The 52,167-nt window shown below is 69.7% G+C and carries 42 protein-coding genes, 2 tRNA genes and 2 pseudogenes; 26 read left to right on the plus strand and 20 right to left on the minus strand.

The window, feature by feature from the left end; genetic code table 11:
• Positions 1 to 204: 204 nt before the first annotated feature.
• Positions 205 to 1,449, minus strand: coding sequence for an SGNH/GDSL hydrolase family protein (locus tag AB0K36_RS26830; RefSeq protein WP_364599243.1), 1,245 nt, complete (start codon positions 1,447 to 1,449; stop codon positions 205 to 207).
• Positions 1,450 to 1,561: 112 nt separating this feature from the next.
• Between AB0K36_RS26830 and AB0K36_RS26835 the strand changes: the two genes are divergently transcribed.
• Positions 1,562 to 2,980 (plus strand): DUF445 domain-containing protein, encoded by a 1,419-nt coding sequence (locus tag AB0K36_RS26835; protein ID WP_364599246.1) that lies wholly within the window; start codon positions 1,562 to 1,564, stop codon positions 2,978 to 2,980.
• A gap of 292 nt (positions 2,981 to 3,272) precedes the next feature.
• On the opposite strand, the gene AB0K36_RS26840 is transcribed toward AB0K36_RS26835, so the two are convergent.
• On the minus strand, positions 3,273 to 3,575 hold the full coding sequence (locus AB0K36_RS26840; RefSeq protein WP_037774561.1) for a hypothetical protein: 303 nt from the start codon (positions 3,573 to 3,575) through the stop codon (positions 3,273 to 3,275).
• Positions 3,576 to 3,774: 199 nt separating this feature from the next.
• Positions 3,775 to 4,713: a CHRD domain-containing protein gene (locus AB0K36_RS26845; protein ID WP_229834876.1), complete on the minus strand. Its 939-nt coding sequence runs from the start codon at positions 4,711 to 4,713 to the stop codon at positions 3,775 to 3,777.
• A gap of 182 nt (positions 4,714 to 4,895) precedes the next feature.
• Here AB0K36_RS26845 and AB0K36_RS26850 point away from each other — a divergent pair, with 182 nt between their 5' ends.
• Positions 4,896 to 5,510 (plus strand): COG4315 family predicted lipoprotein, encoded by a 615-nt coding sequence (locus AB0K36_RS26850; RefSeq protein WP_364599249.1) that lies wholly within the window; start codon positions 4,896 to 4,898, stop codon positions 5,508 to 5,510.
• A gap of 97 nt (positions 5,511 to 5,607) precedes the next feature.
• Here AB0K36_RS26850 and AB0K36_RS34750 read toward each other — a convergent pair whose 3' ends face one another.
• From AB0K36_RS34750 to AB0K36_RS26860, 3 genes and pseudogenes are all read right to left on the minus strand, one after another.
• Entirely contained in the window at positions 5,608 to 6,387 is a 780-nt protein-coding gene (locus AB0K36_RS34750; protein WP_435877945.1) for an alpha/beta fold hydrolase, read from the minus strand.
• A gap of 96 nt (positions 6,388 to 6,483) precedes the next feature.
• Positions 6,484 to 6,885, minus strand: a pseudogene (locus AB0K36_RS34755) (YunG family protein); the annotation flags it as partial.
• A gap of 84 nt (positions 6,886 to 6,969) precedes the next feature.
• The gene (locus tag AB0K36_RS26860; protein ID WP_435877942.1) at positions 6,970 to 8,265 is read right to left on the minus strand and encodes a damage-control phosphatase ARMT1 family protein; all 1,296 of its coding nucleotides are present in this window, start codon (positions 8,263 to 8,265) and stop codon (positions 6,970 to 6,972) included.
• A gap of 301 nt (positions 8,266 to 8,566) precedes the next feature.
• Between AB0K36_RS26860 and AB0K36_RS26865 the strand changes: the two genes are divergently transcribed.
• The 3 genes from AB0K36_RS26865 (at position 8,567) to AB0K36_RS26875 (ending at position 12,518) form a co-directional block, all read left to right on the plus strand.
• Positions 8,567 to 9,034, plus strand: coding sequence for a GNAT family N-acetyltransferase (locus tag AB0K36_RS26865; RefSeq protein ID WP_364599257.1), 468 nt, complete (start codon positions 8,567 to 8,569; stop codon positions 9,032 to 9,034).
• Positions 9,035 to 9,570: 536 nt separating this feature from the next.
• A complete protein-coding gene (locus tag AB0K36_RS26870) occupies positions 9,571 to 10,770 on the plus strand; it encodes an AAA family ATPase (RefSeq protein ID WP_364599260.1) in 1,200 nt (399 codons plus the stop codon).
• A gap of 17 nt (positions 10,771 to 10,787) precedes the next feature.
• Positions 10,788 to 12,518, plus strand: a complete 1,731-nt coding sequence (locus AB0K36_RS26875; protein ID WP_364599263.1) for a VWA domain-containing protein — start codon at positions 10,788 to 10,790, stop codon at positions 12,516 to 12,518.
• 267 nt (positions 12,519 to 12,785) lie between these two features.
• Here AB0K36_RS26875 and AB0K36_RS26880 read toward each other — a convergent pair whose 3' ends face one another.
• Positions 12,786 to 13,601 (minus strand): helix-turn-helix domain-containing protein, encoded by an 816-nt coding sequence (locus tag AB0K36_RS26880; RefSeq protein WP_364599266.1) that lies wholly within the window; start codon positions 13,599 to 13,601, stop codon positions 12,786 to 12,788.
• 233 nt (positions 13,602 to 13,834) lie between these two features.
• On the opposite strand from AB0K36_RS26880, the gene AB0K36_RS26885 reads away from it, so the two are divergent.
• From AB0K36_RS26885 to AB0K36_RS26905, 5 genes are all read left to right on the plus strand, one after another.
• Positions 13,835 to 14,515: a KpnI family restriction enzyme N-terminal domain-containing protein gene (locus AB0K36_RS26885; protein ID WP_364599269.1), complete on the plus strand. Its 681-nt coding sequence runs from the start codon at positions 13,835 to 13,837 to the stop codon at positions 14,513 to 14,515.
• A gap of 97 nt (positions 14,516 to 14,612) precedes the next feature.
• A complete protein-coding gene (locus AB0K36_RS26890) occupies positions 14,613 to 16,034 on the plus strand; it encodes a transcriptional regulator (protein ID WP_364599272.1) in 1,422 nt (473 codons plus the stop codon).
• A complete protein-coding gene (locus AB0K36_RS26895; RefSeq protein WP_364599274.1) occupies positions 16,031 to 17,869 on the plus strand; it encodes a DEAD/DEAH box helicase in 1,839 nt (612 codons plus the stop codon). The genes AB0K36_RS26890 and AB0K36_RS26895 overlap by 4 nt, the downstream gene beginning before the upstream one ends.
• Positions 17,856 to 18,617 carry a protein NO VEIN domain-containing protein gene (locus tag AB0K36_RS26900; protein WP_364599277.1) on the plus strand — a complete coding sequence of 254 codons (762 nt, stop codon included), beginning with the start codon at positions 17,856 to 17,858 and terminating at the stop codon, positions 18,615 to 18,617. Before AB0K36_RS26895 ends, AB0K36_RS26900 begins: the two co-directional genes overlap by 14 nt.
• A 337-nt stretch (positions 18,618 to 18,954) precedes the next feature.
• The gene (locus AB0K36_RS26905) at positions 18,955 to 20,238 is read left to right on the plus strand and encodes a DNA cytosine methyltransferase (protein WP_364599280.1); all 1,284 of its coding nucleotides are present in this window, start codon (positions 18,955 to 18,957) and stop codon (positions 20,236 to 20,238) included.
• Here AB0K36_RS26905 and AB0K36_RS26910 read toward each other — a convergent pair.
• From AB0K36_RS26910 to AB0K36_RS26925, 4 genes are read right to left on the minus strand one after another with little or no spacing between them, the layout of a single operon-like run.
• Positions 20,167 to 20,631, minus strand: coding sequence for a very short patch repair endonuclease (locus AB0K36_RS26910; protein WP_364599283.1), 465 nt, complete (start codon positions 20,629 to 20,631; stop codon positions 20,167 to 20,169). The genes AB0K36_RS26905 and AB0K36_RS26910 overlap by 72 nt on opposite strands.
• Before the next feature lie 31 nt (positions 20,632 to 20,662).
• Positions 20,663 to 21,625: a NaeI family type II restriction endonuclease gene (locus AB0K36_RS26915; protein WP_364599286.1), complete on the minus strand. Its 963-nt coding sequence runs from the start codon at positions 21,623 to 21,625 to the stop codon at positions 20,663 to 20,665.
• 46 nt (positions 21,626 to 21,671) lie between these two features.
• The gene (locus tag AB0K36_RS26920) at positions 21,672 to 24,650 is read right to left on the minus strand and encodes a Z1 domain-containing protein (RefSeq protein WP_364599289.1); all 2,979 of its coding nucleotides are present in this window, start codon (positions 24,648 to 24,650) and stop codon (positions 21,672 to 21,674) included.
• A 57-nt stretch (positions 24,651 to 24,707) separates the two neighbouring features.
• Positions 24,708 to 26,261 carry an ATP-binding protein gene (locus AB0K36_RS26925; protein ID WP_364599292.1) on the minus strand — a complete coding sequence of 518 codons (1,554 nt, stop codon included), beginning with the start codon at positions 26,259 to 26,261 and terminating at the stop codon, positions 24,708 to 24,710.
• Between the two features lie 819 nt (positions 26,262 to 27,080).
• Between AB0K36_RS26925 and AB0K36_RS26930 the strand changes: the two genes are divergently transcribed.
• Positions 27,081 to 28,724: a phosphodiester glycosidase family protein gene (locus AB0K36_RS26930; RefSeq protein WP_364599295.1), complete on the plus strand. Its 1,644-nt coding sequence runs from the start codon at positions 27,081 to 27,083 to the stop codon at positions 28,722 to 28,724.
• A gap of 226 nt (positions 28,725 to 28,950) precedes the next feature.
• On the opposite strand, the gene AB0K36_RS26935 is transcribed toward AB0K36_RS26930, so the two are convergent.
• Positions 28,951 to 29,970, minus strand: coding sequence for an SEC-C metal-binding domain-containing protein (locus tag AB0K36_RS26935; protein WP_364599298.1), 1,020 nt, complete (start codon positions 29,968 to 29,970; stop codon positions 28,951 to 28,953).
• Positions 29,971 to 30,289: 319 nt separating this feature from the next.
• On the opposite strand from AB0K36_RS26935, the gene AB0K36_RS26940 reads away from it, so the two are divergent.
• Positions 30,290 to 30,979 carry a class E sortase gene (locus tag AB0K36_RS26940; protein ID WP_435877943.1) on the plus strand — a complete coding sequence of 230 codons (690 nt, stop codon included), beginning with the start codon at positions 30,290 to 30,292 and terminating at the stop codon, positions 30,977 to 30,979.
• A gap of 154 nt (positions 30,980 to 31,133) precedes the next feature.
• Here AB0K36_RS26940 and AB0K36_RS26945 read toward each other — a convergent pair whose 3' ends face one another.
• Positions 31,134 to 32,225: a sugar ABC transporter substrate-binding protein gene (locus tag AB0K36_RS26945; protein WP_364599301.1), complete on the minus strand. Its 1,092-nt coding sequence runs from the start codon at positions 32,223 to 32,225 to the stop codon at positions 31,134 to 31,136.
• A 304-nt stretch (positions 32,226 to 32,529) separates the two neighbouring features.
• Here AB0K36_RS26945 and AB0K36_RS26950 point away from each other — a divergent pair, with 304 nt between their 5' ends.
• Positions 32,530 to 32,847, plus strand: coding sequence for a DUF6412 domain-containing protein (locus AB0K36_RS26950; RefSeq protein ID WP_364599304.1), 318 nt, complete (start codon positions 32,530 to 32,532; stop codon positions 32,845 to 32,847).
• 92 nt (positions 32,848 to 32,939) lie between these two features.
• On the plus strand, positions 32,940 to 33,668 hold the full coding sequence (locus AB0K36_RS26955; protein WP_364599307.1) for a YidC/Oxa1 family membrane protein insertase: 729 nt from the start codon (positions 32,940 to 32,942) through the stop codon (positions 33,666 to 33,668).
• A 63-nt stretch (positions 33,669 to 33,731) separates the two neighbouring features.
• Here the strand turns inward: AB0K36_RS26955 and AB0K36_RS26960 are convergent, their stop codons facing one another.
• Positions 33,732 to 34,067 (minus strand): YnfA family protein, encoded by a 336-nt coding sequence (locus tag AB0K36_RS26960; RefSeq protein WP_364599314.1) that lies wholly within the window; start codon positions 34,065 to 34,067, stop codon positions 33,732 to 33,734.
• Positions 34,068 to 34,557: 490 nt separating this feature from the next.
• Between AB0K36_RS26960 and AB0K36_RS26965 the strand changes: the two genes are divergently transcribed.
• Positions 34,558 to 35,415 (plus strand): fumarylacetoacetate hydrolase family protein, encoded by an 858-nt coding sequence (locus AB0K36_RS26965; RefSeq protein WP_364599317.1) that lies wholly within the window; start codon positions 34,558 to 34,560, stop codon positions 35,413 to 35,415.
• Between the two features lie 87 nt (positions 35,416 to 35,502).
• Here the strand turns inward: AB0K36_RS26965 and AB0K36_RS26970 are convergent, their stop codons facing one another.
• Positions 35,503 to 35,991, minus strand: coding sequence for a heme-degrading domain-containing protein (locus AB0K36_RS26970; RefSeq protein WP_364599320.1), 489 nt, complete (start codon positions 35,989 to 35,991; stop codon positions 35,503 to 35,505).
• Entirely contained in the window at positions 35,988 to 37,079 is a 1,092-nt protein-coding gene (locus tag AB0K36_RS26975; RefSeq protein ID WP_364599323.1) for a Gfo/Idh/MocA family oxidoreductase, read from the minus strand. Before AB0K36_RS26975 ends, AB0K36_RS26970 begins: the two co-directional genes overlap by 4 nt.
• 68 nt (positions 37,080 to 37,147) lie before the next feature.
• On the opposite strand from AB0K36_RS26975, the gene AB0K36_RS26980 reads away from it, so the two are divergent.
• The 7 genes and pseudogenes from AB0K36_RS26980 (at position 37,148) to AB0K36_RS27010 (ending at position 43,226) form a co-directional block, all read left to right on the plus strand.
• The gene (locus AB0K36_RS26980) at positions 37,148 to 38,314 is read left to right on the plus strand and encodes an ROK family transcriptional regulator (protein WP_364599326.1); all 1,167 of its coding nucleotides are present in this window, start codon (positions 37,148 to 37,150) and stop codon (positions 38,312 to 38,314) included.
• Between the two features lie 136 nt (positions 38,315 to 38,450).
• The gene (locus AB0K36_RS26985; protein WP_364599329.1) at positions 38,451 to 39,338 is read left to right on the plus strand and encodes a hypothetical protein; all 888 of its coding nucleotides are present in this window, start codon (positions 38,451 to 38,453) and stop codon (positions 39,336 to 39,338) included.
• Between the two features lie 11 nt (positions 39,339 to 39,349).
• Positions 39,350 to 39,541, plus strand: a pseudogene (locus AB0K36_RS26990) (FAD-dependent oxidoreductase); the annotation flags it as partial.
• 257 nt (positions 39,542 to 39,798) lie between these two features.
• Positions 39,799 to 40,578, plus strand: a complete 780-nt coding sequence (locus AB0K36_RS26995) for an HAD-IIA family hydrolase (RefSeq protein WP_159691710.1) — start codon at positions 39,799 to 39,801, stop codon at positions 40,576 to 40,578.
• Positions 40,579 to 40,671: 93 nt separating this feature from the next.
• Entirely contained in the window at positions 40,672 to 41,334 is a 663-nt protein-coding gene (locus tag AB0K36_RS27000; RefSeq protein ID WP_364599332.1) for a hypothetical protein, read from the plus strand.
• Between the two features lie 2 nt (positions 41,335 to 41,336).
• Complete coding sequence (locus AB0K36_RS27005) at positions 41,337 to 42,032, plus strand: class F sortase (RefSeq protein WP_364599335.1); 696 nt, start codon at positions 41,337 to 41,339, stop codon at positions 42,030 to 42,032.
• A gap of 174 nt (positions 42,033 to 42,206) precedes the next feature.
• Entirely contained in the window at positions 42,207 to 43,226 is a 1,020-nt protein-coding gene (locus AB0K36_RS27010; RefSeq protein ID WP_364599338.1) for a glycoside hydrolase family 6 protein, read from the plus strand.
• A 63-nt stretch (positions 43,227 to 43,289) separates the two neighbouring features.
• Here the strand turns inward: AB0K36_RS27010 and glxA are convergent, their stop codons facing one another.
• The 3 genes from glxA to AB0K36_RS27025 all read right to left on the minus strand — a co-directional run bounded on the left by glxA (position 43,290) and on the right by AB0K36_RS27025 (position 47,740).
• Positions 43,290 to 45,242, minus strand: coding sequence for a radical copper oxidase GlxA (gene glxA / locus AB0K36_RS27015; protein ID WP_435877944.1), 1,953 nt, complete (start codon positions 45,240 to 45,242; stop codon positions 43,290 to 43,292).
• Positions 45,239 to 47,194 (minus strand): glycosyltransferase family 2 protein, encoded by a 1,956-nt coding sequence (locus AB0K36_RS27020; RefSeq protein WP_364599341.1) that lies wholly within the window; start codon positions 47,192 to 47,194, stop codon positions 45,239 to 45,241. The genes glxA and AB0K36_RS27020 overlap by 4 nt, the downstream gene beginning before the upstream one ends.
• Positions 47,195 to 47,666: 472 nt before the next feature.
• Positions 47,667 to 47,740, minus strand: a tRNA-Lys gene (locus AB0K36_RS27025).
• Positions 47,741 to 47,936: 196 nt separating this feature from the next.
• Between AB0K36_RS27025 and AB0K36_RS27030 the strand changes: the two genes are divergently transcribed.
• The 4 genes from AB0K36_RS27030 (at position 47,937) to AB0K36_RS27045 (ending at position 51,962) form a co-directional block, all read left to right on the plus strand.
• The gene (locus AB0K36_RS27030; protein ID WP_364599344.1) at positions 47,937 to 49,235 is read left to right on the plus strand and encodes a peptidoglycan-binding protein; all 1,299 of its coding nucleotides are present in this window, start codon (positions 47,937 to 47,939) and stop codon (positions 49,233 to 49,235) included.
• A 72-nt stretch (positions 49,236 to 49,307) separates the two neighbouring features.
• Complete coding sequence (locus tag AB0K36_RS27035; RefSeq protein ID WP_364599347.1) at positions 49,308 to 50,696, plus strand: SPFH domain-containing protein; 1,389 nt, start codon at positions 49,308 to 49,310, stop codon at positions 50,694 to 50,696.
• A gap of 121 nt (positions 50,697 to 50,817) precedes the next feature.
• On the plus strand, positions 50,818 to 51,405 hold the full coding sequence (locus AB0K36_RS27040) for a lytic polysaccharide monooxygenase auxiliary activity family 9 protein (RefSeq protein ID WP_364599350.1): 588 nt from the start codon (positions 50,818 to 50,820) through the stop codon (positions 51,403 to 51,405).
• A gap of 161 nt (positions 51,406 to 51,566) precedes the next feature.
• Positions 51,567 to 51,962, plus strand: coding sequence for a hypothetical protein (locus AB0K36_RS27045; protein WP_364599352.1), 396 nt, complete (start codon positions 51,567 to 51,569; stop codon positions 51,960 to 51,962).
• A 125-nt stretch (positions 51,963 to 52,087) separates the two neighbouring features.
• Here AB0K36_RS27045 and AB0K36_RS27050 read toward each other — a convergent pair.
• Positions 52,088 to 52,161, minus strand: a tRNA-Lys gene (locus AB0K36_RS27050).
• Between the last annotated feature and the right edge of the window lie 6 nt (positions 52,162 to 52,167).

Here is a 52,167-nt window from a genome sequence, read left to right on the forward strand (position 1 = left end):
TTCCCCACCCCGCCCCTTCCCGTTACCGGGGGCTCCGCCCCCGGACCCCCGCGCCTCAATCGCCGGCGGGGCTGACAAAGTCAGCCCGCCCGGCGTTTGAGGGCACCGCGCGAAGCGCGGTACGGGGTCCGGGGCCTGCCCCGGTTTCGGGAAGGGGCGGGTAGGGGAACAGCCCCGCGCAGCGGCCACCCGCCCCCGCTTCCGCTACAGCGTCGACAGATCCACCGCGCGCCCCATCCGCGCGTACCCCGCGTCGCTCGGATGCAGATGGTCCCCCGAGTCGTACATCGGCCGCAGCCTCCGCGGCGCGTACGGATCACGCAGCGCCCGGTCGAAGTCGACGAACGCGTCGAAGACGCCGCCCGTGCGGATCGCCGTGTTGATCTTCAGGCGTTCGGCGTCCGCCGCGGGCGTGCAGCGCGGGTGGCCGCCGCAGGGCGCCAGCGTGGAGCCGATCACGCGCCATCCGCGGGCGTGGGCGCGGTCGGCCAGCTCCGTCAGGCCCGCGGTCACATCGACGGCGGTCGGGGCGTGGGGTGCGCGCAGTACGTCGTTGATGCCGATGGCGACGATCACGGTACGGCCGCCGGGCCGAGCCAGCACGTCGCGGTCGAAGCGCTCCAAGGTGCTGGGGCCGCGCCCGTACTCGAGGAGCCGGTTGCCGCTGATGCCCTGGTTGAGGACGCCGTAGCGGCCGCCGAGCCGGTCGGCGAGCACGTCGGGCCAGCGGTTGTCGTGGTCCGGGGTCGCGGTGACGCCGTCGGTGATCGAGTCGCCGACGGCGGCGATCGCGCCCCGCGCCTGGGCGGTCAGCACGTCGACGGCGGTGATGTGGTGCCAGGAGCGGATCCGCGTCGTGAACGCGTCGCCGCTCTCGTCCTGCGCGAGGTCGCCGTCCGCCAGGTAGGACGTCTGGACGGCGTGCGGGTGGGTGGTGACCGGGCCGCCGGGCGCCGGGGTGTGCACCGAGATCAGCAGGTCGCCGTCGTAGGGGATCCGCAGCACGACGGGGTCGCTGACGATCTGCCCGCCCGGGCCGACCGTCGCCTCCCGCGCCCCGCCGAAGGTGATCCGGCGCAGGGTGCCGGCCACTGCGGCGGCTCCGTCGCCGGCGCGTACCGCGAGGGACGCGCCGGTGATCAGCAGCGGCTGTGTGCCGTAGAGGTTGGAGAAGGTGACGCGGGCGGCGGTGCCGCCGATGCTGGTGTGCACGACGTTCCGTACGGAACGGCCCGCGCGGCCGCTCGGCCCGCCGACGGCCGAGGTGACCGGCGCGGCGGAGACGGGGCTCGCGGACCAGGTACCGATCCACACCGGCGTCGCGGACGGAGGCGTACGGACCTCCGGGCCCTTCTTGACGGCGCCGACACCGAGGTAGATACCGCCGCATATGAGGGCGATCGTGGCCATGAGGGCAGCGAGGTTCACATACCCCTGACGCTTGTTCATGGACACATCATCCGGCATGGCCCGGGAACTCGATGTGCCGCCCGGGAGTACCTGATGTAGGGACGAGTGGTAGGGACATTGCGTGCGGACGCAGCGCGGACGGGTGGAGCGGATGGAACGTACAGAACCGGATGAGCCGGGCGGCCCCGACCGGGCCGTGCGGGGCGGAGCCGTGAGAGGCGGCGGCATGCCCGGCGGTGGTCCGGACGGTGGCGCCGGGGACCCCGGCCGGCCGAAGGGCGGGGTCGCGGCGTCGACGGCGCTGCCCGCTTTCGCGTACACCGAGGCCGACGAGGAGAAGCGGCGCGGTGTACGGCGGATGAAGGCGACCGCGACCGGCCTGCTGCTGGGCGTCGCGCTCGTGTTCGTCCTCGCCACCTGGGCGAAGAACGCGGGCCTCGGCGGCTGGGCCGGTTACGTCGCGGCCGCCGCGGAGGCCGGCATGGTCGGCGCGCTCGCCGACTGGTTCGCCGTCACGGCCCTCTTCCGGCATCCCCTCGGCATCCCGATCCCGCACACCGCGATCATCCCGAACAAGAAGGACCAGCTCGGCGCCTCGCTCGGCTCGTTCGTCGGCGAGAACTTCCTCTCCTCCGACGTCGTGCGGGTCCGGCTCCGGGCCGTCGGCATCGGCAGCCGGCTCGGCGCGTGGCTGGCCCAGCCCGCCCACGCCGACCGGGTCACCGCCGAGCTGTCCACCGCCCTGCGCGGCGCGCTGACCGTGCTGCGCGACTCCGACGTGCAGGCGGTCGTCGGCGAGGCGATCACCCGCCGCGCGGAGGCGGTCGAGATCGCGCCCGGCATAGGGAAGACCCTCCAGAAGGTCGTCGCCGACGGCGCGCACCACCGTGCCGTCGACCTGATCTGCACCCGTGCGCACGACTGGCTGGTCTTCCACTCCGACTCGGTGATGGACGCCGTGGAGGGCGGGGCCCCGGGATGGACCCCGCGCTTCGTGGACAAGAAGATCGGCGAGCGCGTCTACAAGGAGCTGCTGCGCTTCGTCACCGAGATGCGCGACATGCCCGGCCATCCCGCGCGCGGTGCGATCGACCGGTTCCTGGGGGACTTCGCGGCCGACCTCCAGTCGGACACGGACACCCGTGCGCGCGTCGAGCGCATGAAGTCCGAGCTGCTGGCGCGCTCGGAGGTGCAGGACGTGATCGCGTCGGTCTGGGCCTCCGTACGCGCGATGATCATCTCTGCGGCCGAGGACGACCGCAGCGAGCTGCGCCTGCGGGCCCGCGCGTCGCTGCTGTCCCTGGGCTCGCGCCTGGCGACGGACAGCCGGCTCCAGGCGAAGGTGGACGGCTGGGTGGAGGACGCCGCGGTGTACGTGGTGACCACGTACCGGGGCGAGATCACGTCGCTCATCTCGGACACCGTCGCCAGCTGGGACGCGGAGCACACCTCCCGCAAGATCGAGGCGCACATCGGCCGCGACCTGCAATTCATCCGCATCAACGGCACGGTGGTCGGCGCGCTGGCCGGTCTGATCATCTACACCGTGGCGCACGCGTTGGGCGCGTGACCGGTCCCTGCCCGACGGTCACGCGCCCAACGCCTCTTGGGGAGGTACAGATGAATACGCGCGGGGGGCGGCGGGTGTTCAGTCCGGGCCGCACCTTGTCGGGAACCCGCCCCGTTCGCCCGTGCCGGAGCCCGTGCCGGAGCCCGTGCCGGAGCCCGTGGCGGGACACCGCCCGGGCTCGTTACTGCCGTGCCCGGGCGGCCGCTCGGGTTCGTCCCCGCCGTGCTCGGGACGGCGCCCGCGCTCGTTCCCGCCGTAGCCGGGACGCCGCCCGCGCTCGTCCCCGTACTGGTCAGCTGCTGCGCCGGGTGACCGTCCATGAGGCAAGCGCCACCCCGGCGGCCACCGTGAACACTGCGGGCCAGGCGCCGACCTTCTTGGCGAGCGGGTGCGACCCGGCGAACGCGGCGACGTACGCGGCGCTCAGCCCGGCCGCCGCTTTCGGCCCGGCGTCCTGGTGCCACTGCCGGGCGGCCACGGCCCCGGCCGCAGCGAGGGCGACCCCGCCGAGGGGACGCTTCCTGGTCCAGCGGGCGACTCCGTACCCGCCGACGAGTCCGCCTGCCGCCACCGCCGCTGCGGGAACCCTGGCCATTGCTGCCGCCTCTCGCGTTTTCGCTGTCGTCGTGCCGACGTGGGGCCCGTGCCGACAGGGTCGTCGGCCGTCGGTCGGGCGTCGTCGGGGAAGCCGTGCCGTTGTGCGTCGACCGTCGCCGTCGCCGTCGTGCCGTTCAGGTCGTTCGGTCGTGCCGGCGTGCACCGGCCTGCCGTTCCGAGCCTAGAACGTCCTCGTCCTAGTGGAAGAGCTGACCCCGGACCGCGCCGTCCGGGAACTCCTCCGTGTGGATGTTGGAGTAGAAGCCCCACGGATTGTCACGGATCTCCTTGACCAGTCCGGCGTGCTGGTCGTGCAGCCGGCCGGAGACGGCGAACAGGCCCTCCGGTACCGGCTTGTCGAAGAAGCCCAGCACCACGTCGCCGTTCTTGCCGAAGTCGCCCTTGTGGATGTGGGCGGCGGCGGGCGCCTTGATGTCGGCCCAGGCGAGCGAGAAGTCGACGGTCGTTCCCTTGGGGTGCAGGAACGTCACCGCTTTCCCGTCACGGTCGTTGACCTTCGTCGCGTCGTTGTTGGCGACCTCCTGGGCGCCGTTGGCCAGGGCGCGCAGCTTGCCGCCCTTGATGATGTGGAGCGGGTTGATGTTCTCGTGGAGCTGCTTCAGCTGGCCGCGCACGGCTCCGCCGGGGAACTCCTCGCTGTGCAGGTTCATGTAGAAGCCGGAGGGATGCTCGATCAGGCTCTTGGCGAGCGCGGCGTCGGTGAGGGTCGTGTGCCCCGCGGCCGAGTGCAGCGAATCGGGCATCGCGGTGCCGAACAGCGGCACCTTCACATCGCCGTTCTGCCCGGCGGCGCCCTGGTGGATGTGGCCCTGGCTCGGCACGAAGCCCTGCCACTGCATCGCGAAGACCACCCGGTCGCCCTTCACCTGCATCAGGGCGACGGCCTTCCCGTCGGGGTCGTTCACGGCCGCCCCGCTCGCGTCGGGGACCTCGTGCGCGCCGGTCATGACGACGGCGAAGGTGACGGCCTTGCCGTGGCTGGGTTTCGTGAACGTGGCAGCGGTCTGCGTGCTGCTCCGCCCCCCTCCGTGGCTGTCGTGCGCGACGGCTGGGACGACACCGGCCACGGCCAGCACGAGGGCGGCGGCCGGCACGGCGAGAGTGCGCTTGTGCATTGCGGATGAACCTCTCATTCTGGGCCGACCGGTCGTGGTCGGTCGGGGTCTTGTACGCGTCGCCCGGGCGGCCCGTTCAAATGAGGAATCCGCTGAATCCGATTGAACAGCAGGTCAGTTGAGGCCGTACCACCCGCCGTACGCACAGCTGTTCACCCACCCGGAAGCCGAGGGACATCACCATGCGCAGCACCCGGAACCATGGCCGCACCAAGGCCCTGATCGCAGCCCCGCTGATGGCACTGGCGCTGCTCACCGTGACCGCGTGCGAGGACTCCGGCGGCTCGGGCTCGTCGTACGGAGCGGGTGCGGCAGGGCCGTCGGCGGACCAGCCGCAGCCGAAGTCCCCGGCGGGCTCCCCGGCGGAGGCACCGGAAGGGGAGCAGCCCGCAGCCGACGGCTCCGCGGACACGGCAGCGCCGAAGCAGCCGCCCGCCCCCTCCATCTCGATCAGGACCGCGGAGTCGGACCTCGGCACGATCCTTGTCGACGACCAGGGCCGCACCCTGTACGGATTCACCAAGGACAAGCCGGGCCAGGCCAACTGCGATTCGGACTGCATCGCGGTCTGGCCTGCGCTGATCTCCGCCAAGGACGTGACGGCCGGCGAGGGCACGGACGCTTCGCTGCTGAAGGAGATCAAGCTGGGCGCGGGCGCTGAGCAGGCGGTCTACGGCGACTGGCCGCTGTACTACTACGTGGGCGACGTGACGGCCGGCGACGTGAACGGCCAGGGCCTGGACGGCGAGTGGTTCGTGGTCGCGGCGGACGGCAAGCTCATCAAGTCGGAGGCGTGACGGCCGGGTCCTTTGCCCCGGCCCGCTGCCCCCCGCCCGTTGCTCCGGCACGCTGCCCCCCGACCCCTTGCCCCGGCCCGTTGCCCCCCGGCGTTGCCTACGGCAGCCGCGCCAGGAACTCCCGCACGGCCGTGGCGAAGTCCGCCGGAGCCGTGTCGTGGACGGTGTGACCGGTGGGGAGCGACACGAGCCGGGTGTGCTTGCGGTGGGCGGTCATGGCTGCCGCCTGCTCCGCGCCGAGCACATCGCTGTGCGTGCCGTGGACGAGCAGCGTGGGACAGTCGCTCGCCAGCCAGTCGTCCCAGTGGTCGCCCCGGACCTGTCCGTGCGAGGTGACCATGTCCTGCGGTTCGAAGGCGAGGCCCCAGCCGTCCGGGTGCTCCCGTATCGCGTCCGCCAGGTAGCGGACGGAGTCCCCGAGCGCCTCGACCAGGGCCGCGCGTGTCGGCGCCCGGCGCGGCCAGGACAGGCAGAACGACAGGTCGTCCGCCACGACCGCGCCTACGTCCTCGATGACGAGCGCGCGCACCAGATGCGGGTGGCGGGCAGCGAGCTGGTACGCGTTGACCCCGCCGAGCGAGTGCCCGAGCACCACGACCCCGTCCAGCCCGAGGTGTTCGAGGAGCGCCGCCGCGTCCCGCACGTAGCCGTCCCGGTCGTACCCGGGTGTGCGGTCCGACCGGCCGTGGCCGCGCTGGTCCAGGGCGATGACCCGCCAGTCGGGGGCGAGCGCGGCGGCGAGCGCGGTGAACGTACGGCCTTCGCAGAAGTGGCCGTGCAGGGCGAGCAGCGGCCGGCCAGGCCCGCCGAAGTCCAGGTACGACAGCCGGTGCCCGCCGGCGTCGAACGCCCGGCGTTCGGGCTCGCGGGCGTCGATGGTCCGGGGGTCCGGCCCGCCTGGCCCGCCCGTGGCGACCGGTCGGCGGTCCGGCTCACTCGTCCCGGGGGCCGCGCGCCCCGCCTCGTCCACCGACGGCTCCGGGAGGAGATCGGGCAGCCGGGCGGCGACCCGGTCGCGCAGCAACTCGTACTCCTCCCACCGCCGCCGTGTCCGGCCCGCGGGCCGCTGGACGGTCCGACCGGCCGTGACCGTCTGACCCACGCGGAACTGCTCGCGTGTGAGATCCACCTCGAAGCCGCCGGGCAGCCGGTTCCACCAGTGGAAGCCCTGCGGTTCACCCGCCAGGTGGACCTCGCCGACCACGAGCTCCCCTCCCAGTAGGTCGTGCACGACGAGGGCCGTTATGTCGCAGTGCCCCCACGCCGGGTTGTCGGCGCTCCACCCGGCGCGCTCGAGATCGTCGGGGGAGCAGGTGTCGGCCGCCCAGGAGGCGCGAAGCGCGTTCTCGATGCCCGTCAGGGTGTGCGGTGTCATGCGATGCAGGATGCCGCAGGGCACTGACAATGCCCGGGGGAAGGTGGTCAGTTGCCGAGCCGTCGCCGAGACGTCGCTGAGCCCTCAGCGGGACCGGGCGTCCACCTGCACCAACGCATGGGTGCCGCTGGTCCGCCACGCCTCCCCGCTCGCTTCGAGCGCGGCCAGGACGTCGCGGTCCAGGCCGGTGATCACGTCCGACTTCAGGGTGCGCAGCGCCGCGACCGGGCCCGGCCAGTACGCGGTCCGCTCCGCGAAGGGTGTGGTCGGGGGCCACAGTTGGTCACCGACGAGGCGGCGGTAGTTCAGGTCGCCCTTGAGGACGGTCACGGTGGCGGCCGCGAACTGCTCCCGGAGAGCGTCGGGCATCGCGCTGTACGGGAACGGGGCGCAGAAGAACTCGTGCGCGCGGACCGTCAGCCGTCCGGCGGCCGTCGCGGCCCACAGACGCCGGCCGATCTCCGCGGCGTAACCCGCCGCGGGCGCGTGGGTGAGCCGGCGCAGGCTGTCGATGACGTCCGACATGGTCGCGTCGGAGATGTAGTACGGGTGCGGCTTCACATGAAGGACCACGTCCGCGGCCCGCTCCGAGTGCAGCAGGTGGTCGACGAGGACGAGGTCGGGAATGAGCTCCCGGCCCGCGTTGTCCGCGACGAGGTGGACGGTCGCCGCGCCTCCGGTCGGCAGAAGGGCCCACAGCCGCGCACTCTCGTCGGTGACGAGCCGCGAGTCCGAGCCGGCGGCCGTCGACTCGTGGGCGCCGCCGGAGTCGATACGGAAGCCGAGGTCGGCGCGGTTGCCCCACAGGGACCCGGCGAGCAGCGCGGGAGCCTGGACGTCGGCGGGCTGCCCGGCCAGTTCGTCCAGGGCGGCGAGCTCCTCGTCGACCAGCTTGCCGGCCAGTTCGGCGGCCTTGAAGGGGCCGAAGGGGTCGATGCCCTGCCAGGGGCCGGGAGTGAAGTGGCCGAGGGCGCCGAGGAGTTTGCGGTAGAAGTAGCTCTCGGCCCACAGGAACGGCACGTCGAACCAGGACCGGCCGAAGTACCCCTGCCCCCACGCGGCCCACCGCTCACGGTCGTGCGCGTCGGCGCCGAGCGGCCCGATCACGCCTTCGGTGGCCTCGGCGAGCAGAGCGTCGAGGGCGGCGTGCTGCGCGGGCGCGAGGGGGAACGCGTCGCGCACCTGCTGGATCAGCACCGGGTGGCGTTCGGCCAGGACGGCCCAGGGGAACGAGCCGGGTTCGCTGCTCGTGATCACGGGGCTGGAAGGCTGCGTGGAGGCGCCAGGTGCTTCAGGTGTGTCGGGTACTTCAGGTGTGACGGGTGCGTCGGCTGCGTCAGGTGTGTCGGCTGCGTCGGGCGCGTCGTCGTGGGCGGGCATCAGGTCTCACGTACTCCTCGGTCGTCGCGGGCCCGGCCGGGACCGGTGCGGGCGGGCCGCTGTGGGCCCCGGTGGGTTCGCCCGGTGCGGCCGGCACCTTGCCGTATCGCATCCCGGCACGGGCCGACCGTACCCGCCGGGCGCGCGGACACCACGCGCCCGGGCCCGTGGCTGGGTGTCAGCCACGGGGCCTTCACTCTTGGCGCCCGCTGATCGACGGATCCACGACCGTCCTCTTCGGGCCCCGCGTCTGCCAGCAATGCATACGGGGGATCGGCGTGGGCCGTGCCAGACTTCCCGGATGGAGATCAGGACGGCACAGAAGGACGACTTCGAGGGCTACTTGGGCCTCGCGGCGCAGGTGGAGGACTGGTTCGGCCCGATGGTCGACGACCCGGGCTTCCACCAGGCGGTGACCGAGCACATCGGCCGGTCGACCGCGCTCGTCGCCACCGCCGGCGGCCCGGACCTGCTCGGCGGTCTTCTGTTCGGCCCGAGCCACCCGGCGCACCACGTCCACTGGCTCGTGGTCTCGGCACAGGCCCGGGGCCGGGGCGTCGGAAAGGCGCTGATGGCGGACGCCATGAGCCGCTTCGTACGCAGCGGCCCGGCCACCATCGAGGTCGTCACCTTCGGCCCCGACCACCCCGGGGCCGTCACCAGCGGCGCCCGCGTCTTCTACGAACGCCTGGGCTTCACACCGGCCGAGGCCACGGAACCAGGCCCGGAGGGCGGGTCACGGCAGATCTACCGGATGACCGTGGTCTGATCGCTCTCCCGGTGCCGGCGCCTGGTGCTCGCCGAGCTGGAAAGCGTCGGCCAGCAGCACGCCGGCCGGGGGGCAACGCCTGCCCGAGGGAGCCGCGCCACAGCTCGGGGTCGGGACGATCCGCCGCCGATCATTCGCCCACGTCGACCGCGACAGGGAGCGAGCACGGTCTCCTCGTCGGTCAGCAGGGCGGTGATCGTGGTCAGGTCGGAGCGCGTCGCGGTACGGAAGATCATGGCGGGAACATGGCAAGCGCGAGAGTGGTTCGAGCGGACCGGAGTCCGTCGCGGGGGACGGTCTCCTGTGCGACGCACTTCTCGGAAAGGGCGACCCACCCTGCCCGAGAACGTATTTTGAGAACCGATCGGAGAGCGGTGGGGCAGCGCGGCATGCTTTCTCTCGCTCCGCCGAAGGACCGCTGCTGAGAACGGGCCGGCGTGATCGCCGTCACCCTCGGCTGCTCGTCACTTCGTCGTAGCTTCGGAGGGAGCGGCCGCCCGTCGGCAGACAGGGCGTCGCAGGCAGGGGAGTGGGACATGGGCGCACCGGACGCGCAGGACACGGCCGAGCGGCTGCGCGCGATCAGTGACGAGCTGTCGGACCGTTTCTACGAGCGCGACGACGTGGTGCGGACGCTGGTGGTGACGCTGCTGGCCGGCCAGCACTCGTTGGTGCTCGGCCCACCCGGAACGGCGAAGTCCGAGTTGGCCCGGGAGCTCACGAGCAGGATCGACGGGGCGGCCTACTGGGAGATCCTCCTGTCGAAGTTCACCGCGCCGACGAGGATGTTCGGTCCCATCGACGTCGCCGCGCTGGCCCGGGGCGAGTACCGCCAGGTCTACGACGGCCGCGCAACGACCGCGCACGTCGCGTTCATCGACGAGATCTTCAAGTGCTCCACGGCGGCGCTGAACGAGACGCTGGGCTACCTCAACGAGCGGATCTACCACCCCGAGAGCGGTGGCGAACCGATCCACTGCCCCCTGATCGGGGCCATCACGGCGAGCAACGAACTGCCCGGCGGAGAGGACACGGCCGCGATCTACGACCGGCTGCTGGTGCGGATCGAGGTCGGCTACCTGGCAGACCCCTCGAACTTCGCCGCGCTCGTCCGCTCCGCCGTCAGCCGCCCGGCCGCGCCGACACGGACCACGGTCGAGCTGGCCGCGCTCCAGCACGCCGTGACCGGAGCCGTCCCGGCCGTGGACGTCCCCGACATGATCGTGGACGCGGTGTGCACGCTGCGCGCCGCCCTGCGCCGCAAGGAGCTCGTCGCCTCCGACCGCCGCTGGCGACAGGCGGTGCGCCTGCTCCAGGCGTCCGCCTACCTCGACGGCCGCCCGGCGGTCGCCGAGACCGACCTGTCGGTGCTGACCCATGTGCTGTGGGACTCTCCCGCCGAACGCCCGACCGTCGAACGCGAGGTGCTGCAACTGGTCAACCCCGACGCCAAGGAGGCGCTCGACCTGGCCGACACCATCGAGGAACTGGAGGCCCAGCTCGACGCCATGGTCGGGCAGTCCCGCGAGGCGCTGAGCGAGTGGGTCATCAAGAAGGCCCACAACAAGCTCGCCATGGCGGGGAAGCGGCTGGAGAAGCTGCGCGAGGAGGCGGCGGGCGCCGGGCGTTCCACCGCCGCGATCGACCGGGTCACCGGCCGCCAGCGCGCCCTGCGCGCACGCGTTCTCACCGAGGCCCTCGGCGTGGACGCGAGCATGGTGCAGGCGCAGCTCTGAACACCGGGAACAGGACCATGGACGAGCCGGCGGGCAGGCTGGGCGAGCCGGGTGGGGCGGGCGAGGCACCGGGCAGGCCGGCGGAGACCCCGGGCGGGGCGGGCGAGGCACCGGGCAGGCCGGGGGAGACAGGCGATGCACCGGGCAGGCTGGGCGAGCTCGCGAGCCTGGCCGGGAAGTGGCTGGGTCTGTCCGCCGCCGCCCGCGAGCGGCACACCTCGGCCGTGGTCGCGGACCGGTTCGACCGGATCACCTGGCGCGACACCTACGAGCAGTCGGCCGGACTGCGCGACCTGGCCGAGGAGCTCGACGAGCGCGACGACCACACTACCGACCTCCTGGCCGACGCGTTCCTGGCCGCCTACAAGGTCGGCCCGCGGTTGCGCGAGCGCGCGGCGATGGACCCGTCCCGGCTGGTCAACCACCAGGTCGTCGCCGCGCTCATGGAGTCACCGGAGTTCGCCGAGCTGCGCCGGGAGACGGTCGGCGACCCCTATGCCGCCGCCATGGCCGTGCTCGCCCAGGCCGCCGCGCTGCGCCGGATGCTGGAGCGCTCGCGAGGCGCCCAGGAGCAGGCCGAGCAGTCGAAGAAGGCCGAGCAAGACACCGAAGACGCGGCGACCGCCGTGGGTGAGGCGCTCCGGCAGGCCGCCGAGGAGGCCGACGAGGACGGCACCGTGCCGGCCCCGGCCGCTGTCGCCGTACACCAGGCGATCGACGCTGCCCAGGCCGCAGAGACCGCGGCGCGGCGGGCCGCCCAAGGGGCCGCGCAGGCCCTCGCCGCGGCGACGCCCGGTGTCAGTGCGGTCGCGCGGACCGCGGTGGCGAAGGCCGCCGAGGCCGTGCGGGAGGAGGCCGCGCTGATGCGGGCATGGGGCGTGGGTCCCGGCGAGCTGGAGCGGCTGCCGTTCGACCAGCGCGCCCGGCTCGCCGAGCGGCTGCGCACCGGCCGTCTCGCCCAGTGGGCCGAACTGATCGGCCGCTTCCGGCAGATGGCCGTCGGCGAACGCGCCCGCAAGGTGGAGAACACCGCCGGCGAACTGGTCGGCGTCACGCTCGGCAACGACCTCTCCCGCGTCATCCCCTCCGAGCTGGCCAACCTCGGCCTGCCCGAGCTGCGTGCGGTGTTCGCCGCGCGCTACGCCGCCGGGGAGCTGATGCTCTACGACAGCCAGGGAGAACAGAGCACCGGCCGGGGCGCGATCATCGCGTGCGTGGACACGTCGCACTCCATGTACGTGGAGGGACCCGGCGGAGTCACCCGGGAGGCGTGGGCCAAGGCATGCGCGCTGGCGCTGCTGGACCAGGCCCGCCATGGGGGGCGTGACTTCGTCGGCATCCTGTTCTCCTCCGCCGACAAGATCCAGGTCTTCCGGTTCCCGGCCGACCGGCCAGCCGACATCGGCGGTGTCCTCGACTTCGCGGAGACCTTCCTCGGCGGCGGCACCAGCTACCAGACGCCGCTGTCAGCGGCGAGTGACCTGCTGGGTGAGGAGTTCAACGACGCCGCCCGCACGCGTGGCGACATCGTGATGATCACCGACGACGAATGCGGCGTCACCGAGGATTGGATGCGCGGCTGGAACGACGCCAAGCACCGGCTGGGCTTCCGAGTCTTCGGCATGGCCATCGGCGCCCCGCGTGCCGCCGAGGCCGGCTCGGTCCTGGAGGCGCTGTGCGACAACCTCCGCTCCATCGAGGACCTGACGGACGTCCACGCGGCGGCGGATCTGTTCCGGGTGATCTGACCGGGTTTCCTTCGGCTGTGCTGGTGCTGACTGCCGGTCAGCACCGCGAAGCCGGCTGTACACGTAGCGGACAGTCGGATCGCGGCGCAGCACCCGGAAACCAATCCCCTTCGGAAGAGGAGCCATGCGCCCGACGCCCGCGCCTTCTTACCCGTGGTCGGACCGGCGGTCTGTGGGTGGATGCAGCCGCAGAGTTCCGCGTCAGGGTACGCGGACTGCTACAGCCCCGCACTGACAGGGACAGGCCCCCGCCGGCGCTGCTAGCTGCTATGCCTCAGCGGACCGGGCTGCGGACAGTATGACGCCGAGTTCCTCGTACTGACGGTGATCATGAAGCGCGGCAGCGATGTTCAACACGGCATTGTTGTCGCGGGTTGCAGCAGCGGACTTCAACAAGGATTCAACGGCTTGCTCGATGCCCGACTGCTTCCAGGCGATGACGACTTCTGGGAACGCGCTGCTGGACAGCCGGGTAGCCGTATGCGAGATCAGCACCAGAGCGTCCCAGTGGCGCCCAGCCTCATAGTGGTGCCGGATGTCCGCCGCATACAACCAGTGATCGTCAGGACCGCGAAGGCCAGTGGAAGACCGAGTCGTAGAAGGTGAAGGGCGCCGGTCCCCCCGCCTTAGAGGGACCGGCACCCCGATACCTGCCACCTGTCCGTCGGAGTGGAACGGGTGGACGCTGCTGGCTGCCGGCTCCGCACCCGGCAGGGAGCGCCCCGCTTCTCCATGAGCTGCGGCGCTGAGACTTGCGAAGTGCGGCCCGTTTGCTGCTCGAGCGTACTCACGCAGGGCGACCAACGAACTGAGCTCGTGGGGGATGCTGTCTCCGTTGAGCCGCACGTCGTCCTGAATGACCTTGTAGAGGGCCTCCAGCTTGTCAGCTTCCGGCACCCGCTTGCCGTTCAGGTAGCCGGAGAAGGTGCTTTCAGACACGCCAGCCAGACGTGCGATGTCACCTTGGCTCAGCGATGTGGAGTCCTTGACTTCACGGAGAGCGCTGACGAAGAACCTGATCGCTGGTGGCCGCTCCGCTGGAAGCTCCTTCCAGCGTTGGGTTCTTCGAGTGCGAGTGGCCACAGATTCCCTCCCGGCAAGTGACAGTCAACGGTCGCGCCGTTCCTCAGTGTGATTGTTAACGACCGCTCAGCCAGCGAGAAGGACTTTCTGGACGCTGTGATCTACGCGAGCCCCCTCGAAAGTCTCTGAGCACTGGATTCCGAGGCAGGCTGGCATGACGCTGGAGGGGCTCCCGGTTTCGTCGGATGACGCCGTTGCCGGGCAACCAGAGGATCCGGAGTCGAGGGGGCTCGATGTCGTTGCCTGACTGGCAGGACAAGACGCTTGGCACGATGAAGCGGGCAGCACTGTGGCTGATCGCTGTTGTAGGTGAGGGCAACACCTTCACGAAGGAAGACGTCAAGAAGGCATTCCCGGGTGTCAGCCAGGCTGACCGCCGCGTGCGGGACCTGCGGGACTTCGGCTGGCAGATCGACACTCATCGTGATGACGCGTCGCTTGGCCAGCATGAGCAGCGCTTCAAGAAGAAGGGCGAGCCGGTCTGGGAACCTGGAAAGGGAAGCCGGCCCGGGACGAAGGTCACTCACACCCGGCGACGTGAAGTGCTGTCGAGCGATGGTCACTTCTGCCGGTCATGTGGCATCACTCCGGGCGAGTCCTACGAGGGGACGTACGACGCGGCGCAGTTGGATATAGCGCGTCGCAGTGTGCAGCAGCCGGATGGCAGCGAACACGTGGAACTCGTGGCGGAGTGCAACCGCTGCCGGGTCGGGGGCGTGGGCCGGGCGGCCGATCTCAACGCGATTCTCGGTGCCATTCAGTCGCTCGGAGGCCTGGAGCGCCAGGCCCTTGCCGGCTGGGTCAGCGCCGACAAGCGTGAGTTCAGTGCCGTGGAACGTCTTTGGGCGGACTACCGGACTCTCCCGTCGGAGTCGAGGGCCAAGGTCCGGCAGGTCTTGGGCCTTGCCGGCTGAGACAGCCAGCCAGCATGAGGGAGCTGCGGAGGCCTGCCGTGAAGGCAGGTCTCCGCAGGGCACACAGCCCATTTTGTGAGCAGTAGGAGTGGATTCCATGAGCAAGGACTTCGGCCATCCGCCGCTGGCAGAACAGAACCGGACACTGGTTCTGGAGCGGCTGAAGGAGGTCAGCGAAGGCGTCGGAGTGCGGGAGACGCTGACTGTTGAATGGCGTACGCAGCCCCGGCACGTCGAGGTCATCGACATGCCAGTTGATTCTCTCTACTACAACCCGAGCACCCACCGGATCCGGGCCCAGCGCAGTCATGACCCTGGCCGTGACCGCCTGCTCGACAGCGATCCTTGGTGCGGCGCGGGGCAGGACTACCTGCACTTCCTGCTGATGGCCCTGCCGGCGGACCCGAACAAGCCGGATCCTGACTTCGAGAAGCTGATGGAGAGCCTGCGCGACTTCAAGCAGAATGAGCCTGGGCTCATCACTCGCGAGGGCATTCTGGTCAACGGGAATACTCGTCGCGCCGCGCTCAAAGAGCTCGGAGTGACCCACATGCGTGTGGGCGTGCTGCCGGACTCATGCAACTGGGACGACATCAACGCAGTAGAGCTCTCTCTGCAGCTGCGTCCAGACCGCCGACGGGACTATTCGTACATCAACCGGCTTCTGGCGATCGAAGAACAGGTCAAACGGGGCCGGTCAGTCCACGACATCGCCAAGGACTTTCATGTCCGGCCTGCGACCTGCGAGCAGGATCTGTGGATCCTGGGCTGCTTTCAGGAGCTCATCGAACGGTCGAAAGATGGTGACGCACAGCTGCGGCTGCTGGATTTCGAACAGCAGCAAGAGAAGCTGAGAGAGCTGCACCGCCGGTACGTCAAGGAGACAGCGGTCAACAGAGACAGCGCCGAGCTGTTGAAGGAGCTGCGCCTGGCGGCGATCGCCGCGGACTTCTCGAAGACTGACGTCCGTCTCATCGAACCCGACTTCAAGACCCGGTACCTCGACCAGCGACTGCCTGATTCGCTCAAGAGTTCTGCCGGCACGGCAGCTGTGCCGGGTGTAGCGATTCCTGGTCTCAACCGGTCCGTCCGGGCCGCTGCGCCGGTCGTCGCTGAGGCCAGAGCATTGACTGATGCCGTGCTCAAGGCGAAGGCGGTCCTCGGTAAGGAAGACGGCCAGCTTTCAGAGCGGGGGACGGCAGCAACCAAGGTCTTCGAATCCGCCCGAAGCGCGATAGAGGACGCTCTTGAGCCTGCTGGCAAGGACGCCCGCGTACGCAAGCGCAAGCAGGCTGCGCCCGATCGGATCTCGGATGCCTGCCAGGACATCGAGCAGTGTGTGACTGACCTTGTCCTCGCCCGGGCGTCGAAGAGTCTCGACGAGGAGGCTTTTGACGAGGCCGTCGTGAAGCTTCGCACGGTCCTCGCCAAGTTGGCTCACGAAACCGCCCGGACCATCAAGGCGCCAGGTGATGGTGTGGTGTGGCTGCTCGACGCTGCTCAGCAGGAGGGAGCGTGACCGCGGCAGAGCCGTCACTAGAGATCGCTTTTGACGTCACCCGGACGCGCGCAGTTCTGCGCGCAGCGCCCGGACTTGAAGCCGATCTGACCCGGCTGGCTTCTCGCTTCCCGGCCGGTGGCAGCCGGACTCCTTTGTCAGTTGAAGTCGAGCTCGACGACCTGTTGACCGGCTTGGACGCTCTGGCGAACTGGCCGCATCAGGGTCCTGGGGACGTCACCTGGGAAGAAGCACTCGCCGCGCTTGTCGGCGGCGTTCTTGACGACGCGGACACCGCGGAGCAGCGTCTGCGGACATCTGACCAGACGCATTCCGTTGTCCCGGACTCGCTGGCAGACCGGCTGGGCCCGGACTGGCTCGCTGACCTTACGGACTTTCAGCGGCGTGACATCGCGCAGTTGCTCTCCATGCAGCATGGGGCCAATTTCTCAGTGCCGGGCGCCGGCAAGACCCGTGTGGGACTGGCGGTCTACTCAGCAATGCGAGCGCGGGGTGATGTCCGCCGCCTGCTCGTTGTCAGTCCCAAGTCCGCTTATGAGTCATGGCTCTACGAGAGCACGGTCTGCTTCCGAGAGCCGCCGGTTGCGCGTGTCCTGGAGATGGGACAGGGCCCTGTTGCAGGAACAGAGATTCTGCTCGTCAACTACGAACGGCTGGACAAGTCGCTCACAGCCCTGGCTGCGTGGCTGTCTGCTGCTCCGTCGATGATCATCCTAGACGAGGCGCACCGTATGAAACTCGGTGCCCAGGGTATTTACGGGAGCGCTTGCATGGCGCTCGGCCCTCTGAGCCGCCGACGTCTGATCCTCAGCGGCACACCAGCACCCAACGGAGCCCGGGACCTTGAGAACCTGCTCTCTTTCGTCTGGCCCGGACACGGGCGGCGTGTGGTGACGCAGGCTGTGGCAGGAGGTGATCTGGCTCATGCCAGTACGGTGCTGCGTCCGCTGTTCACGCGTACGACGAAGAAGGAGCTCGGGCTGCCGCCGTTTACGACCCGCATCCGCTATGTGGAGATGCCGCCGATCCACAGGGAGGTGTATGACGCGCTGATCGGCCAGTACAGCGCTCGCGCTGAAGCAGGGCGCGATAGTTTTGACGCCTTGGGCAAGGCCATGCTGCGACTGCTCATGGCAGCCACCAGCCCAGCACTGCTGTTGGAAGGGGAGAGCCGGTATTCACCACTGGCCTACCTTGTCCCACCCCTTGAAGTGCCACAGACGGATTCGCTATACGCCTTGATGCGGCGACTGCCCAGCTATGAGTTCTCGCCCAAATACAAGGAAGCGCTGAGCATCGTGGCGGAGAATGCAGCGAAGGGAAGGAAAACTATTGTATGGAGTACTTTTGTCAGGAGTCTGACGACTATGGAGGAGCTCTTCTCCGCCTACCAGCCGGCACTCGTCCATGGGAGCACCAAAGACCGGGAGAGCCAGATCAAACGCTTCCGCGAAGATCCGGACTGTTATGTCCTCCTCTCCAACCCTGCCACCTTGGGTGAAGGAATCAGTCTCCATCATGAGTGCAACGACGCAGTTTATGTCGACCGCGACTTCACGGCTGGGCGCTTCCTGCAAAGCCTTGACCGCATACACAGGCTGGGTCTTGCTCCGGATAAGGAGACGCGGGTGACTGTGCTTGCCTCGGAGGCTTCTATTGACGAAGTCGTCGCCTTGCGCCTCCAAGAGAAGCTCGAATTCATGGGCAGAATCCTGGATGACCCTTCGGTGCAGCAGCTTGCCGATCTTGAAGAAGAGCCGTCTCTTGCGGGAGGCATGGACATGGTGGACGTTCAGGCCTTGCTCGCACACTTGGGTACCCGTGATCACGTCTGAGGGTGCGGGCCGCGCGGCAGTGCGATGGCTTGAACTGCTGCCCGTGGCCGAAATCGCTCGCCTGCGCAGCCTTTTCACCAATCATCCCGATTACTCAGACCTCACTCCAGTCCAGTACGCGGATGGCCTGCTGTGGCTCCAGCGCTGCGGGCTTGTCACGGCCGATGGCCAGCCTGAAGTGAGCTTGAGCATGCATGAAAATCCCCCGGGCGGGGCTGCGGAGAGCTGGCGGTGGAGTAAGGAGGCTGAGTTGGCCCGTCGGCGGACGGGGGCAGCGGGGGAGCGGGCACTCTATGGGCTCCTGTGGGATGCGGGGGCGCATGAGGTCAGGCACGTCTCGACGGTTTCTGACACTTACGGATACGACATAGAAGTGGAGTGGCCTGGCGGAGAGCGCATGCATATCGAGGTAAAGACGACAACTGATCCGACCCGGTTGGTGCTTCACCTCACCCGGCATGAGTACGAGGTGATGTGCTCTGACGCCGAGTGGCTCCTTGCCGCCGTCCTGCTGGGGGCCAGAGACCAGGCGCTGACTGTGGCAACGGTGAGCCGGCAGTGGCTGACGGCATCCGCGCCTGTTGACAGGGACGGCGGTTCGCGATGGGAGTCAGTCCGCATGCGTGTGCCGACACATGCCATCGTTCCAGGTGTCCCCAACACCAAAGCCATGTCAGTTGCTTGCCGGGGCGACGCATTTCTGCCTGCGTGGGGAATGGAGCTCGACGTGTCGGCGCGGCCGGTGTGACATGCGGAGAGGCAGGCGGCGAGAATCAGGCACTTCGGAGTGACGAGTATCACTCCGGACGGCGCTGGCGACGGCCGGTGAGTCTGCAGCCGTCACCGGTCCATGGGGCTGCCGAGGCCTCTTGGCTCAGGGGTAAGTTGTGGGGGTGCAGTAGTCACGTCAGCCGGCTGAGCCTGGTGGACGGGCTCGGAGTCTGACGTACGAAGGCGTAGAGCGGGTTCTGGCCGGCTCTTGTCAGTGGTGGGTGCGACACTTGCGTACCGGTAGACCATCTCAGTGCGTACTACTCCATCTCACCCCCGCATGCCCGCAGTACAGCCCTATCAGGAGGCGCCCAATGAGCCCCAGCGGCAAGCCGCTGACCTCGATCGAGATCTGCGCGGGCGCAGGAGGGCAGGCGATCGGTCTCCACCAAGCAGGCTTCAAACACCTTGCTCTCGTCGAGATCGACCCGCACGCCGTCGAGACGCTGAAGCTGAACATCAGCAATCAGAGCGACTGGCGCTGGGAAAACGAGAATTGCGATGTTATTTCCGGAGATGTTCGGAAGTATGACCCGGCCGGTTCTGTGAAGAAGGCTCAACGATTCCTGGATGATTCGGGTGTGAAGACCCTTATGCCCGGCTTTCTCGACTTGCTGGCCGGTGGCGTTCCATGCCCACCCTTCTCGCATGCGGGGAAGCAGCTGGGGAGAGATGATGATCGTGATCTTTTCCCCGACATGATCCACTTGGTGGAAAAGTTGCGGCCTAAAGCAGTCATGATTGAGAACGTCCGTGGCATCATGGACGTCAAGTTCGACGAGTATCGCAAATGGATTATTGACGAGATCTCGTCTGTCGGCGTCAAGAGCGGAAGCAGTGCAGAGGCTGGGCCGGGCTACAAGGTGGTGCACTGGGACGTTTTGGAGGCGAGCGACTTCGGGGTTCCCCAGCTGCGTCCTCGGGCGATTCTGGTTGCTTTTCGTCGGGATATCTATGATGGCCCTGAAATTAAGATTGACACGCTGACGCAGCAAAACCACGTCACGGTGCTTGATGCTCTCAAAAAGACCATGGATGATCGGTACCGCCCATGGCTGAGCGGCGATCGCGGCTGGGAAGCTTGGAGTTCCTACCGCCGGTGGTATCAAAAGGCGCGGCTGCGCGCTAAGGCCAAGAAGGACGGGAGTGCCGGCATCGCGCCCACCCTGGTCGGCGGATCGAAGAAGCATGGCGGGGCGGACCTGGGGCCCAGCCGCGCTAAAGCCGCCTGGAAAGAACTCGGAGTCTGTGGTCTCGGCGTGGCCAACGACCCCAAGGACCTGGAGAAGAAGCGCAGCGAAGACCGGGACCTGTTCGGCGCTGACGGTCCGATGCTGACCGTTCAGCAAGCGGCGATCATCCAGGGCTTCCCCGAAAAATGGATCTTCGAAGGCGGGAAGACGGCGCAGTACCGTCAGGTCGGCAACGCATTCCCGCCGCCCGTTGCGGCAGCGGTCGGGCGGAAGATCGCGGCCGTCATCCGGGCGGCTGAGGAGTCCCAGGCCAAGAGCCCGGGCCGGACGGAATCAGGAGACGGTGCCGTTCCCGCACCGGCGTTCTCTGACCGTCGTAGCGATCTGGCGGGCGCAGCTGTCTGAGTCTTCGTGCTCCCAGAACCGGAGGACCAGCCAGCCGGCCTCTCTCAGCTGCTGGTCTGTGTCGCGGTCGCGGCTCATGTTTCTGAGAACCTTGTCTGACCAGTAGCCGGAGTTTGTCTTCGGGGGGACGTAGTGCTGGGGGCAGCCATGCCAGTAGCAGCCGTCAATGAACACCGCTACTTTCGCGGGGCGGAAGACCATGTCAGCTGTCCTGCGAAGGCGCGGCAGGGGTCTTGCCGCCACCCGGTAGCGCAAGCCGCTGGCGTGGACCAGCTGCCGGATGAGGAGCTCGGGCTGGGTGTCCCTGCTCCGGATCGCCTGCATATTCCTCCGCCTCGCGGCGGAGGAAGCCCAGGTCCCCTCAGGTGGTACCCAGTTCGATGTGGTGTCCATGGGTTCTGAAGTCTGGTGATTCTCTCTGCGGTTACTGTGCATCTGGCAGTCGGGGGGCTTCCTGTGGCGGGTCGGCAGCAGTCGCAACCACCCAGCGTTCCCCCTCTAGCTCAACGTGGCAGTCCGTATGATGGTACGGGCGTCTGCGTGCCACCCGGAAAGCTACAAATTCACCCTTTTCTGGAACGGGACCTCCCAGCGCTGCAGCGACAGCCTGGTGCGACTTGTAGTCACCGAGGATGATGATGCCTTCCTTTCTGAGTTTAGGGCGTGCCCGCCCCGGGTCGCCCTCCCGGACCCTGGCCATGTAGTCATGCTGCTGGCCGGCCGTCCGGACTACGCCGCGGCCGATCCGGCGACCATGTACCAAGCGGAACAGTTGGTTTACGCGCTGCTGTCCCTTGCGTGGCCCTTTGATTAAGATCTTCTCTCTCGTTGCCGGGTCCAAATGAAGCAGTAGATTTTCAGGAAGAGCCGCATTCTGCCATACCCATTCAATTTGCGAACGAGCACTAGCTTTGATGGTCGTCTTGAGGTCACGATTTTCCCCGCCATTTAGCAGGTCTCGGCGGATCCTCAAGAGTCCTGCGCTCCAGCGGCTCTGCTGATCGTCAGCCCAGACCAGCAGGCAGATATGGCCCGTCGCTTCCGGGGGGATCATCCACTGGCCGAACGTCTGTGAATATTTGCAGTCAACTTCGACGCCGGCTATCCGGTAGTCCATCAGGGTGCCGTCATCGAAATTGAATTCGCGGTGAAGGTTGATTTCAACCATCGAGCCAGCATGCGTCTTCTCGGTCTGGCGGAGCTGGGACCATGCGTAGCGTCCGGTCACCTCGCCGTTGAGCAGCTGGTCGAATGTGTCGCGCAATACTCGGCCGAACCGCTGCCCGTCCGGATCCTGCCGGAGCAGGTGGTCCTTGACTGCCAGAAGCTCACTGTGCTGTGCGGCTGTGGTGACGTTGACTGCAGCAGAGTGATCTTTCGAGAACAAGGCGGCCTTTCGGTAGTTCCGGAGAGGAAGGGCGGCGGTCTGGTCGTTACTGAGCTTCGACGATAGCCCTCGTCGCGGCTGAGGAGTCGGCAGCGCGGAAGCGAACGTAGGGTACTGGGCTGGTGTTAGGGGGTGTGGAGGGGATGAAGGAAGCAGCCAGAACGACCTTGCCGGGATCGATGCGCCCGTCTGAGACGAGGCTGGAGGGACTCCCAAGGTCCGGGTCGGCAATTGCATAGAGCAGGACCGCGCCACGACGCGGCTGATGAAAGACGGTGGCATACGGATCGTCCTCGCTCAGGCCCCTTAGTCCCGCGATCCGCTCGGCGGACTGGCGATGAGCTACTCCAGAGATGCGGTTGAAGGCCCCTCGGGCGTTGCGTCGCCGCTGGACGAGAGTGAGTGGTGAGGAACCAAGAATGGTGGCGGCGACGCTGCTGGGTCCGGACGTCTGCGGAGCGATAACAACCCAGTCGTCAGTTCCGCAGCCGAAGGTGCTTGAATCGCTGAGGTATTGCAGGTGGGGGGACAGAAGGCCCGGCCGGGCCCAATTTAGAGCGCCGAGAGTTGTCAGCAGTTGGGTATGGCTGATGACCGCCGTCTTCGCTGGGTAGCGGGTGTAACCACCTCGGTCCTCCCCGTCGAGATGCACGAAGACCATAGGATCGTCGCCCAGCGCAGCCAGGACAGGTTGCCAGGCCTTAGAATTATGGCGGAGTTCTGGCGCATTTACGGGGTAGGCGGTGGGCTCCACCCACTGGCCCGGCGAGCGGATTTCCACTAGCTCTGCGTTGAACATTTTGCTGCGGCCGCTTGGCTTGATCCATGGGAGGTGCTGCGAGACCAAAGGCGGGATCTGGGCCGGGGTAACCTGCGGTCGGCCGTCCACCAGGGCGGAATACCGGACAAGCTGTGCACGGAAGAGTTCTTCGTCCTGGCAGATGGCCTCGAACGCTTCGTAGAGATCAACCGTTCTGGTCTTCGTGAGCGGCTCCTCCCGCCCGATGTAGAGCCTGACCAAGTCGCGGTAGCCCGGGCGGAACCCGAACCAGCGGCCCATCTGCATCAGGGTGTCGGCCTGCTGGGTGGTGCGGCGGTAGTACGTCGTTGTCAGGCCTTCGATGGTGAAGCCCCGGGAGAGCTTGGTGCCGCCCACGAGGATCTTCCAGACGTGCGGCGTGCGGTCGAAGTCCAGATCCAGTTGCTCGAAGTACTTGTCGGAATTCCCGTTGACGATGACCACGGGGTTGCCGCCCGAGCCGATGCGCTGGCGTGCTCCGCTGACGTAGGGACGCAGCGCTGCATACGACTCCGGGACAGGCAGACCGTCGGCACGGGCCGTGCTAACGGGTGCGAAGTCCGTCTGCCACAGTGCTTCGAGCCGCTCATGGCCGGCGACAGAGGCGTATCCCGCCTGGTGCCACATGGTGTTGATACGCAGGGCGAGGTCCGCGTGGTCGTCGACCTTCACGGACTCGTGCACCAGCATCGTGTGGTGACGGAAGGGACCATCGGGAACACCATGGTCGGCGCGGAAGAGCTTGAGCGCCCCGGACAGAACGAAGGAATCCATGGCCTCAAGCAGGCGGTCATCCATGTCCGGTCCGATTCCCCGGACGTGTGCCTTCTCCTGAGAATTGGCGTAAGTGCGCTCTTCGTAAGGGATGGCGGAGTCCAGGTCGTGGAAGTCCTGGACTCCCATGTATCCGGCGGGGCGCGGGAGCGAGATGAGGAAGTCAGACGGGAAGATGTCCTCTGAGTCGCCTGGGTCGACGAAGACGTTGGCGAAGGGCGTCGCGGTGTAGCCCACGTACTGCGCACGCGGGAGGAGCCCGAGGAGCTGGGATATCAGGGCGTTGATCGCTGTGCGCTCGGTACGGCCCTGCTCCCACTTCTTAGGGTTCGACGTGTTGACGGAAGCCTGGTCGGACTCATCGTCGATGATCAGAACCGGCAGCTCGCCGAGAAGGCCGTGGATCTGCTTGAGGTCCTTCACCAGCTTGGTGAGAACCGACTTGTTCTTCTTCACCACGACCATGCGGGCGGCCGTGCGGTGAAGGTTCACGGGGTCGTGGAGTGGCCGCGTCGGCTCGCGCTTGTCGTACTCGAGCGCCCTGATGCCCTGAGCGAGGCTCTTGTAGTCGTTGTCCCGGGTGGTGAGCCGTTCGATGTCGAACGCTCCAAGCGTGGACGGGCGCCCACCGTGGCGTATGAAGTGCGGCCAGTCGTTGTCGTCGTCGCCGACGTAGTCGATGCCCACAAGGGAGTCGACATCACCGGGATCGGCCCCCCGGAGGATGTTCTCCTGGCCGATCAGTTCCATATCGAGACGCCTCTGCGTCTGAGCACGCAGCAAGTTGAGGGTTCCCGCGAGAACGATGACAAGCCGGTAACCCGCGTCGATGGCCTTGGCTGTCACACCGGTGAAGTTGGCCGTCTTTCCGGACTGGACGTAACCGACGACAAGCCCCTTGGTCTGGCGGGCTTCCGGCTGCTCGGGGTCCGCGAGGCGCTCGACCACTGCCCGGCTGGCCTCGTCCAGACTCGCGATCGCCGCGTCCGACCAGCCCTTGTCCCAGAGCTTGCGCTCATAGGCGGACCAGTAGAACGTGCGTGCCGCGGCTTTCTCGGGCGTGTACCAGGGGGTGAACTCCCGTGTGATGACAGTGGCCGGAGGGATCTCCGGCACCGGCACGACGGCATCCAGCGCCTTGCGGAGGTCCGTGCTGAGCCTGAGCAGGTCGTACGCGGTCGCTCGGCGCTCCTCGGTGCGCGGTGCCGCGTTCGGAGCCCACTCCGGAGCCTCAGCGAAGTCCCACGAGGTGAGCGTGCGGCTCCAGAGCGACTTGAGCGCTTCGGCGCCCGCGTCTGAGCCCATCAGCCGGGCCCGGAAGTTTTCCTCGGTCAGGTCCGCGTCCGGATCGTCCTCGTCAGCGACGAGCGCCGCCCACTTCCCGAACGGCCGAGGGCCGTCCTGCATCGCGGCCAGCGCGGAAGTATGGATCTTCAGGAGCGTGTCTGGCACGGGAATCCTCGTGATGAGTCGAACTTCGGGGTGGTGATGACGCGAAAGGCGAACGGCTCAGTCCATACCGCGTTCGCGGCGTTCCCGCTGGGTCCTGACAGACGCGAGCAGGATGGTGTTCCAGTAGTCGATTCGGTCCTGCCGGCCCCGTTCCCAGCGGCCCAGACCGAAGCAGTCCTCCAGAAGGAGGTACAGCAGAGTCTTGGTGACGGGCGCGTCGTTGGCGCCACCGCGTCTGCCGTCGTTGAAGTCCTCGCGGAAGGACTTGTTGAGCAGCACGGTGTTGGCGTCGCGGTTGAGCTCGAAGAAGCGGTCGGCGGGGAGCGGCGCCCAGGAGAAGGCGATGGGGTCTTCGCCGGGTTTCTGGGGCAGTTCTTCCGTGATGACCCGCTTGATCTTGGGGTCGATGCCCTTGCCGGGTGCGGTCACCGGTTTCCGGACGATCTCTGAACGCTTAGCGCCGTCCCGGTACGCCGCTTCGGCGTCTGCCAGGTATGCGGGAAACGAGTGGCCAGCGGCATCGACGGCCCTCTCCACGCCGGCGGTGAAGGAGGGAGTCACCGTGACTCCCTCCTTCTTCACGTCCAGACTGAACACCGGGTTCGGGTGGGAGGGGAGGTCGACCTCGATCCGAGCAAGTGCGAGATGGCCTTCGGGGGTGCGCAGGTTGTTCCAGCCGCCCGCCTGTACGAGACGGTCGTTCCGGTAGAAGTAGAAGCCCTGCCGCTCGTTCAGCGAGCCGATCTGGCGGAAGCCCGCCTGCCGGGACTTTGCCGGCCAGATGTGGGCTGTCAGCTGGACATCGCCGACTCCCTCGATCGGGGCCGTGTACTTCTTGGGGTATTGCGCCCGTCCCGGCACCTTGTAACCGAAGGGGTCCAGAGCTTCTACCGCGATGTGGTCCAGCTCTTCGCCGAGCATTCCCTCGCCGGAGCTCACGTCCCACACCGCGATGTCGAGCGCTAGCCCGCGGGAGAGGAAGCGATGCAGGTAGAGGCCAAGATGGGTCTCAAGCTGGGAAATCGCCCGCGACAGGTACTGATCGCTCTGCCCCGGAGTGACGGTACGGAACGCACGCACGAGATCCCACCGGACCACCGTGCCCTGCCACTCGATGATGCCGTCATAACAGTCGACGAGGTCCTGTGCGTATGAAGGATCAACGGTGTCGCAGCGGAAGTCGTCGGCTATGCCCTCGGCGGTCAACCGCCGTCCCGCCGCGCGGCTCCGCTTGGTGCGGCTGACGACGGTGAGCGAGTCGGCGTGAGAGAGGGAGGCGGCCTTCAGGCCCGTGCCGTACATGCCGAGAGCGCGGTCGTCGTAGTCACGGCGGTGTCCCACGGTCATGGCCGCGTCCAGCGCCGAATCGTCCATGCCGTGACCGTTGTCGACGATCAGAAGGCTGAGGATGCGCTCCGTGTCACGCAGAAAGTGCACCACGACCTTGTCAGCCCCGGCGTCGATCGAGTTGTCGATCAGGTCGGCGACGGCGACCTCGAACCCGTAGCCCTGATTGGTGAGTGCTTTGGCGTATCCCGCGTCTGGAGGCAGGTGCCTGCTGCCGGCGGTCGGAACCTCGTACTGCCAGGAGGCAGAGAAGTCTTGGCTCATGGACTGGTTACTTCTCCCATGCACACAGGACTGGGCCCGTGTGGGGGAAGAGCGGCCCGTCAGCTCATCAGGTGAAATGCGAGATTATCGCAAGTTCTTTACAAGTGTCAGCGGCAGCTCCGTCTCGGCGCTGAGAACCCCGCGAGGAACCTCACAACGGGCTCCTGCGCCTACACGTCGTCATGTTCGAAGGTGTGTGGAGAGATACGACGTCACCGCCCCCTGCGAGGTGTTCTCCGCCTCAGGCCACCTCCCGACCGTGAAGTCGGCGTTCGCTACGTCAGCGTGAACGACATCCGGAGCGTGCGGCGTGCGGGACGAGGGGCCGCGTCAATCACCGTTGCGCGCCCGGGCAGGGGGACGTCCTCTCGTGCCCGGCGGCGGATACACACGCCGTGAAGACAAGGGCGTGTCTCTTCCGCCGGACTGACCCGCGGGCGCCCCGGTACGACGCACCACAGGACGCGCGCCGACCACGGACAGCACGGCGGGGTACTGAAACACCTATCGTCGACGCCGGCCTGGTCACCCGACGCCGGTGCCGCGTCCGGATGTCGCCCCGCGGCTGGTGCGCCGCCAGTCGGGCGCGGACCCCCTGTTCGGCCTCGAGGAGATACCCAAGCACGTAGCGTGCGGCACCCGCATGGCCGGCGGGCCGAGCGCGTGGGGGGCGAGGGCGGCCTCACCCGCCCCGTATCCGTCCTCATTCATCTGCATGAACGTGTGCCTTCAACCGCGCAGCCGCGGGAGTTGTGCCCCGGGACATCTGGCGGCAATTGACTGTCCTCGCCGTACAGTTCCGACGATCGAAGGACGATCATGCAGCGAAAGTCCCTCTCCATCCTGGCAGCGGCTGCGGCGGTCATGGGCGCGGCCGTGGTCGTGCCCGGCGCGGAGGCCTCGCCGCCGCCGGTGTCCGGCTCCGCAGAGGCGGGCGCGGCGCCGGCGTCCCCCGCGGCGCCGACGGCGGTCTCCGGCGCCCGTTCCGCGACGCCGTCATGGCTGCTCGGCGCCGCGTCCGAGACCACCACCGTGAGACCGGGTGTGACGCTGACCTCGATGTCGCTCGGGAAGCGGGACGCCGACGACCAGTGGACCGTGCACGTGTATCTGCCGGCCACCGTCGACGGACCGCTCAAGAGCGCTGGTACGGCGCTGGGTTCGAAGGCGATCGCCGACCGGGTCGCCGACGCGGTGCGGGACAGGGGCTTCGCCCCGCGCGTGGAGCGGGTCGTGATCCCCGCCTACGCCGACCGGCCCGCCGGGACGCTGGGATGGACCGTGCGGGTCGGACGGTACGCGGCCGAGGCGGACGCCGCGGCCGCGCTGAGCCAGGTCCGGGCGGCCGGGTTCGCGGGCGGCACCCGTTACATCGCGCAGGACGGCAACGACCTCGGCGCACCGCAGAAGGTGCACGTACTGCGCGTGGACTTCCGCACGTTCGAGGGCACCGTGGGCACCGACTTCGGGCCGGCGCTGAACGGTACGGAGAAGCTGACCGACCTCATGGCCGCGACCGGCGCGATAGCCGGGGTCAACGGCCAGTGGTTCTACAACAACGCTCCCGGCGGTCTGTACGTCAAGGACGGCAAGCTGCTCGGCTCCGCGACCCAGGGCCGGGGCGGAGTGAAGATCACCCGTGGGGGACGGTCGGTCGACGTGGACGCCTTCACGGCGCATGTGACGCTGCGGGCCGGCGGCGAGACGGTCGAGATCGACGGCGTCAACCGGGTGCCCGGCGACGTCTGGAACTGCGGTGGTGTGGGCGGCGACCTGCCCACCGAGAGGCCGCAGCACGACCTGCGGTGCACCGACAGCAGCGAACTCGTCCGCTTCACCCCGGAGTTCGGCCGGACGCCGACCGGCGCCGGGGCCGAGGTGGTGCTCGACGCGACGGGCAGGGTGACCGCGGTGAACACGTCGCGCGGCGCGGCGGTGCCCGCGGGCGGGTCGACCGTCCAGGCCATCGGGGACCGCGCCGGCTGGCTGCTCGAGCACGCCACGGTCGGCACGAGGCTGACGGTCACCGAACGGGTGGAGGACGGCCGGGGCCGCAGGGTCGCGCTCACCCCCGACACGACCATCCTCCAGGTCGGCCCGACCCTGGTGCGGGACGGGAGGGTCTCGGTCAACGCCGCGGCGGACGGGCTGATCCGCGAGGGCACGGACCAGACCTTCACCTACAACTGGACCGTGCGCGGCAACCCGCGATCGATGATCGGCGTCGACGGGCAGGGCCGCATGATGCTCGTGGTCGTCGACGGCCGGCAGGCCGGATACAGCGAGGGCCTCGGCATCGCGAGGACCGCTGAACTCATGAGGGCCCTCGGCGCGCGCGAGGCGATGAACCTCGACGGCGGGGGGTCCAGCGTCATGGCGACCGCGGGGTCCGGAATCGTCAACCGGCCGTCGGACGCCGCGGGTCAGCGTTCCCTCGGCAACGTGCTGCTCGTCCGCCCCTGACGCACACCCGGGCTGCCCCGGACGGGAACCCGGACCCGAACCCGGACCCGAGCCCGGACCCGAGGCCGGCGGGGTGGCCCCGTCCGGGCCCCGTCCGGCCCGGAACACGAACAGGCCGTGCGCACCGACCGGACAGGTCGGTGCGTCCGGCCCGCTCGTCGCCGTCCGCACGCGTGAGCGCGACGCCGAGGAGAGGCGGCGCGCCGAGCGACCGGTGAAGCCCGCGCTACAGCTCCGCCACCCCGTGGCACTCCCCGTACGTCCGCCCCGACCCGCACCAGCAGGCCGCGCCCTTCGGCGGCGGCCAGGCCACCGCGCGGCCGCGGGCGGCCAGCGTGGTCGCGTACTGGGGGAGGAGGTCCGCGTTCGCGGGGGAGGACTGCTCGGAGGCGGCGAAGGCCTCGTACGAGGGGACCGTCGCCGTCACGATGCCCAGGTTCTCCGTGCCCGTGGCCGACAGGTCGCGCAGGGAGGCCTCGATGTCCGTGAGGTGGGCCCGGTGGGTCGGGTACTCGGACTCGAGCTGCGGATAGGCCTCGAGGAGCTCGTCGAGCTCCGCCTCCGGCCAGTGGAGGACCGCGACCGGGAAGGGGCGGGACAGGGCCGAGCGGTAGGACCCCAGTTCGGAGCGGAGGCGGGCGATCTCGGCCTTCAGCTCGGCCGGGTTGTCGGAGCCGAGCGCCCACAGGCGCTTCGGGTCGTGGAGTTCGTCGAGGGAGACGTCCGGGGTGTGGCCGGAGTGGACCCGGTCGGCCAGGGAGTCCCACTCGTCGTGGGGGCGGCCCAGCAGGCGGCGGACGCGGTGGCGGCCGGAGAGGAGGGACCGCGTCGCGTAAGGGACGTCGTCGTCGCCCTCGGTGAGGAGGATCGACAGGGCTGTCGAGAAGCACTCGTGGGAGGCCTCGAGCTCGTCGTGGTTCTCCAGCGTCTCGGCGACGATCTCCCACGGCGCGGCCTCCGTCGGCGCGGCGGAGCGGATGCCGTTGATCAGGGCCCGGGCCTCGGCCTCGTGACCGTACTCCCAGAGGTTGGCGGCCTGGAGGGCCTTGACGAGCTGCGGGTGCTCGGGGTGTTCGGACGCCAGGAGGCGGTCGTAGAGGGTGGAGGCACGGCCGCGTTCGCCGGCGAGTTCCAGGTGGGCTGCGGCTTGGAGGAGCAGCGGTTCCGCGTCCTCGGGATACTGCTCGGCGGTACGCAGCAGGCGCTCGGCTTCGGCAATGTGGTCAGCAGGCGTGTCGGGGCGCATGCAGCACACCGTACTGCTGTACGGGCCACGGCAGGGGGCCGACCCGATTCCGCCCCCGGGCCCGGTCGCGGCGGACCCGGTGCCGGCCGCGTCCGGTGCGGAGGCGGCCGGAACGCTGGTGAGTTGAAGGCCTCGGCCCTACCCTGCGCCCGTGCGGAGGCGGTGGGAGCAGCGGCGGTGGGCGGGGCGACGGTCATGGCCGCGGCGACGGTCATGGCCCAGGGCTGCGCGCCGGACGGCGGCACGGCGACGGCCGCCGGTACGGGGACGGCGGCAGGGGCGTGTTCGGCTCGCCCGTCTGCTATGGACCGCCGCGGAGGTGGCCGTCACCTTCGGTGTCGTCGTGCTGCTCCTCGTCGTCCACCAGTTGTGGTGGAGCAACCGGCAGGCCGGACAGGGCGCGCAGCGGCAGGTCCAGGCACTGGAACGGCACTGGGAGCGCGAGGCTCCGGATCCCGTGCCGGTGCCGGTGCCCGCACCGGAAGAGACGGGACAAGAGCCCGGTACCGAGGACGGGACGCGCCCGGATCCCGAACCTGAGCCGTCCCGCCCTCGCCCGGACCAGGCGTACGCCGTCCTGCGCATACCCGCCCTCGGCGTCGTCGCGCCCGTCGCCGAGGGCGTCGCCAAGCGGGGTGTCCTCGACAAGGGGTACGTCGGGCACTACCCGCGGACCGCCCAGCCGGGCCGGGCAGGGAACTTCGCCGTCGCCGGGCACCGCAACACCCACGGCGAGCCCTTCCGCCGCATCGACCGGCTCCGCCCCGGCGACACCGTGGAGATCGAGACGGGCGACGCGGTCTACGTGTACGCCGTCGACAAGGTGCTCACGAAGACGCTGCCCGGCGACACCGGGGTGATCGAGCCCGTTCCACGGAGCGCGGTGCGCCCCGCCGCCGGGTACGGCGCGGCGGGGCACTACCTGACGATGACGACATGCACGCCCGAGTTCAGCTCGAAGTACCGGCTCGTGGTGTGGGGCCGGCTGGCGTCGATGCGGCCACGCTGACCACCTCCACGGGGCCACGCTGACCACCTCCACGCGGCCGCGCCGACCACCGGTCCGGGTGCGCGGCCCCGGCCACGGCCAGGATCAGGGTCACGGCGACGGCCAGGGCTACGGGCGCGTGGCGTTCCGACACCCAGGGACGCGGCGGGGGCGGCTACGAGAGGCCGAGCTCCGCGCAGGCGGCCGCGAACTGGGGTTCGCAGATCTGCTCCACCGTGTAGAGGCCGTCGGCGACGACGGTCTCCTTGATGTTCTCCTTGGTCAGCGCGATCACCGGGATGCGCACGGTGGGGACGGACTTCTCCGTCGGGGTGTCGATGTCGGTGTGCGCGGCGGCTCCGAGGGACATGTTCCTGGCCAGCAGGATGGCCATCTCCGCGGCGGCCGCGGCCTCCGGCGCGTACTGCTTGTAGACCGTCATGTACTGATCACCGGCGACGATGCGCTGCACCGCCGCGAGTTCCGCGTCCTGGCCGGTGACCGGCGGGAGGTCGGACAGGCCGGCCGCCTTGAGCGCGGAGATGATGCCGCCCGCCATGCCGTCGTTGGCGGAGTAGACGCCGACGATGGCGTCCTTGCCGAGGGTGGCGATCGCCGCGTCCATGTTGGCCTTGGCGTTCTCCGGCTTCCAGTCCTTGGTGTCGTACTCCAGGCCGATCTCCACCTTGCCGTCGAGCTCGGTGTGGGCGCCCTTCTTGAACATGGCGGCGTTCGGGTCCGTGAGCGCGCCGTTCATCATCACGACCTTGCCCGACCCGGCGTCGTCGCCGAGGGCCTTCAGCAGGGCCTTGCCCTGGATGTGGCCGACCTGTTCGTTGTCGAAGGAGACGTAGCCGTCGATCGGTCCCTCGGCGAGGCGGTCGAAGGCGACGACGGGGATACCGGCCTCGTCGGCCTTCTCGATCGCGCCGCCGATGGCCTTGGCGTCCACCGCGTCGACGATCAGCACGTCGACCTGTTCCTCGATCATCGACTCGAGCTGCTGCGTCTGCAGATCGGCGTCGTGCTTGGCGTTGGCGTAGAGGACCTTGCCCTTGCTGTTGGTGAGCCGGGCTATGCGTTCCTCGATGACCGGTTTGTCGAACTGCTCGTAGCGAGCGGCCTGGTTCTCCGGAAGCAGCAGACCAACAACGATGTCATCGGTCAGCCTCACACCCGGCTCCTCGGTGGTCCCACAGCCGGAGAGCGGTACGACCATCGCGGCGGTGGCGGCTGCGACGGCGGCACGACGCAGAAGTGCGTTCATTGGTTGAATCCAACCTCCCTGACAGGCCGCATCAATTGCAGCCAAGGTGGCCGAAAGCCAACTCTGTGGGTCGAGAAGCGTCAAGACCTGCACGGTTAACGTGACCGCAACGTGATTCTCTGTAATCAACCGTTCAAATAGCTGAGACCGGCGCCGGTCGCGGGCCGTCCCTCCCGATGCGCGTCCCGGGAGATGCCCGGGAGGCGCATGCGAACGGGAACCTCGGGAGGGAGTTGTTCGTCTTCCCGTGTGCGCGAGGCCGGCGCGAGCACGCCCCGGTCGTCACTGACAGAGGGAGGGGCGCATGGCCGGTCGTACGGCTCGGCTGCTCCGCCCCGCCGCGCTGCTGCTCCTGCTGCTGATCGAGGTCCTCCTCGTCGACGGCGGCAGCATCTCCGCCGCGCTCGCCCTCGCCGCGACCGCCACCGCCGCCGTCGGATCCGCCCTCCTCGTCTGTGCCGTCATCAGCGCGCGCTGCGCGCCCGTCGTGCCACGCACCCGAGTCCGGACCGCCCTGCGCGACCGCGAGCAACGCACCGCGTTCCTGCCGCAGCGCGATCCCGATGCCCGGGGGCGTACGCGTCCCCGAGCGCCCGGTCGTCCCCTCCTGACGGCCCCGTAGGCACCACCACGCCACTACGCAGTCCCCGCGCGGGCCGTCATGCCGTCATGTCCTCGTTCCCCGGCACGACGAGACCCCCGGAGGGCTCACCCATGTCCGTTTTCGCCACCCTGGTCGAGCAGCTCGCGGAGCTGCTCCGGCCGCTGTTCGCCGCGTCCGCCACCGCCGCAGCGATCATCGCCTTCACCGCGCTCGTGCGCCTCGCCGTCCACCCCCTTTCCCGCGCGGCCGCCCGTGGCCAGAAGGCCCGCACCCGGCTCGCACCGCAGCTCGCCGAACTGCGCACCAAGCACGGCAAGAGCCCGGAGCGGCTGCAGAAGGCGACGATGGAGCTGTACGCGCGGGAGAAGGTGTCGCCGCTCTCCGGCTGCCTGCCGAGCCTGCTCCAGCTGCCGGCGTTCTTCCTGATGTACCACCTGTTCTCGAGCACCGAGATCGGCGGCGAACCGAACGGACTCCTCGGCCACGCGCTGTTCGACGCGCCCCTCGGCGACCGCTGGACGGACGCCCTCGCGCACGGCGGCATGTTCGGCGGGGCCGGTCTCGTCTACGTCGCTCTCTTCGTGATCGTCGCCGCCGTCGCGACCTTCACCTACCGGCGCACCAAGCGGCAGATGGCCGCCGCACCCGCCGTCGGCGAACAGATGCCGGGCATGGGGGCGATGACCAAGATCATGCCGCTGCTGTCGTTCGCCACGCTCGCGACCGTCGCCGTCGTACCGCTGGCCGCCGCGCTCTACGTCGTCACCTCCACCACCTGGACGGCGGTGGAGCGGGTCTTCCTCTACCGGGACACGCCGGTACCGGTGGCGCAGCTCTGAACGGGCCCGGCGCGGGCTGCCGCCGGGATCAGTGGCCGCAGCCCGGCGCGGGCTGCCGCCGGATCAGTGGCCGCGCGGCGCGTACATGATGACGGCCATTCCGGCGAGGCAGATCAGCGCGCCGGCGATGTCGTAACGGTCGGGCCGGTAGCCGTCCGCGACCATGCCCCAGGCGAGGGAACCGGCGACGAAGACACCGCCGTACGCGGCGAGGACGCGGCCGAAGTTCGCGTCGCTCTGGAACGTGGCGACGACGCCGTACAGGCCGAGCGCGACCACGCCCCCGCCGATCCAGAGCAGGCCCCGGTGCTCGCGAAGGCCCTGCCAGACGAGCCAGGCCCCGCCGATCTCGAGGAAGGCCGCGGCGACGAACAGGGCGACGGAGCGTGCGACGGACATGGCCCCGACCCTAGCCGGGCGGCTGCCGACCCATGCCGGACGGTGGCCCTGGCCGGGCGGGGCGACGACCTTGGCCGGGGGCCGGGACGGCGAACCCGGGCCGGGGCGGCTGCCGGCCCATGCCGGACGGCGGCCCTGGCCGGGGTGGGGTGACGACCTTGGCCGGGACGGGGCCGGACACCGGCCCTGGCCGGGGCGGGCGGCGGCCTCGTGCGCGCCGGGTGGCGAGGTCCTGGCCCGGCACCGGCCGAGGGCGCTCCGGTCGCCGGTCCCGCGCCTCGGCCGACACCCTGCTTCGAGGCCCTGTCCGAGGCCCTGTCCGGGGTCCTCATCGGCACACACCGTGGGGCCGCTACCCGTCGGTAAGGGTCCAGGTTGTGAACAGGGTCTTGCAGGGTGGTCGGATGTCTTGGAGGATCAGCCAATCCTCCGATCCTCCGATGGCCGCACCTATCGGGCCGGGTTCGTACTCGACCAGGGGAGACAGACCATGAAGTTGCTGCGTGTCGGCACGGCAGGCGCCGAGCGTCCCGCGCTGCTCGACCAGGACGGGACGCTGCGCGACCTGTCCGGTCTCGTCACGGACATCGACGGGGCGCTGCTCGCCGACGCCGCCGCCCTCGACCGGATCAGGACCGCGGCCGAGGCCGGTGACCTGCCCGTACTCGACGCGGCCGGGCTCCGCGTCGGGCCGCCGGTCGGCCGGATCGGAAAGGTCGTGTGCATCGGGCTGAACTACCACGACCACGCCGCCGAGACCGGGGCCGAGCCTCCGGCGGAGCCGGTCGTCTTCTTCAAGGCCGCCGACACCGTCGTCGGACCGGACGACACCGTGCTCGTCCCGCGTGGCAGCCGCAAGACCGACTGGGAGGTCGAGCTCGCGGTGGTCATCGGACGTACGGCCCGCTACATCGAGCCGGACGAGGACCCGCTGTCGTACGTCGCCGGCTACGCCGTCGCCCATGACGTGTCGGAACGCGAGTTCCAGATCGAGCGCGGCGGCACCTGGGACAAGGGCAAGAACTGCGAGACGTTCAACCCGCTGGGGCCGTGGCTCGTGACCTCGGACGAGGTGCCGGACCCGCAGGCCCTGGGGCTACGGCTGTGGGTCAACGGCGAGCTCAAGCAGAACGGCACGACCGCCGACCAGATCTTCCCGGTCGCCGACGTCGTCCGGTACGTCAGCCGGTTCATGGCCCTGTATCCGGGCGACATCATCAACACCGGTACGCCGGCGGGTGTCGCCCTCGGGCAGCCCGAGCCGAAGCCGTTCCTGCGCGCCGGTGACGTGGTCGAGCTCGAGATCGACGGCCTCGGCCGCCAGCGCCAGGAGCTCAAGGACGCCTGAGCCCGCACGCCCGGGACGGGGGGCGTGCGGTGCGGCGGACGCGGCAGCGGACCGCGCCCGCCGCACCGCACGGACCTGACGGCGGTGTCACCTGGCGATGAAGCGCTCCAGCGCCTCGACCACCATCGCGTGGTCCTCCGCCTGCGGCAGACCCGAGACCGTCACCGAGCCGACGACACCGGCTCCGACGACCGTGATCGGGAACGAGCCGCCGTGCGCCGCGTAGACGTCCGGATCCAGCCGCGAGGACTCCTCGAACGTGGTGCCCTTGGCGCGGTGACGTGCCCCGACCAGGTACGAACTCTCGCCGTACCGCTCCACGACCCGCCGCTTCCGGTCGATCCACGCGTCGTTGTCGGCGCTGGAGCCCGGCAGTGCGGCGTGGAACAACTGCTGCGCCCCGCGGTGGATGTCGATGGCCACCGGAGCCTCCCGCAGGTGTGCCATCTCGACCAGCATGCTGCCGAGCGCCCACGCGTCGGAGTGGGTGAACCGGCGCAGGGTGAGCCGCCGCTCCTGCTGCACGATCTCATCGACGGTGAGGTGGGGGACCGGCTTCATCGTGTCCGTGTTCATGCGGTGACCTCCACGGTGACGGTGATCCCTTCACGGGCGGAACGGCGGGCGGCCTCCAGTACGTCCAGGGCGGCCGCGGCCTCCTCCGCGGTGACCGGCGGAGCGGCCTTGTCGCGCACCGCGGCGGCGACCGCCGCGTAGTACGCGGGGTAGTCGCCCGGCACAGTCTCCACGGGAGCGCCTCCGCCCGTCAGCGGCGACTCTCCCGCACCGACCCGGCCCCACATCGACTCCGGCTCCACGCCCCACGGCTCGCCGTCGTCCGGGCGGCGGCCGGCGCGCAGAGCGTCCTCCTGCGGGTCCAGGCCGTACTTCACGTACCCGCCTGCGGAGCCCAGAACCCGGAATCGGGGGCCGAGCTGCGCGGTCGTGGCGCTGGCGTACAGATGCGAGCGGACGCCGTTCGCGTGCGTGATCGCGATGAACGTGTCGTCGTCGGCCTGCGCGCCGGGGCGGCGTACGTCGGACTCCGCGTACACCCGCACCGCCGGGCCGAAGAGCGTCAGCGCCTGGTCGACGACATGGCTGCCCAGGTCGTAGAGCAGGCCGCCGATCTCCTGCGGGTCGCCCGACTCGCGCCAGCCGCCCTTGAGCTGCGGGCGCCAGCGCTCGAAACGGGACTCGAAGCGCTGCACCTCGCCGAGCTCGCCGGCCTCGATGAGCCCTCTCAGGGTCAGGAAGTCGTTGTCCCAGCGGCGGTTCTGGAACACGGAGAGCACCAGACCGCGCTCGGCGGCCAGGGCGGCGAGCGCCCGCGCCTCGACTGCGGTGCCGGCGACGGGCTTGTCGACGACGACCGGGGTACCCGCTTCGAGGGCGGCGCGGGCGAGCGGGACGTGCGTCTTGTTCGGCGTGGCGACGACGATCAGGTCGAGCTCGTCGGCGCGGGCCCACAGGCGGTCCGGCGACGCCTCGACGCGGGCCCCGGGGAACGCCGCGCGGGCCTGCTCCTGCCGCTCCGGGCTGGAGGTGACGACCGTGTCGAGGACGAGACCCTCGGTGGCGGCGATCAGCGGGGCGTGGAAGACGGAGCCCGCCAGGCCGTAGCCGATGAGTGCGACGCGGAGGGGAGAGCCGGTACCAGTCATGCCGTCCACTTAAGCAACGGTGTTGCCAAAGTGCAAGCGGGGCGGACAATGGAGGAGTGAACAGGAGCATGGCGGGAGTGGGAGCCAATCTGCCCGCGCTGCGCAGCCACAATGCGGCGCTCGTCCTCGACCTGCTGCGGACAGCGGGCGAGGCCGGCATCAGCAGGCTCGAGCTGGCCGAGGGCACGGGGCTCACGCCCCAGGCCGTCAGCAAGATTGTCGCCCGACTGCGCGAGGAGGGCACGGTCGAAGAGGCGGGACAGCGTGCCTCGACCGGCGGTAAACCGCGGACGGTACTGCGCCTGGTGCCCTCCGCGGGGTATGCGCTGGGCGTCCATCTGGACCGGGACGAGCTGACCGTGGTCCTGGTCGACCTCGCAGGCACCCGTGTCGCCGGCCGGAAGGTCCCGCTGGACCTCGGCGCCGGCACCGAGGCGGTCGTCGCGAAGGCGGTGGCCGAGGTCGGGGTCCTGCTGGCGGACGCGGACCCGGCCGGACCCGGGGGTCCCGTCCTCGGCGCGGCCGGTCTGCGGGTGCTCGGCGTCGGTGTCGCCATGCCGGGGCCGCTCGACCACTTCAACGGCGTGACCCAGCGCGTCACCGGCTTCCCCCAGTGGGAGGGTTTCCCGCTGCGTGACGTGCTCGCCGGACGTCTCGGGCTGCCCGTCGTCCTCGACAAGGACACCAACGCCGCCGCCCTCGGCATCGCGCTGCGCGGCCCCGGCGACTCCTTCGCCTACCTCCACCTCGGCACCGGGCTCGGCGCCGGGCTCGTCCTCGGCGGCGTGCTCTACCGGGGCGCACGCACCGACGCCGGCGAGTTCGGCCACCAGGTGATCCAGCTCGACGGGCCTTTGTGCACCTGCGGCAGACACGGCTGCATCGAGGTGCTCTGCCTGGAAGCGGTCGCCCGTGGCGACATCGCGGGCGCCGCCCGCGTCCTCGGCGTCGGCGCCACCAACCTCGTGGAACTCCTCGACATCGAACGGGTCGTCCTGGGCGGCCGTGTCGTCGACGCCGCGGCGGACGAGTTCGTACGGGGAGTGCGTGCCGTGCTCGCCCCGCTCGCCGACATCCCGGTGACGGCCGCCGCGGGGGACGGCGAGCAGACCGTCGCCGACGGCGCCGCCCAGCTCGTGCTCGCCCCGCTGTTCGGCCGGTCGGAAGCGGTCGCTCCGGCCGCCGCGTCCCATGAGGGGCCGCAGGCCAATCACCAGGCGCCGGAAATACGCTGACAGGAGGGGCGTTCAGCCGCTGATCGGCCGTACCTGGCCTGCCGTGACGGCGCCGCCGGGCACACATGGCACGGTCCCGGGCCGCGTGTGCCCGGGCGATCCTGGCAGTACGCGAGCAAGCAAAGGCCTGCCTCTCATGCGAACGCGCAATGCCCTCGCCCTCGGAGCCGCCGCGGCGCTGATCGCGTCCGCGGTGGTCAGCGGCTCGGCCGCCATCGCCGCCCGCGGCCCCCAGCGGCCCGTCCCCGCCCCGTTCGCCGCCCCCACCGCGCCGGCCGGGGACCGGTCCGGCGACCAGCCGGCCGACCGTGCGCCTTCCTGCGGCAAGGCCTCCGATCCGGTGTTCCCGATCAGGACCCGGATCCACGGCGGTCCCGCCACCGTCCGGGCGGGCTCGGGCTTCCACTCCTGGTCGGTGGACCTCACGAACAGCACCCGCGAGACCTGTCACCGGATCCACCCCGTGCTCGTACTCACCGCCAAGGACCCGGGATTCACCGAGGACCGCGTCACCCTCGAGTTCTACGACGAGGACGCGGACCGCTGGCGCCCGGTCGTGCTCGAAGGGACCGCCGAGGACGAGATCGTCGGCGTCTTCGACGGCTTCCAGGGCTTCGCCGTACCGGCCGGCGCGACGGTCACCGTACGGACGAGGCTCTCGCTCGCCGCGGACACACCCTCGAACACCGTCACCGTCAACGCCGCCGTCGTGCAGCGCAAGGGGGACGACGGCGACTGGGTGGGGGCGTCGGGGGACCACCGCTTCACCGTCGTCGAGGGGGAGGGGCACCGGTCCGCCGAGCCCAGCCCCGCCCGGCCCACCGTGGAGCCGTCCCCCAGCGGGTCGCCGACCCCGGCGGCCACGCCCGCCGGGGTGTCGCCGAGCCGTTCCGGCCAGCTCGCCACCACCGGCTCCGGACCGCTCACCCGTATCGGTGTCGGGGTCGGCGGCGCGATCCTGCTGGGCGCCGGGGCCCTGGCGCTCCTCACCCGCCGCCGGCGCACCGGGCCGCACCGGCGCTGAGCCACGCCGGCTTCCTCGGACGGCCGCTGCCGAGGATCCGCCGGCGCCGGGCCGGTGTGTACGCGCAGTGCGCCGACACCGCACGGGTCGCCCACCGGCAGCAGGTCCGCGACGGCGCCTGGCTGGTGACCGGTCCCGGCGGGCGTGGCATGACCTGTTCGCCGGCTATCGCCGAGCGCACCGCGAACGAACCGGGATGGTAAGGAAGTTGACGTCAAAGTGCCCTTCGGCTGAAGGCCCGTAAGACGCCCAAGCGGGAGATCCCCGGCCCGGTCGCCCGCCGTGGTCGTGCCTCCCGGCGCCTCCAGCGTCAGCTTCCGCTTCCACTACACGGAGCCGACAACTGGTACTGGGTGATCGACGGGGTAAGGATCCGGACTTCCTGATTAGGCTGGGGGCGTCGCCACAGCGCAGTCGCGGCGCCCCAGCACGCATGTTCCGTACGGCAGGAGTCCGTCTGATGGCAGAGCGCAAGCCGATCGAATCCTGGCTCACCGACATGGACGGTGTCCTCATCCACGAGGGCGTCCCGATTCCCGGCGCCGACGCCTTCATCAAGAAGCTGCGGGAGACCGGGAAGCCGTTCCTGGTGCTCACCAACAACTCCATCTACACGGCGCGCGACCTGCACGCCCGCCTGGCCCGCATGGGCCTCGACGTGCCGGTGGAGAACATCTGGACGTCGGCCCTGGCCACCGCGCAGTTCCTCGACGACCAGCGGCCGGGCGGCACCGCCTACGTCATCGGCGAGGCCGGGCTGACCACGGCGCTCCACGACATCGGCTACATCCTCACCGACCACGACCCCGACTACGTCGTGCTCGGAGAGACCCGCACCTACAGCTTCGAGTCGCTGACCAAGGCGATCCGGTTGATCAACGGCGGCGCCCGGTTCATCTGCACCAACCCCGACAACACCGGCCCCTCCGCGGAGGGGCCGCTTCCCGCCACGGGCTCGGTCGCCGCGCTGATCACCAAGGCGACCGGCAAGGACCCGTACTTCGCGGGGAAGCCCAACCCGCTGATGATGCGGACCGGGCTGAACGCCATCGGCGCACACTCCGAGACCAGCGCGATGATCGGCGACCGGATGGACACCGACGTGCTCGCCGGACTCGAGGCCGGCATGGAGACCTTCCTGGTGCTCACCGGCTCCACGACCCCTGCTCTGGTCGACCGCTACCCGTTCCGGCCGTCCAAGGTCGTCGACTCGATCGCGGACCTCGTCGACCGCATCTGAGCAGGTCAGCGACGTCGGCGGGAACCGGCGGCCATTCCTGCGGATGCGGAAACGACCCAGACGCGTGACTCTGGCGGTATCAGGAGGTTCACGATGCGTACTGGTTCCATAGCTTTCCGTGTGGCAGGGGTGGCCGCCGTGCTGGTCATGGCGCCCGCGCCCGCCGCTTTCGCCGGCGACACCGTGAAGGCCACGGTGAACCCCGCCGCCGCCCGGCCCGGCGCCGAGGTCGAGATCCGCGTCGTGGGCTGCCGGGACAGATCCGGCGCCGCCCGGTCCCCCGCCTTCGCCGCGGACGCCGAACTGTCGGCGAAGGGCGGGCACGGCTGGCTGACCGGCAGGGCGGAGGTCAGAGCCGACGCCGCGCCCGGTACCTACCCCCTACGGGTCACCTGCGACCTCCGCGACCACCGGCACGCGGGCAGCGTCCAGGTCGAGCGCCACCCGCACCGGCCGTCCCACCCGGTGCAGCCGTCGCACCCGTCCCGGCCCAGGCCGTCGCACACCCCCGGACACGAGGAACCGCCGGACCGCCCGTCCCCGAGCGCGTCACGGCCCCACGAATCACCCGTCGCCCCCGTACGGGCGGGCGGAGGCGGCGCCGCCGTGCTCGCCGCCCCCGTCTCGAGCGTCGACGCGGACGACGCCGGGCCCAGCACCCCGCAGACCGTCATCGGCCTCGCCCTCGCGGGCGTGGCCGCCGTCGTCGTAGCCCTGCGCAGCGCCCGCCGCCGTCGGCGGACGGGCGCCGACTAGTCATGTCCGGCGCCGACCGTCCCGCGCCCTCGTCCGTCCCCGCCGCGGCTCCCGGCAACGGCCGGCTCGTCACCGGAGTGGCCTGGGCGGTGGTGGTCCTCGGACTGTGGCTGTGGGGGAGCGAGGCCCCGGGCGCGCACCTCGGCAGCTCCGCGCCGACCACCGGCGACATCGCCGCGGTGGGCCGCCCGCCCGGCATCCCGATGCCGGCCGAGCACCGGCCGATCGACGCCGCGGAGCCGCGACGGGTGTCCGTTCCCGCCGTCGGCATCGCCGCTCCCGTCGTGCCTCGCGGCCTCGACGCCGCCGGAGCGGTCGACCCGCCCCCGCTGGACTCGCCGCAGACCGTGGGCTGGTACGGCGACGGCACCGAGCCCGGGGAGCCCGGCGCCGCGCTGCTCGTCGGGCACGTCGACACGGAGACGAAGCCCGCGGTGTTCTACGGGCTGAGCGCCGCCCGGCCGGGCGAGCGGATCGAGGTGACCCGGGCAGACGGTTCCGTCGCGGAGTTCACCATCGACGACGTCAAGGTCTTCTCCCGCGACCGGTTCGATCCGCAGGAGGTCTACGGCCCGCGGCAGGAGGGCCGTGCCGAACTGCGCCTCATCACCTGCGGCGGCACCTTCGACCGCGCGGCCGGCACGTACACGGCGAACGTCGTCGTGTACGCGTACCTGACGGGTGTCTCCGCGGCCTGACGGACCGCTCAGGCCCGTGGCCGGCGGCGCGTGCCGGGTGCTCGTCACGGTATGCCGACGAGACCGGGCGGACCTGCGGAGCGCCGCCCCGTGTGTGCCAGGATGGATCGACCGGTCCTGTCCGGGGGGACCCACAGGGCCGGACACCACGCACTGTGCACCAAGGGGGAGTGGATGTACCGCAGTTTGGTCGGCCGGGGTGCCCGGACGGGCGCGTGCCTTGCCGCCGCGGGAGCGGTGCTGCTGACGGCGGGCTGTTCCTCCGACGGCGACGGCGGCAGGGACGACCGGCCGGTCGTCGGCCAGCAGCCCAAGGGCGACGACCCGTACTGGGTCAACCCGGACGGCAAGGCGGCCCGGCAGGTCGCCGTCTACCGGGAGAACGGCGAGACGGCGAACGCCGAACTGATCAAGAAGATCGCGGAGCAGCCGGCCGGTGAATGGATCGGCCCGGACGACCCGGAGGCGGAGGCAGAGGGCATCACCGAGGCGGCCGCGAAGGCCGACCGGGACGCCGTGCTCGTCCTCTACAACATCCCGCACCGCGACTGCGGTCAGTTCTCCAAGGGCGGCGCGGCCGACGGGAACGCCTACCGGGCATGGGTCGACAGCGTCGCCAAGGGCATCGGCGACCGGCGTGCCACGGTGATCCTCGAGCCGGACGCGGTGCTGCACCTGGTGGACAACTGCACGCCGCAGGAGTTCCACGAGGAGCGGTACGACCTGCTCAAGGGAGCCGTGGAAAGGCTGAAGCAGCAGCCTGGGACGAAGGTGTACCTGGACGCCGGAAACGCGGGCTGGTCCAATCCGGACGCGCTGTACGACCCGCTGAAGCGGGCCGGTGTGGAGCAGGCCGACGGTTTCGCGGTGAACGTCTCCAACTTCTACCCGACCGACGCCAGTAAGCAGTTCGGCAAGAAGCTCTCGGAGAAGTTCGGCGGGAAGCATTTCGTCATCGACACCAGCCGCAACGGCAACGGCCCCTACACGGAGGGCGATCCGGCGGAGAACTGGTGCAACCCGCCCGGCCGCGCGCTGGGTGAGCCGCCGACCACCAGGACCGGCGACCCGCTCGTCGACGCCTATCTGTGGGTCAAGCGGCCCGGTGAGTCCGACGGCGACTGCAAGGGCGGTCCCAAGGCGGGCGACTGGTGGCCCGAGTACGCGCTCGGTCTGGCCCGCAACACCAAGTAGACGTACGGAAGGGCCCGGCAGCAGGGGACGCGCTGCCGGGCCCTTCCGTGTTCAGGAGGTCCGTTACGGGACCTCGACCCACACGGCCTCGGACGGTGTGCCCGCCTCGTCCGTCACGAAGAACATGTAGTGACCGGACGGCACCAGTGCCCTGTTCCTGGGCACGGTGATCTCCACTCCGTCCGCGGTCTTCTTCATCTCCAGCGCGATCGAGCGCTGGTCGACGTCGGTGACGTGCGTGACCGCGCTGGGCCGCATCAGCTTCGCCGTCTTCAGCGCCTTCTCGCTCGTGACCTTGAAGGTGCCCTTCTCCCCGCGTCCGATCGTCTTCGGGCCACCGGTCACCTCGGGCCTGCTGTCCCGGTAGAGGTAGGGCGGCGTGTAGATCTCGATGCGCTGCTCGAAGACCCCCGGCCGGGTGTTGTCCTTGTCGGAGAAGAGCGAGTCCGAGCCGAAGATCATGACGCGTCCGTCCGGCAGCAGCACGGAACCGGAGTGGTAGTTGCGGCCCACGGCCGGGTCGGCGACGCGCTTGTACGTCCCGGTCTTCGGGTCGTACGTGCGGGCCTGGAGCACATCGGAGCCGCCACGCCCCCGGTAGTCCTCGGAGCCGCCGGTGACGAGCACGGAGTCGTCGGGCAGCAGCGAGGCGCTCGGGTAGCGGGTGCCCTTGTCCAGCGACGGTCCGTCCGTGAAGCGGGGGTTGTCGGCCTTGAGGTCGACCAGCCGGGACTTCTCGCTCGACTTCTCCGACTCGCCGACCCCGCCGCCGCCGATGACCATGAACTTCTGGTCCTGGGCGGGCGGCAGCATGACCGTCGCCGAGGTCTCCATCCGGTCGGGGTCCGACAGGCCGGGGATCTTGGTGAACTTGTTGGTGTCCAGGTCCCAGACGCCCGGGTCGCGGCCCACGTCGGCGGGCCCGTAACCGGCGTTGGAGCCGGAGTAGAACAGCTTGCCGTTGTCCATCAGGAAGATCGCCGGGTAGGTGGGGAACTTCCTGATGACCCCGGTGTACTCCCAGGTCTTCGTCTTCGGGTCGTAGATCTCGTCCTTGCCGGGAACGATCTGCCCGATCTCGTCGAGGCCGGAGAGCGAGAGGACCTTGCCGTCCTCGAGGGTGGTCAGCGTGGGGTACCAGCGGGCCTCGTTCATGGGGTCGACGGGGATGTACTTCTCCGCGACCGGGTCGAACTCGAAGGCCTCCTTGATGCCCTGGAAGTCCTTCTTGTCGAGGGCGAGCTTCTGGGCGATGCCGTAGACGTTCCGGGCGTCGGACCCCTTGAGGCCCTGCACGCGGTAGTTGTCCTCGGTGCCGGTCTCGTACTGCTTGCCCGACCGCTCGGCCTCGACGTAGATCCGGCCGAGGCCCGCCTCGGTGCGCAGGAAGCGGCCGGTCTTCGGATCGAAGACCTTCTTCGCCTTCTCCACGAGGACCGGGTCCTTGGAGACGAACGTCTTGCCGCTCTTCTTGCCGGTGAACTTGGTGCCCGCGGGCAGGGTCTTGGGCGCGTCCGGGTCCTCGTTGTGGACGATCATCAGGCCGCCGGCCTTGGTGACGTCGCCCTTGAGCTTCTCGTACCGCTTGGTGCCGCCCGCGACCAGCAGCTTGCCGTCGGGCAGCTGGGTGTGCCCGGCGCAGAACATGTCCTTGGGGGTGGGGATCTTCTTGAACTTGTTCGTCTTCGGGTCCCAGAGCACCGACTCGAACTTCTTGGCGTCGAAGTTCTTCTGGTTGTTGCCGGAACCGGCGATGAGCAGCACCTTACCGGTGTGCAGCAGCGCGGCGTGGATGCTGTTGATCCTGAACTCGGAGGGGACGTCGAGGAAGTCCCAGTGTCCGTTCGCCGCCTTGTACTCCGGCTTGTTGATCTCGTAGTCGTGGTACTGCTCCGAGCCGAAGCGCCAGATGGCGGGCCCGTTGAACCCGGCGACCACCACGATCACCGCCGCGCCGATGGCTATTCGGCGGGCGCGGTTCTTGCGGTGGTTCGGCCGCGCGGGCATCGTGCTCATTTCTTACGTCCCCCAAGGGCGATCTGTATGGTCTGGTCCGTGGCCCCTCCGGGACCTGGCCGGGGGTCCGCGAAGCGGGGCCGTTGCTGCGGCACATGAGGGCCGCCGGTTCCCGGCCCGGTCGGGGGCCCGTCTCCCGCGTGCCGTCTCCTGCGCTTCTTCTTCTCCGCGGCGATGCCGTGCCGCCAGGCGAAGATGGGCGCGGCCGTGATCAGCAGCGCCAGCGACGCCCAGGTGATCATCGCCGGATGGTTGTGCCCGAGCCAGAACGACGAGGCGAGCGAACCACCGAAGACCGCGATGAAGAACAGGTGGACGCGGAACGTGCCGAACAGGGTGTCGGGGCTGGACGAGTCGCCCTTGGGGGTCACCACGAACGTGCTCTTGCGCCGCAGTACGGCGTCCATCAGCGAACGGGCGTAGATGGGCGCGGAGAGCGCCGACATCACCATGCCGGCGAGGCCGCCTGAGCCCTCCGGCTCGTGCGGCGACACGTTGTGCCGGCGGTTCCAGATGTACAGGCCGATCTGGAGGGCGGAGGCGTTGCCGTAGAGCATCATCCAGATGGCCGGGTCGATCTGCACACCGGAGGCGCCCATGCCCAGGAACAGCGCGCAGCTCAGCGCCGCGAGGATCCAGTTGAGGGCCGACATCGGATAGAAGATGATCATCATCGTGTAGTTGAAGAGCTTGCCGGGCGGCAGGGTGCCGAAGCCCTTCCAGTACTGCTTGAGGATCGTCTCGTACGTGCCGCGGGACCAGCGCAGCTGCTGGGTGAAGAAGTCGGTCCAGGCCGTGGGCCCCTCGCCGACGGCCAGGACGTCGGGCGTGTAGACCGAGCGCCACTTGTTGCCGGTGGCCGGGTTCGTGGCGCGGTGCATCTCGAAGCCGGTGGCCATGTCCTCGGTGATCGAGTCGTACAGGCCGCCGATCTGCTTGATGGCCCTGATACGCACGGCGTTGGACGTGCCGACGAACATCGGTGCGCCGTAGCGGTTGCCCGCGCGCTGGATCAGGGCGTGGAAGAGGAACTGCTGCGACTCGGCGGCCTTGGTGACGAAGGTGTCGTAGTTGCCGTAGACCTGGGGGCCGATGACGAAGCCGACGTCCGGGTCGCGGAAGTAGCCGAGCATCCGCTCCAGGTAGTTGGGCAGCGGTACGTGGTCGGTGTCGACGGAGGCGAAGAAGTCGTAGTCGCCGCCGTGCGCCTCGAGCCAGGCGTTGTAGTTGCCGTGCTTGGTCTTCGCCCGGTGCGCGCCCTTCTCCTGGTTCCACCTGGCGACGCCCTTGCGGGAGAAGTGGTGGACACCGAGACGGGCGCAGACCTCCTTGACGGCCGGGTCGTCGCCCTCGTCGAGCAGCCAGACGTGCATCGGGCCCCGGTGCCGGATCCTCACCGCCGCCTCGAGGGTCTTCGTCACCATCTCCAGGGGCTCCTTGCCCGGCACGAAGGAGGTGAGGAAGGCGACGCGGGTGCCCGACTCCGGCACCACGGGCACCGGGTCGCGTGCCACGAGCGTCGCGTGGGCGTTGGACAGCACGTTCATCGTCCGGAACAGCTCGATCAGGCCGATCGAGACGAGCATGACGATGTCGAGGGCGAGCAGCAGATCGTTCTTGAGGTTCGGGTCGCGGTCGGTCCAGTGCTGCGGCTGCATCAGCCAGGCGAACAGGCCCAGCGACAGCAGCGGCGCGGCACCGAGCAGCAGCGCGGCACGTATCCGGTGGGGTTCCTGTGAGAGCAGCGAGCGGTACCGGACCTTGTACGGCCGGTTCGGGTCGGGCTGCGTGAGGGGGCCCGCCAGCCGGCTGTAGTGCTCGTAGTCGTAGCGCGGCAGCGCCTTCCTGGGGCGCAGCCGCGCGGTGGCGGCACGCAGGTGCGCGGGCACGCGCAGCTGGGTGGTCCGCGAAGAGTCTTCCGGCTGCCCGGTGCCGTCCGGCGTCGACGTCATTGATCATCCCCCCGCACGCGGGGTCGGCGCGTGCTGTGGTCGGTCGTGTCACCTGGGGCCGCAGGATCCCCTGTACCTGCTGTCCCGGGCGTGTCAGTGGTGGCTGGCCACCGTTCCTACAGACATGAAACGGTCACCCTTCGGTTGCATGATGCCCGTCGCGTAATCCGACCGTGACGGGGCCCCCGCCCCTTGCTCCGCGCACCGGAGGCGGCCCCCGGAAACCGCGCCCAACTGCCCAAACCGGGCGTCCAATTGGGGTGACCGGCTCCACCATAGGTTCTCGGAGCCCAGTCATGATCGCAAGGGCGGAACGGGCTGTTAACCGATCGTATGCGCGATTTGGGGCCCTCTCGGACCGGAGGTTTCCGACCGGTAGGCATTGGCCGGAAATAATCGTACGCACGGCCAAGGGGTGCCGACGGTACGACCGAGGCCCCCTCGCCTGTGGCGAGGGGGCCTCGGTTCCGCGTGCGCCGCCAGGGACTCGAACCCCGGACCCGCTGATTAAGAGTCAGCTGCTCTAACCAACTGAGCTAGCGGCGCCTGCTGACCTGGAGAACTCTACCGGAACTCCGGCGGTGCTCCGTGCCGCCGCCTGTTCGCCGCGGGACGCGCCACGGCCTGTCGAATCATCATTTTTAACCTTTGATCCGTCAAAATGCGTTATGTCCATACCGCTGGGACACTGGCGCCCGTGAAACATCGTCAGAAGATCTTGCTGAGTGCGGAGGGGACAGACATGGCTGCCGTACCGGTCTTCGAGGAGTTCGAGCCCGCCGCGGACTGCGACTGCGCGGGGTGCGCGCACCGGCGCCGCATGCACGCAGCCGGGGAGCACCTCTCGGCGCAGGGCTGCCGCACGGCGCTGGTCGTCGTCACCGCCGCAGGGGTCGTCCTGGGAGCCACGGGAACGGGGGCGACGGCGAGGGACGCCTCCGCCGCCGTGCGACCCGGGGAACGGGCCGGGGAGCGGACCGCGGAGCCGGGGCCGGCCACCGAACAGGGCGGCACCGCTCCACTGCACGGCCCGGCCGGCCGGCCCGCCGCCGCGAAGGCGCCGCTGCGCGCCAGCACCCGCGCGGAGATCATCAACCGCGCCAAGAAATGGGTCGACGCCAAGGTGCCGTACAGCATGTCCAAGTACTGGTCCGACGGTTACCGCCAGGACTGCTCCGGCTATGTGTCGATGGCCTGGAACCTGGCGAAGAACGAGTGGACCGGAAGCCTCGCCCAGTTCGGCGACCGGATCATGCGCGACGATCTCCAGGCCGGGGACATCCTGCTCTTCCACAATCCCGCCGACCCGACGGGCGGCTCGCACGTCACGATCTTCGGCGGCTGGACCGACTACACGCACACCTACTACACGGCGTACGAGCAGACCAAGCCGCACACCCGCAAACAGGCCACGCCGATGGCCTACTGGAACAACTCCGCGTCCTACGTCGCCTACCGCTACAAGGGCCTCGGCACCGGCACCGGCGCCGGAGGGGGACAGCGGGAGGCCGTGCCGTTCCCGGGCGTCTCCCGCTTCGGACCGGGCACGAACAACGCGTCCGTCACGCGCCTCGGCGAGATGCTCGTGGCGCGCGGCGGCAAGCGGTTCTACCGGGAGGGGCCCGATCCGCGCTGGACGGAGGCCGACCGGCGGGCGACCCAGGCCTTCCAGCGCGCCCAGGGCTGGCGCGGGAAAGAGGCGGACGGCCTGCCGGGACCGCACACCTGGCGGCTGCTGGTGAACAAGCAGGGCAGGAACATCCCCGCCGCGAAACCCGCGGCCAACGGCCCGAACGCCGGTAAGCCGGCCTTCCCCGGGCGCGCCCACTTCCGGCCCGGCCGCTCCAGCGCGTACGTCACCCAACTGGGCAAGCGCCTGGTCGAGCGCGGCTACGGCAAGCACTACACGTCCGGGCCGGACCCGCGCTGGCGCGAGGCTGACCGCCGGAACGTCCAGGCGTTCCAGCGCGCCCAGGGCTGGCGCGGCGCTGCGGCGGACGGCTATCCGGGGCCGGAGACCTGGAGGCGTCTCTTCTCCTAGGACCCCGGTCCCACGGCACCGGGCACGAGCACACCCGACGACACCACAGAGCGACCAGCTAAGGCGGCAGGCATGAACACCACGACGTCGGAGCCGGAGGGCACCGTGCCGTCCGAGAGCCCGCGGCGCAACTTCGTCATCGCGAGCGAGACGACGACCGAGATCCCCGTCCACCTGCTGTTCAGGGACGACGCGGCCCCGCTGCGGCCCACTGTCGTGTCCCGGCGGCAGGGGACGGGCGAGCAGCCGAGGGTCGGGCACGAGCCGCCCGCCACGCAAGAGGTCCAGCAGCGGAACGGCGGCGAGCAGGGCACCCTCGATCCGACGCGGCAGGACCCGCGGAAGCCGGACCTGCGGAAGGCCGACGCGCGGAAGTCCGGTACGAGCAAGCCCGATCTGACGAAGCGCTGGCCCCACGAGCACCCGGACGAGTCCGATCCGCGGCAGCCGCGCCAGGACGGTTCCCGACCGCGGAAGTCAGGGCAGCAGACGCCCGGACCGCAGCAGCCGGGGCCGCGGAAGTCCTCCGCCGCGGCCCGGCCGGTACCGTCCGTCGATCCGCAGCTCGCCGAGCGCCCGGGACCGGTACTGCCGGGCTGGACGGCGCTCGTCGCGGGCGGCTGCTCGCTCGCCGGGATCGGTGCGGTGATCTGGGGGACCGGGGCGGTCCCGGAGGTGCTCGCGGCCGTGTTCGGGCTGACCCCGCCGCCGTACGGGGGCATCGGGATCTGGCTGTGGTGCCTGCTCACACTGGGCGTGATCCTGGCGCTGTTCGCGCTCGGCGGGCTCGGGCGGGGCCAGGTCGGCCGGGCGTGGGTGCTCACCCTCTGCGGTGACTACCGCGGCAGTGTGCGCCGTACCGGGCTGGTGTGGGTCAGCCCGCTGGTGCTGCGCCGGCGGATCGACGTACGGCTGCGGCACTGGCGCAGCGAGCCGATGGCCGTCGTCGACGCCGAGGGAACGCCGCTGCGCGCCGTGGTGCTGGTCGTGTGGCGGGTCAAGGACACGGCACGCGCCGCGCTCGGCGTGGCCGACCACGAGACGTATCTGCGGGAGCAGGTGGAGGCGGCCACCGTGCGGGTCTTCTCGCAGCTGCCCGCCGACGCCTTCCTCCCGGCGGTGCCGACGCTGCGCAACGCGGAGGCGGTCGGGGACAGGCTGACGAAGATGCTGGCGGCACAGTGCGCGGCGGTCGGGGTCGAGGTCTTCTCCGCGCAGCCGGTGGGCATCGACTACGCGCCCGAGGTGGCGGCCGCGATGCAGCGCCGCCGGGTCGCGGCGATCGACGCCAAGCACCGGAACACCGTGCTGACTTCGGTGGTGGACGCGGTCGAGGAGACGGTGGGCCGGCTGACCGCGCGTGGTCTGGTCGACCTGGACGACTACGAGCGCAAGGCGCTGGTGAAGGATCTGACCGTTGCCTTCTACACGGGTCGGGCGGGTGCCGTCGAGGCCCCGTGATTGGTCTGGACAACTCCAACGGGCGTCAATACATTGGAACTTGGTCTAGACCGGAACAAGCAATACCGCACGCGTGCAGCAAGTGCCTCGGAACTCCCCCACGTTCTACCAGGAGCCAAGCATGCGAAAGAAGATAGGCGCGGCCGCGGTCGGCCTCGTCGTGACGGGTGCGACCCTGCTCGCCACCGGCAGCGCGAGCAGCCACGGCTACACCGACTCACCGATCAGCCGGCAGAAGCTCTGCGCCAACAAGACGGTGAGCAACTGCGGCCAGATCCAGTGGGAGCCGCAGAGCGTCGAGGGCCCGAAGGGCTTCCCGGCCGCGGGTCCGGCCGACGGCAAGATCTGCGCGGGCGGCAACGGCCAGTTCGCCGAACTGGACAACCCGCGCGGCGGAGCCTGGCCCACCACCAAGGTCAGCTCGGGCCAGAACTACACCTTCCGCTGGCAGTTCACCGCCAGGCACCGCACCACCGACTTCAAGTACTACATCACCAAGGCCGGCTGGAACCCGAGCCAGCCGCTGACCAGGGCCGCACTGGAGTCGCAGCCCTTCCTGACCATCCCCTACGGCGGTCAGCAGCCGCCGGCGACCCTGTCCCACTCCGGCAACCTTCCCCAGCGGTCGGGCCGCCATCTGATCCTGGCGGTGTGGACGGTGCACGACACGGCGAACGCCTTCTACGCCTGCTCCGACGTGCAGTTCTGACGGCAGGCCGGTCACGCCGCGGCGACCCCTTCCGCCGGGGGCCGCCGCGGTCGTGTGCCCGTTGTGCCCGCGATGTTCATGGAAAGCGGGTGCACCTGGCAGGATCATCGGATGACCGTGAAACGATCCCTCCTTCGCCGTCCGGAGGGCCGCCCGCAGCCATGCTGATCGATCTGGAGAAAACCGAACAGCTCCCCGGCGGACTGTGCCTCGCTCACGCGCGCACCCCCATCGGGCCGGTCGTCGCCCGCTGGTGCGGTGAACCCGACGCGCTGCCCGGCCGGTACGACGCCGAGTGGACGGTCGACGAGGACGTGGCGTGGCTGACCAATACGCATCCCGCCCCCGAGCAGTCCTACCTGATCGGCCCGCGGGCGGACGGTCTGCTGCTGCGCGGCCGGCTCGACGAGGTCGCCCGTGCCGCCGCCGTCCTGGACCTGGCGGGGACCTTGATCCTGCTGGACCTGGCCGGCCCGTTACCCGACGGGTCCCTCGGGACATGGATCGACATCCACGCGGAGCGGGAGAAGGTGGCCCTCTATCCGTACGAGCTGTGAGGCTACGAGCTGTGAGGAGCGCCACATCGGCGCACGGTCCGGCGCCGCACGGCGCGAGACACGCCTCACGCGGAAAGCCCTGTAGGGCGTCCCGGATCACCGGAACGCCCTACAGGGTCTGGTTGTGCGCCGCCAGGGACTCGAACCCCGGACCCGCTGATTAAGAGTCAGCTGCTCTAACCAACTGAGCTAGCGGCGCCTCTTT

This window comes from Streptomyces kurssanovii (assembly GCF_040677245.1).
GTDB classification, from domain to species: domain Bacteria; phylum Actinomycetota; class Actinomycetes; order Streptomycetales; family Streptomycetaceae; genus Streptomyces; species Streptomyces kurssanovii.

Excerpts from the sequence above, each read along its gene's own strand:
- AB0K36_RS26950 (WP_364599304.1), top strand. The coding sequence starts at position 32,530 with ATGGCCGGTCGTACGGCTCGGCTGCTCCGCCCCGCCGCGCTGCTGCTC.
- AB0K36_RS26965 (WP_364599317.1), top strand. The coding sequence starts at position 34,558 with ATGAAGTTGCTGCGTGTCGGCACGGCAGGCGCCGAGCGTCCCGCGCTG.
- AB0K36_RS27045 (WP_364599352.1), top strand. The coding sequence starts at position 51,567 with ATGCTGATCGATCTGGAGAAAACCGAACAGCTCCCCGGCGGACTGTGC.
- AB0K36_RS26925 (WP_364599292.1), bottom strand. The coding sequence starts at position 26,261 with ATGAGCCAAGACTTCTCTGCCTCCTGGCAGTACGAGGTTCCGACCGCC.
- AB0K36_RS26850 (WP_364599249.1), top strand. The coding sequence starts at position 4,896 with ATGCGCAGCACCCGGAACCATGGCCGCACCAAGGCCCTGATCGCAGCC.
- AB0K36_RS26930 (WP_364599295.1), top strand. The coding sequence starts at position 27,081 with ATGCAGCGAAAGTCCCTCTCCATCCTGGCAGCGGCTGCGGCGGTCATG.
- AB0K36_RS26905 (WP_364599280.1), top strand. The coding sequence starts at position 18,955 with ATGAGCCCCAGCGGCAAGCCGCTGACCTCGATCGAGATCTGCGCGGGC.
- AB0K36_RS26955 (WP_364599307.1), top strand. The coding sequence starts at position 32,940 with ATGTCCGTTTTCGCCACCCTGGTCGAGCAGCTCGCGGAGCTGCTCCGG.
- AB0K36_RS26980 (WP_364599326.1), top strand. The coding sequence starts at position 37,148 with ATGGCGGGAGTGGGAGCCAATCTGCCCGCGCTGCGCAGCCACAATGCG.
- AB0K36_RS27030 (WP_364599344.1), top strand. The coding sequence starts at position 47,937 with ATGGCTGCCGTACCGGTCTTCGAGGAGTTCGAGCCCGCCGCGGACTGC.
- AB0K36_RS26910 (WP_364599283.1), bottom strand. The coding sequence starts at position 20,631 with ATGGACACCACATCGAACTGGGTACCACCTGAGGGGACCTGGGCTTCC.
- AB0K36_RS26870 (WP_364599260.1), top strand. The coding sequence starts at position 9,571 with ATGGGCGCACCGGACGCGCAGGACACGGCCGAGCGGCTGCGCGCGATC.
- AB0K36_RS27020 (WP_364599341.1), bottom strand. The coding sequence starts at position 47,194 with ATGACGTCGACGCCGGACGGCACCGGGCAGCCGGAAGACTCTTCGCGG.
- AB0K36_RS26835 (WP_364599246.1), top strand. The coding sequence starts at position 1,562 with ATGGAACGTACAGAACCGGATGAGCCGGGCGGCCCCGACCGGGCCGTG.
- AB0K36_RS26970 (WP_364599320.1), bottom strand. The coding sequence starts at position 35,991 with ATGAACACGGACACGATGAAGCCGGTCCCCCACCTCACCGTCGATGAG.
- AB0K36_RS27000 (WP_364599332.1), top strand. The coding sequence starts at position 40,672 with ATGCGTACTGGTTCCATAGCTTTCCGTGTGGCAGGGGTGGCCGCCGTG.
- glxA (WP_435877944.1), bottom strand. The coding sequence starts at position 45,242 with ATGAGCACGATGCCCGCGCGGCCGAACCACCGCAAGAACCGCGCCCGC.
- AB0K36_RS26865 (WP_364599257.1), top strand. The coding sequence starts at position 8,567 with ATGGAGATCAGGACGGCACAGAAGGACGACTTCGAGGGCTACTTGGGC.
- AB0K36_RS26875 (WP_364599263.1), top strand. The coding sequence starts at position 10,788 with ATGGACGAGCCGGCGGGCAGGCTGGGCGAGCCGGGTGGGGCGGGCGAG.
- AB0K36_RS26860 (WP_435877942.1), bottom strand. The coding sequence starts at position 8,265 with ATGCCCGCCCACGACGACGCGCCCGACGCAGCCGACACACCTGACGCA.
- AB0K36_RS26960 (WP_364599314.1), bottom strand. The coding sequence starts at position 34,067 with ATGTCCGTCGCACGCTCCGTCGCCCTGTTCGTCGCCGCGGCCTTCCTC.
- AB0K36_RS27010 (WP_364599338.1), top strand. The coding sequence starts at position 42,207 with ATGTACCGCAGTTTGGTCGGCCGGGGTGCCCGGACGGGCGCGTGCCTT.
- AB0K36_RS26975 (WP_364599323.1), bottom strand. The coding sequence starts at position 37,079 with ATGACTGGTACCGGCTCTCCCCTCCGCGTCGCACTCATCGGCTACGGC.
- AB0K36_RS27005 (WP_364599335.1), top strand. The coding sequence starts at position 41,337 with ATGTCCGGCGCCGACCGTCCCGCGCCCTCGTCCGTCCCCGCCGCGGCT.
- AB0K36_RS27035 (WP_364599347.1), top strand. The coding sequence starts at position 49,308 with ATGAACACCACGACGTCGGAGCCGGAGGGCACCGTGCCGTCCGAGAGC.
- AB0K36_RS26935 (WP_364599298.1), bottom strand. The coding sequence starts at position 29,970 with ATGCGCCCCGACACGCCTGCTGACCACATTGCCGAAGCCGAGCGCCTG.
- AB0K36_RS26885 (WP_364599269.1), top strand. The coding sequence starts at position 13,835 with ATGTCGTTGCCTGACTGGCAGGACAAGACGCTTGGCACGATGAAGCGG.
- AB0K36_RS27040 (WP_364599350.1), top strand. The coding sequence starts at position 50,818 with ATGCGAAAGAAGATAGGCGCGGCCGCGGTCGGCCTCGTCGTGACGGGT.
- AB0K36_RS26985 (WP_364599329.1), top strand. The coding sequence starts at position 38,451 with ATGCGAACGCGCAATGCCCTCGCCCTCGGAGCCGCCGCGGCGCTGATC.
- AB0K36_RS26890 (WP_364599272.1), top strand. The coding sequence starts at position 14,613 with ATGAGCAAGGACTTCGGCCATCCGCCGCTGGCAGAACAGAACCGGACA.
- AB0K36_RS26830 (WP_364599243.1), bottom strand. The coding sequence starts at position 1,449 with ATGAACAAGCGTCAGGGGTATGTGAACCTCGCTGCCCTCATGGCCACG.
- AB0K36_RS26840 (WP_037774561.1), bottom strand. The coding sequence starts at position 3,575 with ATGGCCAGGGTTCCCGCAGCGGCGGTGGCGGCAGGCGGACTCGTCGGC.
- AB0K36_RS26945 (WP_364599301.1), bottom strand. The coding sequence starts at position 32,225 with ATGAACGCACTTCTGCGTCGTGCCGCCGTCGCAGCCGCCACCGCCGCG.
- AB0K36_RS26995 (WP_159691710.1), top strand. The coding sequence starts at position 39,799 with ATGGCAGAGCGCAAGCCGATCGAATCCTGGCTCACCGACATGGACGGT.
- AB0K36_RS26845 (WP_229834876.1), bottom strand. The coding sequence starts at position 4,713 with ATGCACAAGCGCACTCTCGCCGTGCCGGCCGCCGCCCTCGTGCTGGCC.